The organism is Bradyrhizobium sp. Ken64 (genome assembly GCF_055807555.1).
Genome location: NZ_JBVVPA010000010.1, coordinates 168,893 through 224,338 on the forward strand (window position 1 = coordinate 168,893; position 55,446 = coordinate 224,338).

Consider the following 55,446-nt stretch of genomic DNA (forward strand, 5'->3'; position numbering starts at 1 on the left):
TGCCCTCATGGGCTCAGCGATGGCGACGGTCCCCGGCGCGGTCCGGGCGCAGACGCCGGACCATCCGTCCGACACCGCGGCGCAGTTTCCGACCCGAAACGATCTGAAGGCGCTGACCACCTCCGGCAGCTATCTCGCCGCCCGCCACGCCAGCGTCGAGCGCGATGCGGCCTCCGCCGCCGCGTTCTATCGCTCGGCCCTGCGCACCGATCCCAAGAACAACGAGCTGCTCGACCGCGCCTTCATCTCTTCGGTCGCCGACGGTGACATCGACGAAGCCGTCAAGCTCGCCGAGCGCATCCTGACCATCGACAAGACCAACCGCGTTGCACGCCTCGTCGTCGGCGTGCACGATCTCAAGTTCAAGAAGTATGCGGCCGCGCAGACCAACATCAACCAGTCGATCCGTGGTCCGATCACCGATCTCGTTGCCACGCTGCTGTCGGGCTGGGCCGCCTATGGTGCGGGGGATGCCAAGGGCGGCGTCGCCACCATCGACAAGCTGGCCGGTCCGGAATGGTATCCGCTGTTCAAGGATCTCCACGCCGGCATGATCCTCGAGCTTGCGGGCAAGGAGAAAGACGCCGGCACCCGGTTCGAGCGTGCCTACAAGCTCGACGATTCCATGCTGCGCGTCACCGAGGCCTATGCGCGCTGGTTGTCGCGCAACAAGGACTCGGCGGCCGCGACCACGGTCTACCAGGCTTTCGACAAGAAGCTCGCCCGCCATCCGCTGATCGTGGAAGGGTTGCGCGATACCAAGGCCGGCAAGAAGATGCCGCCGCTGGTCGATAGCGCGCAAGCGGGCGCCGCCGAAGCACTCTACGGCATCGGGGCCACACTGACCCGCCGCGGCGGCGAGGATCTGGCGCTGGTCTATCTCCAGCTCTCGCTCTACCTCCAGCCCACCCATCCCCTGGCGCTGCTCTCGCTCGCCGATCTCTATGAATCGGTGAAGCGGCCGCAGATGGCGATCAAGGTCTATGAGCGGGTGCCGTCGTCCTCGCCCCTCAAACGCAACGCCCAGATCCAGCTTGCCATCGATCTGGATTCCGCCGACCGCACCGACGAGGCGATCAAGATCCTCAAGGGCGTCACCACTGAGGATCCCAAGGATCTCGAAGCCATCATGGCGCTCGGCAACATCGAGCGCGGCCGCAAGAAGTTTGGCGAATGCGGCGCGACCTATTCGCAAGGCGTCGACGTTCTGCCGGCCGGCAACGACAAGGCCAACAGCGTCTGGTATTATTATCGCGGCATCTGCGAGGAGCGCTCCAAGCAGTGGGGCAAGGCCGAAGCCGACATGAAGAAGGCGCTCGAGCTGCAGCCCGACCAGCCGCACGTCCTGAACTATCTCGGCTATTCCTGGATCGACCAGGGCATCAATCTCGACGAAGGCATGAAGATGATCAAGCGGGCGGTCGAGCAGCGCCCGGATGACGGCTACATCGTCGACTCCCTTGGCTGGGCCTATTACCGCATCGGCAATTACGAGGACGCGGTGAAGAACCTCGAGCGCGCCATTGACCTCAAGCCCGAGGATCCCACCATCAACGATCACCTTGGCGACGCCTATTGGCGCGTCGGCCGCACGCTGGAAGCCAAGTTCCAGTGGGCGCACGCACGCGACCTCAAGCCCGAAGCGGATGAGCTTCCGAAGATCGAGGCCAAGATTGCCAACGGTATGACCGAAGACAATTCGAACTCCTCGGCTGCGCAGGCGGAGAAGGAGAAGAAGAAGGACGACGGCAAGGGCGGCTGAGTTGAGCGCATGATCCGGAAGAGTGTGTAGCGGTTTTCCGGCAAGATCATGCGTAGGAAGAACTAAGTTCTGGGGGCGTGTCGTCAATGCCGGCGTTGATTGAAGAAGGGCGCGCGAAGGTCAATCTGAGCCTTCGCGTGGTCGGCCGTCGTACCGACGGCTATCATGATCTCGAAAGCGTCGTCGCGTTTGCCGACTGCGCCGACCGGCTCACCCTGGAGCCCGGCGGCGAGCTGAAGCTCACCACGACGGGGCCGCTCGCGGCGGCCTGCGGCGATATGGCCGACAACCTCGTGTTCAAGGCGGCCAAGCTCCTGGCCGAAGCCGTCCCGAACCTGAAGCTGGGCGTCTTTGCGCTCGACAAGGTGCTCCCGGTCGCTGCCGGCATCGGCGGCGGCTCGGCCGACGCCGCGGCGGCGCTGCGGTTGCTGGCGCGTCTCAACGATCTGTCGCTCGATGACCCGCGGCTGCAGAAGGTTGCGCTTGCGACCGGTGCCGACGTGCCGGTGTGTCTGTTCTCGCGCGCCTGTGACATGACCGGTGTCGGCGAACAGCTGCTGCCGCTCGCGTTGCCGAGCATGCCCTGCGTGATGGTCAATCCGCGCGTGCCGGTCGCGACCAAGGATGTGTTCCAGGCGCTGGGCCTGCGCAATGGCGAACTTCTGGTTGGCGCCACCTCCGTCCTCGACGCCCCGGCCTGGCCGGGCGAGGCCGCCTCCATTGCCGATTGGGTCGACACGCTCGAGACCGTCGCCAACGATCTCGAAGCCCCGGCGATGCGCATCGAGCCTGTCATCGGCGACGTGCTGGAAGCCTTGCGTGGCTCCGCCGGCGTAAAGCTAGCCCGCATGTCCGGCTCGGGTGCGACGTGCTTTGCGATCTATGGCACGTCCATTGACGCGCATGCCGCAGCCGAAACGATCCGCCGCGATCACCCCGGCTGGTGGGTGCATGCGGGGACGTTGAGCTAGGTACGACCGCCGTATAGGGTGGGCAGAGCGAAGCGTGCCCACCAATTGTTCAGTCAACCGGATGCATGGGGGGCACGGCGCTGTCGCGCCTTTGCCCGCCATACGATAGCGCGGCCAGCCCGAGCTGCGTAGCCCGGATGAGCGAAGCGATATCCGGCACCTTGCTTGCCGCGTCCCGCAGTCGCTGCGCTCATGCGGGCTAGGAGTTCTCAGCCAGTCCGAGAAACCGCCGAATCTCGCTCAACACCTCCAGCGGCTTGTCATGTTGCAGCCAGTGTCCAGCCCCGGCGATGGTCTCGACGCGCGCCTGCGGAAAATAGCGCTCCAGGCCCGCGGCCCTCGCGCCAGCCAGAAAGCTTTCGCCGGCATTCAAGAGCAGCGTCGGACAGGTGATGCGCGACCACAGCGCGATGTGATCGTCCGGCCAGAGCCGGTGCGGCGCGGAGGCGCGCTGGTAGGGATCGAACTTCCAGCTATAGGTGCCGCCCTCGTTCTGCCGCGCGCCGTGGGTGGCGAGATGCAGCGCGAGGTCGCGAGACAGCCGCTTGTTGTGAAGCACCATCTGCGCCGCCGCGTCTTCGAGCGTCGAATAGCGGCGCGGTGCGCGGTCGTGCAGCTTGTCGAGCTGACCGACCCATTTGCCGATCCGCTCATGCACCGGCGGTTTTGGTGTATCCGGCAACATCGTCACGCCGTCGAGCACGACCAGCTTCGAGACCTGTTCGGGGAATGACCCTGTAAAGATCAGGCTGACCATGCCGCCCATGGAATGGCCGATGAGAGTCACTTGAGGCGCCGCGATGGCACGAACGAGCTGGGTCAGATCGTACACATACTCCGTCAGCGCGTAGCTGCCGCCTTTGGTCCAGTCGGAATCACCGTGACCGCGCAGGTCGGGTGCGAGCACGTGAAAATGCGGCTGCAGCGACCGGGCGATGACGTCCCAGCTCCGGCAATGATCGCGGCCGCCGTGAACCAGGATGGTGACCGGCGCGCCGTCGTTGCCCCAGTCGACATAGTGCAGCCGCAGGCCGTGAGACTCGTAAGTGCGGCTTTGCGGGGCAAGCATGGCGGCGCTATCCATTCACGGGCCGCCGCGCCAGTGCGAGCGACAGGCCGAGCCCTGCGATGAAGACACCGGAGCCCTGGGTGAGGCGTCGCATCAGGTGCGGCCTTCCGATCAACTGCGTGCGTGTCGCGGAGGCCATCAGCACCACCACGATGTCGGCGAGTGTGTTCAGCGTTACCGAGATCGCGCCCAACATGATGAACTGCAGCGTCGGGTTCGATCCCGCCGGGTCAAGGAACTGCGGAATGAAGGCGAGGAAGAATGCGGCGGTCTTCGGGTTCAGCGCCTCGACCAGCACGCCGTCGCGAAAGGCGCGCTTGTCGCCGACGGGCTCGTTGCCGAATGACAGCGCGTGGCCGGCGCTGCGAAAAGTCCTGATGCCGAGCCAGACCAGATAGAGTACGCCGACGAATTTCACGGCGGCAAACAGCTCGGCGCTGGCAAGGATGATCGCGGAGATGCCGAGGCTGCCCGCGACCACATGAACCAGCCCGCCGAGCGCGGTGCCTGCGGTCGATGCAAAACCGCTGCCGCGCCCTTCCGACAAGGTTCGTGCCGCGACGTAGAAAATGCCGGGGCCGGGAACGGCGGCGATGAGACAAGCGGCGGCCAGGAACAGCCAGAAATTCGTGTTGATCATCCTGCTTTGGTAGCGATGCTTGCCGCGATTGCAAGGCCCGTCGATTAAGGCCCCGTCGTTTAGCCCATCCGGCGGAAGATCACGCTGGCATTCACCCCGCCGAAGCCGAACCCGTTCGAGATCGCGTGCTGCATCGGCGTCGGGCGCGCCACACCGGCGACGATGTCGATGCCGTCAGCGGCGGGATCGGGGTTTTCGAGATTGAGTGTCGGCGGCGCGATCTGGTCGCGCAGGGCGAGCACGGTGAAGATCGCCTCGAGCCCTCCGGCGGCGCCGAGCAGATGTCCGGTGGCCGATTTGGTCGCGCTCACGGCGATGCCGCGGTGACGGCCGAACAGCGCGGCAATCGCGCCAAGCTCGCTCTCGTCGCCGGCCGGCGTCGACGTCGCATGCGCGTTCAGGTGCTGCAGATCCGCGGGCGCAAGCTTGGCCTGCCGGAGCGCGATCTCCATGGCGCGCCGGGCGCCGTCGCCGTCGGGCGGACCCGATGTCATGTGATAGGCATCCGCGGTCGTGCCGTATCCGACGATCTCCGCGATCGGGGTCGCGCCGCGCGCCAATGCATGCTCCAGCTCCTCGATCACCAGGATGCCGGCGCCTTCGCCCATGACAAAACCGTCGCGGTCGCGATCGAACGGGCGCGAGGCGCGCGCGTCATTGAACCCGCTCGACAGTGCGCGGGCCGCGGCAAAGCCGCCGAGGCTGACGATGTCGATGCAGGCTTCAGTACCGCCGCAGATCGCGACATCAGCCTCGCTTGCGCGGATCATGCGCGCGGCATCGCCGATCGCCTGAACGCCGGCGGCGCACGCCGTGACCGGTGTGCCCAGCGCTCCCTTGTAGCCGTATTTGATCGAGACGTGGCCGGCGGCGAGATTGGCGAGGAAGGAGGGGATCGTGAACGGCGACAGCCGGCGCGGTCCGCGCTGTTCGGTGATGCGCACCGCCTCCGCCATCGCCGGAAAACCGCCGACGCCGGAGGCGATGATCGTCGCAGTTCGTTCCTGCGCCGCCGCGTCCTGCGGCGTCCAGCCGGCCTGCGCAACCGCTTCTGCGGTGGCGAGCAGCGCGAACAGGATGAAGCGGTCCATCTTGCGCTGGTCTTTCGGCGCGGCGGCCTGCGCGGGATCGAAGCCACCGTCGGCGTCCTCGGCCTTGTCGGGCACGAGGCCGGCGATGCGTGCGGGCAGCGCCTGCGACCATTCCGGCAGCGGGCGCAGCCCGCTTTGGCCCGCCAGCAGCCGGCGCCAGGACAGTTCGACACCGCAGCCAAGCGGCGACACCGCGCCCATTCCCGTCACGACGATACGACGCATGTCAGTCTCCAGCCGGCGCGACGGCCGGGTTCATGGCTTTGAGCGAGGTCAGCCGTTTGCGCATGAGACGGCTGGCGCGGGGACCGGCGATGATGACCGCATTGGTGAGCGTGATCGGCTGCATGTCGGCGGCATCGACCACGACCGGATTGAACGGACGACGATCGTGCCGGTTCGCGAGCAGGATCGCTTCGCCCTTCGGTGCGAGATGCTTGTTGCCCCAGGCGAGCAGGGTCGCGACCACGGGGAAGAAGTCCCGGGCCTTGTCCGTCAGCACATATTCGTAGCGCGGTGGCCGTTCGTGATAGCGGCGGCGGACGAACATGCCGGTGTCGGTGAGATGGGCCAACCGCCGGGACAGGATGTTCGGCGCGATCCCGAGGCTTTGCGAAAATTCGTCGAACTTAGTTGCGCCCTGGAACGCATCCCTCAGGATCAAAATGCTCCACCATTCGCCGACCGTCTCCACGGCGCGGCCGACCGGACATTCCTGGATGGAGGGGGACTTGGGCTGCATGGTTCGAAAGTAGGGATGTAACTTTCAAAATGCAAGTGACAAGGGCGACTTCCCCGCACGACAGGACGAGGTGCGGGACTGTAAAACTGTCTCTGTGATTCGGGATGCGAGTTGGCGAGCGACGCCTGCGCTCCTTGCTCCGTCATTGCGAGCGCAGCGAAGCAATCTAGAGTCCCTCTGCGGAAAGATTCTGGATTACTTCGCTGCGCTCGCAATGACGCTGTTGATGCAGTGGTGGCGCGTACCTCAACGATGTCGTCCCGGCGAAGGCCGGGACCCATACCCACGACTGTTGTTGTGATGCACGATGGGGGCCACAGCCGCTAAGACAACGCTGACCGGGGTAATGGGTCCCGGCCTTCGCCGGGACGACACTGAGGGTGTGGCTACCAGCAAGCGCTAGGGATGCGAGAAGCTAATGCGACCGAGCCAGGCAGAACGCCACGACCTGCTCCAGCGCGCTCTTCATCGGCGAGGACGGGAACAGCGCCAGCGCGTCCACGGCCATGGCGCCGTAGTGCTGGGCGCGGCTGCGCGTGTCTTCGAGCGCACGATGCTTGTTCATCAGCCCGATGGCGTGGTCGAGGTCGGTGTCGCCGATCTCGCCGCGCTCGAGCGCGCGGATCCAGAAGGCACGCTCGGTGTCGTTGCCGCGGCGGAAGGCGAGCACGACGGGCAGCGTGATCTTGCCCTCGCGGAAATCGTCGCCGGTGTTCTTGCCGAGCTTGGCGCTCTTGCCGCCATAGTCGAGCACGTCGTCGACGAGCTGGAAGGCGATGCCGAGATTCATGCCGACCGAGCGGCAGGCGGTCTGCTCTGCCTTCGGGCGGTTCGCGATCACGGGGCCGACCTCGCAGGCGGCCGCGAACAGCTCGGCGGTCTTGCCGCGGATCACGGCGAGATATTCGTCCTCGGTGGTCGCGGTGTTCTTGGCGGCGGCAAGCTGCATGACCTCGCCCTCGGCGATGGTGGCAGCGGCCGCGGAGAGAATGTCGAGCGCACGGAGCGAGCCGACCTCGACCATCATCCGGAAGGCCTGGCCGAGCAGGAAGTCGCCGACCAGCACGCTTGCCTCATTGCCCCAGAGCATGCGTGCCGACAGCTTGCCGCGGCGCATCTCGCTTTCGTCGACGACGTCGTCATGGAGCAGGGTGGCGGTATGCATGAACTCGACGCTGGCGGCGAGCTTGATATGGCCGTCCCCGGTGTAGCCGGCGAGGTTGGCCATGGCCAGCGTCAGCATCGGCCGCAGGCGCTTGCCCCCGGAGGAGATCAAATGGTTGGCGACCTCCGGGATCATGGTCACGTCCGAACCGGTCCGCGACAGGATCGTGGCGTTGACGCGCTCCATGTCACCGGCGACAAGGGCAACCAGCTCTTCGATCGACGCGCCGGGAGTTTCGAAAGGTACGATGACGGCCACGCCGGTCTCCAATATTTGCCCCGGAAGGGCTATTCTGATGGAAAGACAATAGAAACTGGACGGGGATGCGGCAAGGGCCGTGGAACCATTGACATTTGCCGCTTAATCCCCGTCAGGCAGGAGGCCTGTGTTTTGCGAGAACTGGTTCGGACCAACGATATGGTGCTGGTGTCGGCGATCGGCGCGCTGCTCGACGGCGCCAACATCCATCATCTGGTGCTGGACCAGAACATGAGCATCATCGAGGGCTCGCTCGGTATTTTGCCGCGGCGGATCCTGGTCCACGAGGACGACGCCATCGAGGCCCGGCAGCTACTGACCGAGGCCGGCCTCAGCCACGAACTGCGCGGCGATGAGTGAAGCCCTGGCAGACCTCACCGAGGACGCCTTCCTCGGCGGACAATTGCGGCTGAAGCAGAAGCGGTCCGGCCATCGCGCCGGGCACGATGCCATTCTGCTCGCGGCGGCGACGGAGGCGAGGGCGGGCGACCGCGTCGTCGATCTCGGCGCAGGTATCGGCACGGCCGGGCTTGCGTTGGCGCGGCGCGTTGCCGGGATCAGGCTCGGCCTGGTCGAGATCGATCCTGAACTGGCGGAGCTTGCGCGCGCCAATGCGGCAGCGAATGCGATTGCCGCCGAGACGATCGTGCTCGACGTCACCGCGGACGCGCAGGCCTTCGCGGCCAGCGGGCTCGCGCCGGACAGCGTCGACGTGGTGCTGATGAACCCGCCCTTCAACGATCCCGCTCGCCATCGCGGTTCGCCCGATCAGGCGCGCCAGATCGCGCATGTGGCGACGGATGAGACGCTGAATGCCTGGGTGCATGCGGCGCGGCGCATCCTCCGATCGCATGGCGCGCTGACATTGATCTGGCGCGCAGATGGGATTGCGGACGTTCTGGCGGCGCTGTCTCGCGGCTTCGGCAGTCTCGCGATTCTGCCGGTTCACGGTGAAGCCGGGCGGCCCGCGATCCGCGTGCTGGTGCGCGCGATCAAGGGCGGGAGGGCTCCGACACGATTGTTGCCGGGCCTCATACTCAACGAGGAATCACGCGTGCCTAAAAAAGAGGTGATGGATATTCTGGAGGGAAGGGCGGTTCTACCCCTGGTGGAACCGTGCTGAGCTATTGCGGAAGCGATTCCGACTGCTGCTCTTGCGGTGTCGTCAGGCGGATCGCCATGAACAGCGCACCGATCAGCAGCATCAGCAGATAGATTTTCATGGTGTTCTCCGCCGGCCCATTGCAGCCTCTCAACGGGGTTTCTGCAAAACACGTTCCGGGCCCTTCCAATGACAGTCGCGTGATAAGAAATGGTTAATCAGAGGTAACGGCATGGCCGAACAATTGAACGATCGTGAGAGTTCCGGCCTGGCCGACAAGCTCATGCAATATCTGCCGGCGCGCTTCCGTCCCGGTACGGCCGTGGTGCCGGTGGTGCGGCTGTCCGGTGTGATCGGCGCAGTGACGCCGCTGCGCCCGGGCATGACGCTTGCGACCGTTTCGCGGGTGCTGGAGCGGGCGTTTTCGATGCGCAACGCCAAGGCGGTGGCGCTGGTCATCAATTCGCCCGGCGGCTCGCCGGTGCAGTCGCGCCAGATCTACCTGCGCATCAAGCAGCTTGCGGCGGAGAAGAAGCTGCCGGTGCTGGTGTTCGTCGAGGACGTCGCGGCCTCCGGCGGCTACATGATCGCCTGCGCCGGCGACGAGATCATTTGCGATCCGTCCTCGATCCTTGGTTCGATCGGCGTGGTCGGCGGCAGCTTTGGTTTCCAGGAGGCGATCAAGCGGCTCGGCATCGAGCGGCGCCTCTACACCGCCGGCGCACACAAGGCGATGCTCGACCCGTTTCTCCCTGAAAACCCCGACGACGTCGCCAAGCTGAAGGCGCTCCAGCGCGAGATCCACCAGATCTTCATCGCGCTGGTGAAGGAGAGCCGCGGCGCGCGCTTGAAGGGCTCCGACGACACCCTGTTCACGGGCGAATACTGGGCCGGCGAGAGTTCTGTCGCGCTGGGGCTTGCCGACAGCATCGGCGATCTCCGCTCAACTCTTCGTGCCCGCTTTGGCGACAAGGTTCTCACCCCCGTGATTGCCCAGCCGACCGGTCTGCTCTCCAGCCTTTTGGGCCGGAAATCGCCCGGCGCGGGGCAGCTTTCGGTCCTGGAATCAATGGCCGGCCTGCCGGACGACCTGATTTCGGCGGTCGAGACGCGCGCGATCTGGGCGAAATTCGGGTTCTAGACGGAGCCCCTCCGCGCCATTTGGTCCCAAGCAGACTTGAAGCCGTGCCAATTGCGGCGCGGCCCGGTCTGCGCAAGAATGCGCGTGGGGGCTGAGCAATAGACAAGGATCGACCGATGCCGCCGTTCGTCGCATTCGCGGGCGTCCTGGGCGGGCTTGCCGTGGTCCGCTGGGCCTACAAGACCGCTGTCAGGATCAACCAGGAGCTGGAGGAGATGCGCCTCTCGCGCGTCGCTGAGGCCGCCCATAGGGGGGCCGTCCAGACGCTGAAGCAGGATCCCGTGACCGGAGCCTATCGGCCGGGTTAGCCGGGCGTCTTTTCATACGCGGTCATTCCGGGGCGATGCGAAGCATCGAACTAGGGTGCGCAGTTGCGCACCTGAGAAGCTCGAGATTCCGGTTCGCCCTTCGGGCGCCCCGGAATGACGGCCATTCCACCCCCTTTGCCTTGATTCCCACCCCTGCCGTCGATACGGTCCCGCGCGATTCAACCCCCCGCGAGAGCCCGATCTGACGATGGACGCCTCCTTGCCCGCCCATATGCGCCCGGAACGCTCGTTCCAGGGCTTTATCCTCGCGCTCCAGCGGTTCTGGGCCGAGCAGGGCTGCGTGATCCTGCAGCCCTACGACATGGAGATGGGTGCGGGTACCTTCCATCCGGCGACCACGCTGCGCGCGCTCGGGCCAAAGCCCTGGAATGCGGCCTATGTGCAGCCCTCGCGGCGACCCAAGGATGGCCGCTACGGCGAGAATCCGAACCGGATGCAGCACTACTACCAGTTCCAGGTGATCATGAAGCCGTCGCCGCCGAACCTTCAGGAGCTGTACCTGAAGTCGCTTGCCGCGATCGGTATCGATTCCGCCGTGCACGACATTCGCTTCGTCGAGGACGATTGGGAGAGCCCGACGCTGGGCGCCTGGGGCCTCGGCTGGGAGTGCTGGTGCGACGGCATGGAAGTCAGCCAGTTCACCTATTTCCAGCAGGTCGCGGGTGTCGAATGCGCGCCGGTCGCGGGCGAGCTCACCTACGGGCTCGAGCGGCTCGCGATGTACGTGCAGGGCGTCGATCGCGTCTACGACCTCAACTTCAACGGCCGCGACGGTGACGCCAAGGTCAGCTATGGCGACGTCTTCCTGCAGGCCGAGCGGGAATATTCGAAGCACAATTTTGAGATCGCCGACACCGCGATGCTGTTCGAGCAATTCAAGATGGCTGAAAGCGCGTGCAGAAAGTACCTAGAAGCTGGCTGGAAGGACGGCAAGCGCGAGGCGCATCTGATGTCGCTGCCGGCCTATGACCAGTGCATCAAGGCGAGCCATGTCTTCAACCTGCTCGACGCGCGCGGCGTGATCTCGGTGACGGAGCGGCAGAGCTACATTCTTCGCGTGCGCGAACTGGCAAAGGCTTGCGGCGAGGCCTGGATCCATACTGAAGCGGGCGGAGCGGCCTGATGCCCGATCTTTTGCTTGAACTGTTCTCCGAAGAAATCCCCGCGCGCATGCAGGCCAAGGCGGCGGACGATTTGCGCCGCATGGTCACCGACAAGCTCGTCGCCGAAGGTCTCGTCTACGAAGGCGCCAAGGCGTTCGCGACGCCGCGCCGCCTTGCGCTGACCGTGCACGGCATCCCTGCGCGCCAGCCTGACCTGAAGACCGAACGCCGCGGACCGAAGATCGGCGCGGCCGATGCGGCCGTGCAGGGGTTTCTGAAGGCGACGGGTTTGACATCGCTGGACGAGGCCAAGATCCAGCGCGACCCGAAGGGCGACTTCTACATCGCGCTGATCGAGAAGCCCGGCCGCGACGCCATCGACGTGCTCGCGGAAATCCTCCCCGTGATCATCCGCACGTTCCCCTGGCCGAAATCGATGCGCTGGGGCGCGCGCTCCGGCAAGCCAGGCTCGCTGAGCTGGGTGCGTCCGCTGCACGCGATCACCGCGACGTTCGGACCCGAGACCGAAGAGCCCGATGTCGTCAAATTCTCGGTGGATGGCATCGAGACCGGCCAGACCACCTACGGCCATCGCTTCATGGCACCTAGCGCGATTTCCGTGCGTCGCTTCGAGGACTACGAAGCGAAACTGAAGGCCGCAAAAGTCATCCTCGATCCGCAGGCGCGCAAGGACATCATCTTTGCCGACGCCAAGGAGCTGACCTTCGCGCAAGGGTTCGAACTGGTCGAGGATCAGGTGCTGCTGGATGAGGTTTCGGGCCTGGTCGAATGGCCGGTCGTCATGATGGGATCGTTCGAAGCGGAATATCTCGCGATCCCCGACGAGGTGATCCGCGCCACGATCCGCAACAACCAGAAATGCTTCGTCGTCAAAGATCCCAAGACGGGCAAGCTGACCAACAAGTTCGTCCTCACCGCGAACATCGAGGCGCCCGACGGCGGCAAGACCATCGTCGCCGGCAACGAGCGCGTGATCCGTCCGCGCCTGTCCGACGCGAAGTTCTTCTATGAGACGGACCTGAAGACGAAGCTGGAAGACCGGCTGCCGAAATTCGAGCAGATCGTGTTTCACGAGAAGCTCGGCACCCAGGCTGAACGCATCAAGCGGATCGAACGCCTCGCTGCCGAGATCGCGCCTCTGGTCGGCGCCGATGTCGCCAAGGCGACGCGCGCCGCGCATCTGGCGAAGGCGGATTTGCTGACCGAAGTCGTCGGCGAGTTTCCCGAGGTGCAGGGCCTGATGGGCAAGTACTACGCGCTGGCCCAGGGCGAGGATGCCTCCGTGGCCGCCGCTTGCGAGGAGCACTACAAGCCGCAAGGGCCCGCGGATCGCGTGCCGACCGATCCGGTCAGCGTCGCGGTGGCGCTCGCCGACAAGCTCGACACGCTTATTGGCTTCTGGGCCATCGATGAGAAGCCGACCGGAAGCAAGGACCCATATGCACTGCGTCGTGCGGCGCTGGGCGTGATCAGGCTGATCACCGAGAACGGACTGCGTCTATCCCTCATGAAGGTGGCGGCGTCCGCGCTCGCCGGCTTGTCCTTGAAGCCTGCCGATGCGCAGAAGCTTCCGAGCGACCTGCTTGCCTTCTTCGCTGACCGTCTGAAAGTCCAGCTCCGCGAGCAGGGCGCTCGGCACGATCTCGTCGATGCCGTGTTCGCGCTCGGCGGCCAGGACGACCTTCTGATGATCGTCCGCCGCGTCGAGGCGCTCGGCAAATTCCTCGAGACCGACGACGGCAAGAATTTGCTCGCCGGCATCAAGCGCGCCAGCAACATCCTCGGCATCGAGGAGAAGAAGGACAAGCGCAGCTTCGACGGTGCGCCCGATGCTGCACTCTACGGCCTTGCCGAGGAAAAGGCGCTGGCCAAGGCGATTGGCGAAGTGCAGGCGGAAGCCAGCGCCGCCGTCGCCAAGGAAGACTTCGCGGCTGCGATGAGTGCGATGGCCAAGCTGCGCCCGCCGGTCGATGCGTTCTTCGAGAAAGTTCGCGTCAACGACGAGGATGCGAAGGTGCGCGAGAACCGGTTGAAGCTGCTCAACGAGATCCGCAGCGCCACGCGCGCGGTGGCGGATTTCTCGAAGATCCAGGATTGAGCGCGGTCTTGCGGCCGCCAACACTGTCATTCCGGGGCGCGCCACTTGGCGCGAGCCCGGAATCCATTTCTCCACATCACGCGCCGCATGATGGATTCCGGGCTCGCGCTTCGCGCGCCCCGGAATGACGAAAGCACAAAAAGCCCCGCCCGGCGGGGGGAGGACCGGGCGGGGCCTGATGTCCGACTCTATTGCTCGCGTCAGCCTGATTGATGTGACGCGCCGGACACCTAGTTGATTCCGGAAAACGCTAGTCCATCACCTCGACGATGCGCCGCGAGCGCGGCTCGACCAGCACGGTCTCGCCGTTCACGACGGTGTAGCGATAGGTGGTGGCGCCGAAACGTTGCGGCACGTCATAATAGGTGACGCCGCTTTCAGGTAAGGTGGCACCGACCACCACGCGATCCGGGATGCGGAAAGCCGGCACCCGTTGCTCGACGACATAGTCGCGGAAAGCCGGCCGCTGCTCGACCGCAATGGTCGGGCCGCTGTCGACGACGACGGGCGCGCGTCCCACGGTGACGCTGCTTTGCGCCTGCGCCGCAAGGGGCGAGCCGATCGCGGCCGCGAGCGCTGCAAGAGCAAGAATCCTGTTCCGCATGGGCAACTCCTTCGAGAAGGTTTTCGGGAAGCGCCAATGGCGCGACCGGTTGCCAATGCATGCGTCTTCGCGATGTTCCGGAAAATGCCCGCCGCATTCGCGGCATTTTCGGGCAGTTTTCGCGAAGCCGGGAACTCGCGTGCGCCCAGTGCGTCTCTACCCGCGGAACCCAGTCCGCTATGATCCCGCCGCGATTCGCCCCACCCCACGGAAAGAAAATTCATGCACATCACCGTCGCCCACATCTCGCCGATCCTGTCTCTGCTGGCGGGTGTGCTCATCCTGATCATGCCGCGCCTCCTTAACCTGATCGTCGCGATTTTTCTCATCGTAAATGGTGCGATCGGGCTCGGATTGTTGAAGTGGCTCCATCTCTAGGCCTTCATTCTACGGAACTCTTCGACTTGCGCGGACCTGCCCAAAGTGGTGTAAGGCCCGCAATTACCCATTCCTCTCGCAGGTTGTGTGCAAGCTATGGCCAAAGCCGCCTCGAAAACTCCAGCGAAAATGCCAGCGAAATCAAAGTCCTCCGCCAAGGCGAAAGCCGCGCCGGCGGCCCGCAAGGCACTTGCCAAGCGCGCCCCGAAGCCGGTGGCCAAGGGCGCTGCCAAGGCTGCTGCCAAGCCGGCTGTGAAGCCTGCCGCCAAGGCTGTCTCCAAGGCTGTTGCAAAGGTACCGACGAAGCCGGTTGCGCCGAAAGTCGCCGTGAAGCCGGCACCGAGCAAGGCGGCGCCTGTTGCGGCCAAGGCCGGCAAGTGGGTGTTCACGTTCGGCGACGGTAAGGCCGAGGGCAAAGCGGAGATGCGCGATTTGCTCGGCGGCAAGGGCGCCAACCTCGCCGAGATGGCCAATCTCGGCCTGCCGGTGCCTCCGGGCTTCACCATTCCGACCTCGGTCTGCACCTACTTCTACGCGCACGACAAGTCCTACCCGAAGGAATTGAAGTCGCAGGTTGAGAAGGCGCTCGACCATGTCGGCAAGTTGACCGGCAAGATCTTCGGCGATTCCAGGAACCCGCTGCTCGTGTCCGTGCGTTCCGGCGGCCGCGCCTCGATGCCGGGCATGATGGACACGGTGCTCAATCTCGGCCTCAACGACGAGACCGTGGAAGCGCTGTCGGAACTGTCGGGCGATCGCCGATTCGCCTATGACAGCTATCGCCGCTTCATCACCATGTATTCGGACGTGGTGCTCGGCTTCGAGCATCATCATTTCGAGGAGATCCTCGACACCTTCAAGGACAGCCAGGGCTACACGCTCGACACGGATCTCACCGCCGACGACTGGGTCGATCTGGTCGGCAAGTACAAGGACGCGGTCGCGCGCGAAACCGGCAAGGATTTTCCGCAGGATCCGCACGACCAGCTCTGGGGCGCGATTGGCGCGGTGTTTTCATCCTGGATGAACGCCCGCGCGGTGACCTACCGCAGGCTGCACGACATCCCGGAATCCTGGGGCACCGCGGTCAATGTGCAAGCCATGGTGTTCGGCAACATGGGCGAGACCTCGGCGACCGGCGTTGCCTTCACGCGCAATCCCTCGACCGGCGAGAGCAAGCTCTACGGCGAGTTCCTGATCAACGCGCAAGGCGAGGACGTGGTGGCGGGCATCCGCACCCCGCAGGACATCACCGAGGAAGCACGCAAGGACTCGGGCTCCGACAAGGCGTCGATGGAATCGGCGATGCCGGAGGCCTTCAAGGAGCTGACGCGGATCTACACGCTGCTCGAGAAGCACTATCGCGACATGCAGGACATGGAGTTCACGGTCGAGCAGGGCAAGCTCTGGATGCTGCAGACCCGCGGCGGCAAGCGCACGGCCAAGGCGGCGCTGCGCATCGCGGTCGAGCTCGCCAATGAAGGCCTGATCACCAAGAAGGAAGCGGTTACGCGGATCGACCCCGCCTCGCTCGACCAGCTGCTGCATCCGACCATCGATCCCAACGCCAAGCGCGACGTGATCGCAACCGGCCTGCCGGCCTCGCCGGGTGCGGCCTCCGGCGAGATCGTGTTCTCCTCGGACGAGGCGGCCAAGCTTCAGGCCGACGGACGCAAAGTGATTCTGGTCCGGATCGAGACCAGCCCCGAAGACATCCACGGCATGCACGCCGCCGAAGGCATCCTGACCACCCGCGGCGGCATGACCTCGCATGCTGCGGTGGTCGCGCGCGGCATGGGCAAGCCCTGCGTCTCCGGTTGCGGCACCATCCGGGTCGATTACGGCCGCGGCACCATGAGCATCGGCTCGCGCACCTTCAAGACCGGCGACGTCATCACCATCGACGGCTCGCTCGGCCAGGTGCTCGCCGGCCGCATGCCGATGATCGAGCCCGAGCTGTCCGGCGAGTTCGGCACGCTGATGAAATGGGCCGACCAGGTCCGCAAGATCGGCGTGCGCGTCAACGCGGACACGCCGGAGGACGCGCACACCGCGATCAAGTTCGGCGCGGAAGGCATCGGCCTCTGCCGTACCGAGCACATGTTCTTCGAGGAGACGCGCATCCGGACGGTTCGCGAGATGATCCTCTCCGAGGACGAGCAGTCGCGCCGCGCCGCGCTGGCAAAGCTGCTGCCGATGCAGCGCGCCGATTTCGTCGAGCTGTTCGAGATCATGAAGGGCCTGCCCGTCACGATCCGCTTGCTTGATCCGCCGCTGCACGAGTTCCTGCCGCACACCCATGCCGAGGTCGAGGAAGTGGCGCGCGCCATGAACACCGACCCGCGGCGCCTGGCCGACCGCGCGCGCGAGCTGTCGGAGTTCAATCCGATGCTCGGCTTCCGCGGCTGCCGTATCGCGATCGCCTACCCCGAGATCGCCGAGATGCAGGCGCGCGCGATCTTCGAAGCGGCGGTCGAGGCCGAGAAGCGTACCGGCAAGGCCGTCGGCCTCGAGGTGATGGTGCCGCTGATCGCCACCAAGATGGAGCTCGACCTCGTCAAGGCGCGCATCGACTCCACCGCGAAGGCGGTGATGCGCGACACCAACACCAAGCTGACCTATCAGGTCGGCACCATGATCGAGCTGCCGCGCGCCTGCCTGCTCGCGGCCGAGATCGCGGAGAGCGCCGAGTTCTTCTCGTTCGGCACCAACGACCTCACGCAGACGACGTACGGCATCAGCCGTGACGATGCCGCGAGCTTCCTCGGCACCTACGTGTCCAAGGGCATCCTGCCGATCGATCCCTTCGTCGCGCTCGACCAGGAAGGCGTCGGCGAGCTCGTCAAGATCGGCGTCGCACGCGGTCGTAAGACGCGCGCCTCGCTCAAGGTCGGCATCTGCGGCGAGCACGGCGGCGATCCCGCCTCCGTCGCCTTCTGCCACGCGATCGGCCTCGACTACGTCTCCTGCTCGCCCTACCGCGTCCCGATCGCCCGCCTCGCCGCCGCGCAAGCCGCGCTCGGCAAGGCGATCGCGAGCCAGGCATAAGCGGAGCGGCGAGTTGAAATGTTGAGAGCGAGAGAGGCGGGGCAAAACCTCGCCTCTCTCATTTGAGGCTCGACGGCTGCCACATCGTATTTGCGATCACCACACACTCGCTGTCATCGCCCGGCTCGACCGGGCGATCCAGTACGCCGAGACGTGAGTGCTTGAACGCAGAAGCCGCGGCGTACTGGATGCCCCGCCTTCGCGGGGCAGAACAGCGGGTGTTGATGTAGCGATGGAACCGAACCGCGCGTCCCGCAATGACACGTGCGCGCAAGAGTTCCTTCACCATTCGCGTTGACCAGATATTTACCGCGTCCCGTCAGCGGACATTTACCACGCATGCAATCACCCCCGTGAAAACACCTGCGATTGCTTGCGTGTGCCGCATGCGCCACGCCGATTAACGCCCCGGCAACCTAAATTAGATACTCACGAGAAAGATCGAATTGCACGGATGTACTGCGGCTCGATTTTCTAGCGTAAGCGTAGCGTGAGCGTATCGATGTTTTTGTTGCGTACCCATCCGAAGGGCGCGCGGTTCGCGTCCTTCGGCATCGGTCTCTGCATCTTCGCATTGATGCCGAGAGAGACCGGCTATCAGGACATTGCCTCGCTGCTGGCGCGCCAACCCGGCGTCGCGGAGCGTTGGCAGAAGCAGGTGTTCTCTGCTGCGTCCTCCATACAGCTCGCCACCTACAGTTTTTCCCGGCCGATCGGCACTTCGGTTCCGCAGAGCGCGATGGTTCGCCTCGCGAGCCTCGACGGTCGCGACGTCACCGGCGCGATCAGCCGCAATCCGGCGCTGCAGGCGCCGCCGCGCTACCAGGCCGCCGATTTTCCCAAGGTCGATCGCTCCATGAAAGGTGATCGGCTCGCAACGATCACACCGACGCAGGCCCCCGGAGCCGGCGCGCCGACGGCAGCGCCCGCGCAGGAAGATCCCGCGACGTCGAACAGCTCGGTGTTCGGCGCCAAGACCGTCGCGTTGCCACAGGCGATGTCGCCGGAGTCCGCGGCCGCGCTCGATCCCGAACTTGCGGAAGCGCTGCGCGCGCCGCCGCTGCCGCAATACACCAGTGCGCCACAACCCAGCGACGCTGCGCGCTCGCTCGCGCTCCAGCCGCTCGAAGCCCTGAAGCAGGCCACCATTCCGGCTGCACCGCCACGCGATCCATTCCGCGTCAAAACCTCGAACCTGTTCTTCGGCAGCTCCTCGCTCGGAGGCAACGTCGAGACCATCGAGAGCTGGCAGCCCGGTGCGGAGCCGCTGATCGTGATGCCCGACCCCGACATGAAGGTGACGGCCTCGCTGTCGCCGCCGACGGAGGATATCGCGAAGGATGTCGAAAGCGGCGAGAGCGTCGCGCCGAAGGGTGAGGTCAACGTCGACAACCAGCGCGCCAGGTCGCCGGCGGAGCGGCTCGCGCTCGACCACAAGTCGCGCGCGAAGTCCGAAAAATGCCTCGCCGAGGCCGTGTATTTCGAATCCCGCGGCGAGGCCGTGCGCGGCCAGATGGCGGTTGCGCAGGTGGTGATGAACCGCGTGTTCTCCGGCAAATATCCGGATACCGTGTGCGGCGCCGTCTATCAGAACAAGCACCGCCATCTCGCCTGCCAGTTCACCTTCGCCTGCGACAACAATGCCGACGTGATCCGCGAGCCCGAGATGTGGGACCGTGCGAAAAAGATCTCGAAGGCCATGCTCGACGGCCAGATCTGGCTACCCGAGGTCGGCAAGTCCACGCACTACCACGCCTATTGGGTGCGCCCGTCCTGGGTCGCCGAGATGAAGAAGATGTACAAGACCGGCGTCCACACCTTCTATCGCCCACGCGCCTGGGGCGACGGCAGCGAGGAACCGAGTTGGGGGACGCCAGCGCAGACCGCTGCGCTATCCGCCGAGCTCATCCAGGAAGCCAAGAGCTCCGCCGAGATGGGCGCAACCGAGCGGCGGTAGCCCTCACGCCTCGATATCCAGCGCGCAGTCGAAATTCGGCGCCGAATGCGTCAGCGCGCCGGACGAGGCGTAGTCGACGCCGGTCGCCGCGATCGCTGCGATCGAGTCCAGGGTGACGCCGCCGGATGCCTCCAGTTCGAGGCGTCCCTCGTTGAGCCTGACCGCTTCGCGCAACGTCGCAATGTCCATGTTGTCGAGCAGCACGGCGTCGGCAAGGCCGGTGTCGAGCACCTCGCGCAACTGTGGAAGCGTGTCGACCTCGATCTCGATCTTGACGAGATGGCCGGCATGGGCGCGGGCGCGCTCCAGCACCGGGCGGATGCCGCCGGCAACCGCGATGTGGTTGTCCTTGATCAGGATCGCGTCGTCGAGCCCGAAGCGGTGATTGAAGCCGCCGCCGCAACGTACGGCGTATTTCTCCAAGGCGCGCAGCCCAGGCGTGGTCTTTCGCGTGCAGCAGATCCGCATCCGGGTGCCCTCGGCGCGCGCAACGTAGTTCGCCGTGAGCGTCGCGACGCCCGACAGGCGGCCGACGAAATTCAGCGCGGTCCGCTCCGCCGTGAGGATGGCGCGTGCCGGCCCCGAGATCGTCAGCACCTGCTGTCCGCGGGCGACGCGCGCGGCGTCGCGAACATGTGCGCGTATTTCGATGTCGGGCGAGAGTTTTTGCAAGGTGGCGAGCGCCAGCGGCAAGCCGGCGATCACGCCGGATTGCCGTGCGACCAGGATCGCTTGCGCCTTCGTTGCCTCGGGGATCGTCGCGAGCGAGGTGATGTCGCCGGCGCGGCCGAGATCCTCATCGAGCGCGCGGTGCACGGCCTCGTCGATCGCGAGGGGAGAGAGGAAGGCGCCGGGATAGAGGAGGGAGGTCGGGGTGATCATGGAAGTCTCCGTCAGGCGATCAGGGGTTGCGCGGTGCGCGGTGTTGGGCGTTCGCTCAGGCTGTCCGCGATCTCGCGTGCCGCCGTGAGCGTAGTCATGGTGCGTTGCGCGAGTGCGGGAACGTCCGCGGCATGGTCGGTGCGGAAATGCGCCCCGCGGCTCTCGCACCGGCTCCAGGCCGACGCCGCCACGAGCAGGGCTGCCGTTGCCGTGTTGCGGACCGCGATGCTCGTGGCCTCGCGCTCGAGCGCGGCGAAGCTGCGAACCGCGTCCGCAAGCCCGTCACCGTTGCGGATCACGCCGACATGGGTGCTCATCAGCATCCGCAGCCGCTTCACGGCCGCATCATCCGGCGCGCCGTCCCGCGGCGTCGGCACGTCCGCAAGGCGGACGGGCGAGGGAATGGTGCGGCCGGCGATGTCGTCGGCGATGCGCGCGGCGTAGACCACGGCCTCCAGCAGCGAATTCGAAGCAAGCCGGTTCGCGCCGTGCGCGCCGGTGGACGACACTTCGCCGCCGGCCCAGAGCCCGTCGATCGAGCTGCGGCCGCGATCGTCCACCGCGATGCCGCCCATGTGATAGTGCGCCGCCGGTGCGATCGGGATGGCCTGCGTGGCGGGGTCGATGCCGGCGGCGATGCAGCTTGCATGAACGGTCGGGAATTTGTCGGCAAAACGTCCGCCCAGCGCCTGCCGCGCATCGAGGAAGGCGCCGCGTCCGGCCGAGATCTCCGCGAACACGCCGCGCGCCACGATGTCGCGCGGTGCGAGCTCGGCGAGCGGATGGCGCGCCGCCATGAAACGTTCGCCACGGCCGTTGATCAGCGTCGCGCCTTCGCCGCGTAGCGCTTCCGTGGCGAGCGGCGCGGGATCGCGGCCGACCATGATGGCGGTCGGGTGAAACTGCACGAACTCGGGATCCGCGATGACCGCGCCTGCGCGTGCGGCGATCGCGAGGCCGGATCCGCTCGCCTCGCGCGGATTGGTGGTGACGGCATAGAGATGGCCGATGCCACCCGTGGCCAGCACCACCGTCCGCGCGGCGAGCAGGATCGGCCGTGCGGCGAAATTGTCGGCTTCGCGCAACTGAAGGCCGGTGACGGCGCCGTCGTCGGTCAGCAGTGCTTCGGCGACGAAACCTTCGATCAGTCGAATTGACGGTGTGCGCCGCACGGCATCGCTCAGGGCCGCGATGATGGCGGCCCCTGCGCCATCGCCGCGCACATGCACGATGCGCCGCGCCGAGTGTGCGGCTTCGCGCCCGACTGCGAGCCTGCCTCCGAGATCGCGGTCGAACGGCACGCCATAGGCGAGCAGGTCGTGAATCCGCGGCGCGGCCTCGCGCGCGATCCCGAGTGCGACAGCTTCGTCGACGATGCCGCCGCCAACGGCAACCGTGTCCGCGGCGTGCGCTTCCGGCGTATCGCCTTCAGCCATTGCCGCGGCGATGCCGCCTTGCGCCCATGCGGACGACGCGCCCTGTCCGAGCGGCGCGGCCGAGATCAATGTCACGGGCCGCGGCGCGAGCTTGAGCGCGCAGAACAATCCGGCAAGGCCGCCACCGACGATGACGACGTCGTCGGAGCGGGGGAGGGTGTGGATGGTATTTGTTGTCATAGCTTTCTCCAGGCTCTCAACTGTCGTCCCGGCGAAGGCCGGGACCCATAACCCCGACTGCGGGTTGTTGCGGCAAGCTGGAGCTGCCAGCCTGCCAATACCCACGCCCTGTGGTTATGGGTCCCGGATCTTCGCTCCGCTTCGCTTCGCTTGTCCGGGACGACGATTGTGTTTGTGGTTGGGAGTTGCCTTCAATTCTTCAAATTGATCATCCGCTCGACCGAGCGCCTTGCGCGGTCCGCGAGCGTGGGATCGATCGTCACCTCTTCACGAAGCGTCAGCAGGCTCTCCAGAATGTTGGCGAGCGTGATGCGCTTCATGTGCGGGCAGATGTTGCAGGGGCGCAGCATCTCCACATCGGGCAGCTCGGCGCGGACATTGTCGGCCATCGAGCATTCCGTGATCATCACCAGCCGCCGCGGCCGCCGCTCGCGCACCCAGTTGATCATGTGCGCGGTCGAGCCCGTGAAGTCGGCCTCGGCCAGCACGTCCGGTGGGCATTCGGGATGGGCGATGATCTGTACGGAGGGATCGGCCTCGCGGTAGCTGCGCAGCTCGGCGCCGGTGAAGCGCTCGTGCACCTCGCAGGCGCCCTTCCAGGCAATGATCTTCACGTCGGTCTTCGAGGCCACGTAAGTGGCGAGATAGCGGTCGGGCAGGAAGATCACGCTTGGTGCGCCGAGGCTTTCGACCACCTGGGCCGCGTTCGACGAGGTGCAGCAGATATCGACCTCGGCCTTCACCTCCGCGGAGGTGTTGACATAGGCAACGACAGGCACGCCGGGAAATTTTTCGCGGAGCAGGCGGACGTCCGCGCCGGTGATGCTGGCGGCGAGCGAGCAGCCGGCACGCGTATCAGGAATCAGCACCGTCTTGTCCGGATTGAGCAGTTTCGACGTCTCCGCCATGAAGTGCACGCCGCACTGGACGATAATGCCGGCCTTCACCCTGGTGGCTTCGACCGCGAGCTGGAGCGAATCACCGCCGATGTCGGCGACGCAGTGGAAGATCTCCGGCGCCTGGTAATTGTGCGCGAGGATCACCGCGCCCCGGGCCTGCTTCAGTTCGTTGATCGCCTTGATCGTCGGGGCCATCAGCGGCCATTCGATCGGCGGGATGACGTGTTTCACGCGCTCGTAGAGCGGTGCGGTGGCTCGCTCGACCTCCGGAGTCCATTCCAGCGAAGGCATCGGCAGCGAAGGTCCGGTTCGCGCCTGCCCGGGCCGTGCCGGCGTGATGACGTGGCCCTGCGGCCGGTTGGCAAAGTCGTCGGGGCCGTAAATTCCAGTTAGCGGCATCCAAGCCTCCCGTGCATGTCATTTATACTCATTCTGAGCATATACAGAGCCTGAGAAATCCGGCCGACAGGCCGGAAATCATTTTAATATGCTCGATATGAGCAAATAGAAGATAACACGCCGTGTTGGGAGCCGCTAGGTCTCGCCGCACACATTTCCGTCAAGTCGGTCCCCTCGGCGCGTCGGCTGAGGCCGCGAGGAAATGCAATGCTCCCGCGCCAGCTCTTCACGGAATGCATTCGTTTTTGACTTGGGGGTTTCATGCAGATGCATTAAACGAGCTGGCTCGCGGCTGCCATTTGCTAATCCGCGACGATGCACGAGGAACAGCATGTCGACACAGATGGGCGAGCTCGGTTCGGTCTCCCGTTCCTCCTCCTGGCGCACGCCGGCGATCATCATTCTCTGCGGCTGCGCGATCGGGATGCTCGGCTTCGGCCCGCGCTCGGCGCTGGGCTTCTTCGTGCAGCCGATGAGCCATGAATATGCCTGGGGCCGCGATGTGTTCGGCCTCGCGATCGCGTTTCAGAATTTGCTGTGGGGATTGGGCCAACCCGTCGCCGGCGCGGTCGCCGATCGCTTCGGCCTGTTCCGGGTGATGTGCGTCGGCGCTCTGCTCTATGCCGGCGGCCTGCTCCTGATGCGCTATTCCTCGACGCCGCTGTCGCTGAACATCGGCGCCGGCGTCATGGTAGGCTTCGGTCTCGCCGGCTGCTCGTTCAATCTGGTGCTGTCGGCATTTACCAAGCTCTTGCCGGCCGAGAAGCGCGGCCTGGCTCTCGGCGCCGGTACTGCGGCGGGATCGTTCGGGCAATTCCTGTTCGCGCCGATCGGCGTGGCCCTGATCGACAATTTTGGTTGGCAGCAGGCGCTCACCGTGTTCGGCTTCCTGATGCTGCTGATCATCCCGTTGTCGCTGGCGCTCTCGACGCCGCCGGTCGCAAGCACGGCAAACGCGGCGCCTGCGGACCAGCAGACCTTCACCAAAGCGCTCGCGGAAGCCTTCGGCCATCGCTCTTATGTGCTGCTGGTGCTCGGCTTCTTTACCTGCGGCTTCCAGCTTGCCTTCATCACGGTGCATCTGCCGGCCTTCCTGGTCGATAGCGGCATCTCCACGCAAATCGGCGGCTGGGTGATCGCGGCGATCGGCCTGTTCAACATCATGGGATCGCTGAGCGTCGGATATCTCCAGAACAGCATGCCCAAGCGCTACATCCTTTCGATCATCTATTTCACCCGCGCGCTTGCGACGCTTGCCTTCATCTCGTTCCCGATCACGCCGTTCTCGGCGATTGCGTTTGGCGCGGTCTCCGGCCTGACCTGGCTGTCGACCGTGCCGCCGACCTCGGCGCTGGTCGCCATCATGTTCGGCACGCGCTGGTTCGCCACCCTCTATGGCTTCGCCTTCGTCAGCCATCAGGTCGGCGGCTTCCTCGGCGTCTGGCTCGGCGGCATCGTGTTCGAGCGGTTCGGTTCCTACACGCCGATCTGGTGGCTCTCGATCCTGTTCGGCGTGCTCTCGGCGCTGATCAATCTTCCGATCGTGGAGAAACCGGTCCAGCGGGCGGTTGCGCAGCCGGCCTGATCGGCTAAACATCCCCTGAAACAAGTCAGGGAGTTTTGCTGTGGCCAATTTCAAGGCGATCCGGATCGACAAGGCGGACAAGGGCACCACCGCGCAGCTCACGCAGTTCGACGAAGCCGAGCTGATGGAGGGCGACGTCACCGTCCGCGTGGAATGGTCGACGTTGAACTACAAGGACGGCCTTGCGCTCACCGGCAAGGCGCCGGTGGTGCGCCGCTTCCCGATGATTGCCGGCATCGATTTCGCCGGTACGGTCGAGCAGTCCTCGCATCCGCAATGGAAGGCGGGCGACAAGGTCGTCTGCACCGGCTGGGGCATGGGCGAAACCCATCTCGGCGCCTATGCCGAGAAGGCGCGGGTGAAAGGCGACTGGCTGGTCGCTCTTCCACAGGGCCTGTCGGCGCGCGACGCCATGGCGATCGGCACCGCCGGCTTCACTGCGATGCTGTCCGTGCTGGCGCTGGAGAAGCACGGACTGTCGCCAAACAGCGGTCCGGTCGTGGTGACGGGCGCGGCGGGCGGCGTCGGCTCGGTTGCGACCGCCGTGCTCTCGAAGCTCGGATATCACGTCATCGCGTCCACGGGCCGTGCGTCCGAAGCGGACTATCTGAAAGAGATCGGCGCGACTGAGGTGATCGACCGCAACGAATTGTCGGCGGCCGCCAAGCCCATTGCCAAGGAGCGCTGGGCGGGTGGTGTCGATAGCGTCGGCTCGACCACGCTCGCAAACCTGCTGTCGATGACGAAGTATGGCGGCGCGATCGCCGCCTGCGGCTTGGCCGGCGGCATGGACCTGCCGTCTTCCGTCGCACCTTTCATTTTGCGCGGGGTGTGCCTTCTCGGCATCGATTCCGTGATGTGCCCGATCGAGCTGCGGAAAGCCGCCTGGCAACGCCTGGCGTCCGATCTGGATCGGACGAAACTAGCTGAAATTACTCACGAAATTCCGCTTTCCGACGTGCCGGAATGGGGCGCGAAAATCCTGGCCGGCCAGGTACGCGGTCGCACCGTGGTAAAAATTGTCTAACAGCGTTCAGACTTTACCAACCATGCTGCTTCAATGTCGCCATGGTTAGTATGGTAAGCAGCGGGTAAAGAGATAAGGCATAGCCCGCTGCGGGGTTGGTTCGGAGTTGAGCATGCTTGCGCGTATTGTGTTGGGGGCGGTCACGGCGGTAGCGACGATTGCGCCGGCCATTGCTGGAAGCATGAACGCCGATGAGGCGCGCCGCTTCGTCGCCGGGAAGGTGTTTGCTTTCACCTGCTTTGACGGCACCCGCGGCGCGGGCCGCATCATGGACGACCTCGGCGCCGCCGGCGCCGTGCAGTTCTCGGGTGCAGGTCCGGTGAAACATCTCCGCCTGCCCGGCAACACGCTTCAGATCCGCGGCCAGAACGTCTGCGCCTCGATCAAGGGTATTCCGTTCGAGCCCTGTTTCAACCTTGAAAAGACCGACGATCGCAGTTTCCGCGGCTCGGTGTCCGGGATGGGTTTCGCCTATTGCGACTTCCATCACCAGGGCGGCAACCAGATGCTGATGGCGCGGGCCGTCGCGCGGCCGCGCTCGCTGCGCACCTCGGAACACACGGGTTCGGTCGGCGCGACCAACACCGAAGTCGCCGCGCGTGTCGAGACCCCGCGCGTCGAGAGCAGCCGGCTCGAGCCGGTAAAGCCGCAAGCCAAATCGGAGCCCGCAAGGGACGACGCCCCGCTGGAGCTGCGCCGCTCGACCCAGTGAGTTGGCTGCGCGTGACACTCCGCGCACTTTGTCGTTGAGAGTTGCCATCAAACACGAAGCCGCCGCGCCGTAGTCATACGGACGGCGGCTTTCATGCGTTGGTAGCTGTTCGCGTCTCAGTTTGCGTACGGCCGGGGGGCGCGGCCCGATCAAAGGGTTCAACGATGTCGCTGTACTTCTTCCGTATCAGCACCGGCCGCTATTCCGGTGCTGCCGACCAGCCATATGAGTTCGAGGATCGCGCTGCGGCTTGGGCCGAGATGACCGAAGTCTGTGCCAATTTGCTCGGCGGCATCTCGCGCAGCCTGAAGCAGAACGCGGAATGGCGCATGGAGCTGCTAGACGAGAACAAGGAGCCGGTGTTCCGGATCAGCCTGATCGGCGAGAGCCAGAAGGCCCTTGGTCGCACTGGCTAGAAATCGAGCACCCTACCGCCGCGTGTGGTTAACCTGTTAAGCGCGCGGACCGTGCCGTTTTTCAAGGGATTTCTAGCGAGTCCGGTATTTGTCCGGGGGCGGTCGTTAACCGGATAACCACACCTGAAGCTCAGTTTTTAGGCAAGGGCGATCAACGCCGAGGGCGGCCGACAATGACTTGGCCGCGTAATCCCCGGGAAACGCGCCCATGTCGAAACTCATCCAGAATCTGCAAATCGGTACCAAGCTCGCGCTCGCTTCGGCGTTCGGCGTTATTCTGGTCGGCGCGATGATCGCGAGCCAGGTCATCGGCAACAACACCGTGCGTCATTCCAACCAAGCAGCGATTGCGCAGCAGGAATTGGTCCGCGAGGCCACCGAAGCCAAGCTTGGGATACGCGGCATGCAGCTCGCTGTTCGAGACATGCGTCTCGCCAACAATCAGGGCGACTTGCAAAAGGCGAGCGAGCTTCTGCTGGAGCGGTCGAAAGCGCTGAACGGCGTCGTCGATTCCATGCTTAGGTTGACGCACTCCGCGGAAAATCGCGCGCGGATGGAGAAGCTCAAGTCTACGTCCGCCGATTACCTCAAGGGTGCGCAGCAGAACGCCTCCGTTCGCAGCGAGGCCATGGCCGTGGCGGCCACGGACCCCGCCCGCGCCGCCAAGATTTCCGAGGAAGGCGCGCGCCATGTCCGTGAGGTGACGCTGCCGCTCGCTACGCAACTGGATAATTTGACCAGCGAGATTGCCGATTTCGCCAAGCATAAAAGCGAGGAAGAAATCGCTGCAGCGCAACAGGAGATGGCCACGAGCGAGCGTCTCGGCATGGTGGTCGGCGCGTGCGCCGTGCTCGTCCTCATCGGTTCGTGGCTGATGTCCTTCCTGACCATCGCGCGGCCGATCCGCGCGCTCACGGTTGCCATGGACAAGCTCGCTGCTGGTGACTTCTCTGTCGTCCTGCCGGGTCTCGGCCGCAAGGACGAGGTTGGCGGCGTCGCCGCGGCTGTCGAGAAATTCAAGATCGTGTCGGAGCAGAAGGCGCGCGAGGAAGCGGAAGCCAAGATGCGGCAGGACCAGATGGCGGCCGAGCAGCGCAAGGCCGATATGCGCAGGCTTGCCGACAGTTTCGAAGGCGCCGTCGGCGAGATCGTCGATACCGTCTCCTCGGCCGCGACGGAGCTCGAGGCTTCGGCCTCGACGCTGACCTCGACGGCGGAGCGGGCACAGGAACTGACGATAGTGGTGGCTGCGGCCTCCGAGGAGGCGTCGACCAACGTGCAGTCGGTTGCCTCTGCGACCGAAGAGCTGTCGTCCTCGATCAAAGAGATCAGCCGCCAAGTGCAGGAATCGGCGCGGGTCGCGAGCGAGGCGGTTACCCAGGCCCGCACCACGACCGACCGGGTCGGCGAATTGTCCAAGGCGGCGGCTCGCATTGGCGACGTGGTCGAGCTGATCAACACCATCGCCGGCCAGACCAACCTGCTGGCGCTCAATGCCACCATCGAGGCAGCGCGCGCCGGGGAGGCCGGTCGCGGCTTTGCCGTGGTGGCTTCCGAAGTGAAGGCGCTCGCGGAGCAGACCGCGAAGGCGACCGGCGAGATCGGTCAGCAGATTTCCGGCATTCAGGCGGCAACGCAGGACTCGGTCAGCGCGATCAGCGCCATCAGCAACACCATTGAAAAGCTGTCCGAGATATCGTCCACGATCGCCGCGGCCGTCGAGGAGCAGGGCGCGGCGACGCAGGAGATTTCCCGCAACGTGCAGCAGGCGGCGGAAGGCACCCATCAGGTCTCGTCCAACATCACCGACGTGCAGCGCGGCGCGGGCGAAACCGGCTCGGCATCGTCGCAGGTGCTGGCAGCGGCACAGTCGCTGTCGAGCGACAGCAACCGCCTCAAACTCGAGGTCGGGAAATTCCTCGACACCGTGCGCGCCGCCTAAGAACCTCGTTCCAGACAGTTCGGGAAGACGCCTGCCTCCTCAGGCGGGGCGTTTTTGCATCTTGATCGTCGCCGCGAACGTCTCGCGCATGATTTCGACGAACGTCGGCTGCAAAAACCAACAGCGGCGACCTCAAGCTGAAATTTACAACTTGCTCGCGAAATTACCTCTTCCATTTCAACTATTTGGGCTGAAATCTCAGTATTTCTCCGAACCCTCCCGTTAACCAGAACGCGAAACTCGAGGACTAGATTCTCCGGCAAGGGCGATCAACGTCCATGCAGCCGGCAAGGACTTGGCTGCGTGTTTCCTTTGGGGGGAAACGTAGCATGTTGAGCCCTGCTCATCATCAGCAGGCCCGAACTCGGGCCGCCGGCGCGTGGAGTCGGCTCGGACATGTCCGGATCGGCACGATCTTGCCGATCATCATCTCTGCCCTGGTCTTGCTGGGGTTGGCCTCGGCCGGATTCATCGCCTATGAGGCCGTCCTCAAGCGGCGAGAGTCCGAGGCTTTCCTGAAGGTCAATGCAGTTGCCCAACTGCTGCTGCGCAGCGCAGGACATTGGGCGATTGAACGCGGGCTGACCAACGCCGTGCTGAAGTCTCCTGATGTCGTCAGCGCCGAGCGCCGCGCCGAAATCGCAAAGGCGCGCGCGACGGCCGACGAGGCCTTTCGCCAAGCCATCCTCGATATCAGCGCGATTCCCGAAATGACGGCGGGGCAAAGACAGATTGCGGACGCCGCGGCGAAATTCGAGGCGCTGCGTCTCTTGCGTGAGAAGGCCGATGCGGGAATGTCGCGCCCGCGCGTCCAACGCGAGCCTGACCTCGTAGATGGCTTCGTGCCAACAATTACGGAGGTGATCGACGTCGCGAGCAACCGCTTGCGGCTGACGCTCGAAACGCTCACCAGCCCGCCCGTGGCAAGGCTGGCGCAGCTCATCGGCTTGCGACATCTGACAGCTCAGATGGCCGAGAACGCCGGAAGGGAGCGGGCCCTGCTGGCCGGTGTCGTCGGTGCGCGCGCGAAGCTCGGGACGGAGGGCTATGAGCGCCTTTCGGCGCTGCGGGCCAAGGTCGAACTCGCATGGGACACGGTATTGCCGGTGCGGCTGCGCTCGGACCTCGCCCTGCAGATCGGCGAGGCGATGACGGAGGTCGAGAAATCCTATTTTGGCGCCTACGGTGAAACGCGGGCGCTTGTGCTCGCCGGTGGCGAAGCCGGGGACTACAAGATCACGGGACCCGAGTACTTCACGCGGGCCACTGCCGGCATCACTGCGGTGCTGAAGCTCGGTGAAGCCATTGGCGCGGCCGCTGACCGCGAAGCCACGATGCAGGCAGACGTCAGCACCCGTAATTTCGCTTTCACGGTCGTGTTGCTCTGCGCCTCGGTGATGCTCGCTGGCCTCAGTTTCTGGATCACCTTCGGCCGGATTCTCAACCCGCTTTCAGCCATTTCGGTTGCGATGGGTGGGCTCGCCAAGGGCGACTTCACGACGGTCGTGCCAGGCACCCGCCGAGGTGACGAGGTCGGCGAGATGGCGCGGACCGTTGAAGTCTTCAAGCAAAACGGCCTCGAAGTCGAACGCATGCGCGGCGATCACGCTGCGGCCGAGAAGCGGGCAGCCGAGCAGCGCAAGCTGGAGATGCGGAAGCTGGCCGACGGCTTCGAAGCCGCGATCGGGGAGATCGTCGATACCGTGTCCTCGGCAGCGACCGAGCTCGAAGCCTCGGCGTCGACGCTCACATCGACCGCGGAGCGTGGGCAGCAGCTCACGACCATGGTTGCTGCAGCCTCCGAGGAGGCGTCCACCAACGTGCAGGCGGTGGCGTCGGCGACCGAGGAGCTGTCGTCCTCTATCACCGAGATCAGCAGGCAGGTGCAGGAATCGGCCCGCGTGGCCAACGAAGCTGTCGGCCAGGCGCGTGTCACCACCGAGCGTGTCAGCGAATTGTCCAGGGCGGCGACGCGGATCGGCGACGTGGTCGAGCTGATCAACACCATCGCAGGTCAGACCAATCTCCTGGCGCTCAACGCGACCATCGAGGCCGCGCGCGCCGGCGAAGCCGGTCGCGGCTTTGCGGTCGTCGCCGCCGAGGTCAAGGCACTCGCCGAACAGACCGCGAAGGCCACCGGCGAGATCGGGCAGCAGATCGCCAGCATCCAGACCGCGACCGAGCATTCGGTCGGCGCAATCAAGGACATCAGCGGCACTATCGAGAAGCTCTCGGAGATTTCCTCCACCATCGCGGCTGCCGTGGAAGAGCAGGGTGCGGCGACACAGGAAATCTCCCGCAACGTGCAGCAGGCGGCGGAAGGCACCCACCAGGTCTCGGCCAACATCACCGATGTGCAGCGCGGGGCGGGCGAGACCGGCTCGGCGTCATCGCAGGTGCTGGCGGCGGCCCAGTCGCTGTCGGGTGACAGCAACCGCCTCAAGCTCGAGGTCGGCAATTTCCTCGACACCGTGCGCGCGGCGTGACGGGCGCATGTCCTGAGAGAGCTGCAACCGCCGCGCGTAGAAGCGGGGCGTTTGCGCGCGTGCATATTGCGACGCCGCGAGGAAGATCGCGCAGGGTTAACCTTCCGGAAAACCGATGCAGTCATGATCTCCGCAATATTCCGGGTGCCGAGTCGCCCTCCTTGTATTGCGTATCCATCGTATTGGAGCACCTTCCATGAGTGGCCCTTCCATTCGCCTCACCCATAAGGTCATGGCGATCGGACTGTTCGGATTGTTGGGTCTCGTGGCCTTTGGCGCGATCTATGAGATCGGCAGTCTCTCCCAGGATACCTCCCGCAACGTTGCCAACCGCGCTCGTGCGATTGCCGACCTCGACAAGCAGCTCTCGATCGAGATGCTGGAGGCGCGCCGCAACGAGAAGAACTTCCAGCAGCGCCGCAAGGAGAGCTACGCCAAGGCACATGCGGAGTTGATCGGGCCGATCAACCGCGATTTCGAGGAGGTCGAGCGGCTGATGGCGGCCGGCGGCATGAGCGCGCTGTCCGACCGGATGAAGCAGGCCCAGGACGACTTCAAGCGATACGCCTCGGACTTCGGCAAATTGGTGGCCGCGGAGACCCGGCTCGGCCTGAACGAGACGCTGGGCCTGTCCGGCTCGCTCCGCGCCGCGGTGCACGACATCGAGGCCAAGCTCAAGGAGATCGACGATCCCAGGTCCACGAGCTGGATGCTGATGATGCGCCGGCACGAGAAGGACTTCATGCTGCGGCGCGACCAAAAATACACCGTCGAGATGAAGAAGGCCGCAGCCGAATTCTCCAAGGCGATCGAGGTCGTCGCAGTCCCTACGGCCGTGATGAATGACATCACAGCCAAGCTGCAGAAATACCAGTCCGAGTTCGCGGCCTGGGTGGAGACCGCGCAGCAAACTGCTGCCCTCGACGCCAGCATGATGAAAACCTTCCGTGGGTTAGAACCAGGCATGATCGAGGTGCGCAACACAGTCGAAGACCTCTACAGGAAGGCCGAAACTGCAGAGGCTGCGACCCGCGATTCCGTGCGTCTGTGGATGGCCGTCGCCTTCGGCGTCACGGTCGTCGTGCTCGCCGCAATCGGCTTCCTTCTGGGGCGTTCGATCTCGAAGGCGCTTGCCGGCATGGTCGGGGCGATGACGCGGCTTGCGCGCGGCGAGCTCTCGATTTCCGTTCCCGGCATCGGGCGCAGGGACGAGATCGGCGAGATGGCCGGTGCCGTCGAGGTGTTCAGGACCAATATGGCAGAGGCCGAGCGGCTGCGCACCGAGCAGATCGAAGCCGATGCGCGCGGGCGCCAGCAGCGCAAGGCCGACATGCATCGGCTCGCCGATAATTTCGAAGGCGCGGTCGGCGAGATCATCGATACTGTTTCGTCGGCTGCAACCGAGCTCGAGGCGTCCTCGAACACGCTGACGCAGGCCGCCGAGCGCGGCAACGGGCTTGCCACCGTCGTGGCAGCCGCCTCCGAAGAGGCCTCCGCGAACGTGCAGTCGGTGTCTTCCGCGAGCGAGGAAATGACCTCCTCGATCTCCGAGATCAGCCGTCAGGTGCAGGAATCGGCGCGTGTTGCCGATGTCGCGGTCGAGCAGGCCCAGCGCACCAATGCGCGCGTCGCCGAGCTGACCAAGGCCGCCTCCCGCATTGGCGATGTGGTCGAGCTGATCAACACCATCGCCAGCCAGACCAATTTGCTGGCGCTCAACGCCACGATCGAGGCGGCACGGGCGGGCGAGGCCGGCAAGGGTTTTGCCGTGGTCGCGACCGAAGTGAAGGCGCTCGCCGAGCAGACTGCGAAAGCCACCGGCGAGATCAGCCAGCACATCGGTGCGATCCAGACCGCAACGCAAGACTCGGTTGGGGCGATCAAGGAGATCGGCGACACCATCGCGCGGATGTCGGAGATCTCGTCGACCATCGCCGCCGCGGTCGAGGAGCAGGGCGCTGCCACACAGGAGATCTCCCGCAACATCCAGCACGCCGCGAATGGCACCTCGGAAGTCTCGGCGAATATCGGCCACGTCCAGCGCGGCGCAGGCGAAACGGGGGCTGCCTCGGCGCAGGTGCATTCGGCAGCGCAATCGCTGTCGCAGGAGAGCAACCGGCTGAAGAGCGAGGTCGCGCGCTTCCTGGAATCGGTACGGGCGGCGTGACAGCCGCCGCGTCGGTCGCATGCTGCGGCGCAAGCGGGCAGGCTGCGCGTGGCAGCATGAGGTGGCTGTGAGCTGCAACAGATGGTTGCAGGAGAAATAGCGTCTGTCGGAAGTGTCCCGTAATTTTACGTAGGTCCCTGTTAACGCCTGCTTGCGACTATGTGTGCAATCTCTCGGGATAAGAACCAGCCAGCATTGTTGAACTGACCTCCGTCTCGTCATCTTCATGGCGATTTGCGGCGCAGGTGATTTGCGCTTTGCCAGGTAACATCGGGATTTGTCGTGATGTCGAAATTGTCCATCGTCTTCAAGCTTCTGGCCGTGCTGTCGGTCCTCGTCCTTTCGCTCGCCGGTGTCGGCGTGACGGCGATCGGCACCATGCAGAACATCAATTCCCATACGGTCGAGATTGCGGAGAGCTGGTTGCCCAGCGTGCGCGCGCTCGGCTCGCTTCGGGCCGACATCAACGAGCTGCGCGTCGCGCTCCGTCTGCATCTGATGCAGGACAGCGTTGAGGGCAAGGACGCCGCCGAAAAGCGCTTGGCTTCGCTGCGCGCGCGCATCGACCAGACCCGCAAGGTCTACGAGCCGCTGATCACCTCCGCCGAGGAGCGCTCGCTCTATGGGCAATGGAGCACGGCGTGGGCCGAGTATCTGAACGGCGTGCAGGACGTGATGGCGTTGTCGCGCAAGGGCGTTGGCCGTTTCCCGGCCGACGCCAACGAGCTGCTGCAGACCAAGGTCGCGAAGATGGCCCAGGCCGCCGACCCGCTGCTCCAGAAGGGCATCGAGATGAACAACCGCGGCGCCGAGTTGGAGACCAAGCAGGCCGCCGACAGCTACGCCATGATCTTCCGCGTGCTGGTCGGCATCATCGTGCTCTCGGTCGTGATCGCGATCGGCGCGGCCTATTATCTCGTGCGCGACGTTTCTCGTGGCATTGCCTCGATCATCCGCCCGATGCAGTCGCTCGGGGAGGGCGACCTTTCGGCCGAGGTGCCGCATCGCGGCGAGAAGACCGAGATCGGCTCGATGGCGGATGCGCTGCAGATCTTCAAAGAGGCGCTGATCGCCAAGAAGGTGGCCGACGAGGCCGCTGCGCGCGACGCCGAAGCCAAGATCGAACGCGGCCGCCGTGTCGACGCCATCACCCGCAAATTCGAAGCCATGATCGGCGAGGTCGTCGGGACCGTGTCCTCGGCCTCGACCGAGCTCGAGGCCTCCGCCTCGACGCTGACCAACACCGCGCAGCGCGGACAGGAACTCGCGACCGTCGTTGCAGCCGCCTCCGAGGAAGCCTCGACCAACGTCCAGGCGGTGGCATCCGCTTCGGAGGAGCTGTCGTCCTCCATCACCGAGATCAGCCGCCGCGTGCAGGATTCGGCGCGGATGGCGGCGGAGGCCGTCGAGCAGGCGAGCCGGACCAACGACCGCGTCAACGCGCTGTCGCAGGCGGCGTCCCGCATCGGCGACGTCGTCGAACTCATCAACACCATCGCGGGCCAGACCAATCTGCTGGCGCTGAACGCGACCATCGAGGCCGCGCGTGCGGGCGAAGCGGGCCGCGGATTCGCGGTCGTCGCCTCCGAGGTCAAGGCGCTGGCGGAGCAGACCGCGAAAGCGACCGGTGAGATCGGGGCGCAGGTGTCCGGCATCCAGGCGGCGACGCAGGAATCGGTCAGTGCCATCCAGGAGATCGGCGGCACCATCGAGCGGCTGTCCGAGGTGGCTGCGGCCATCGCCGCCGCCGTCGAGGAGCAGGGCGCGGCGACGCAGGAAATTTCGCGCAACGTGCAGCAGGCCTCGGTCGGCACGCAGGAGGTCTCGTCGAACATCACCAACGTGCAGCGCGGTGCGATCGAGACCGGTGAGGCTTCGACCGAGGTGCTGTCGGCGGCGAAATCGCTGGCGACCGACAGCACCCGGCTCAAGGTCGAGGTCGCGCAGTTCCTGGAATCGGTTCGCGCGGCGTGACCCTCAAATGCTCGTCTGCGGAGCCGGCGGCGGTGCGACCTGCCGCCGGAACAGGATGCGCTGGTAGAGCCAGCCGATCGCGACCAGCACGATGCCGAGGCACATGAATGACAGCGCGCGGTAGACGCCCGTCAGCGTCGACATGTCGATGACGAAGGCCTTCAGGATCGTCAAAGCGATCACGACGGCCGACGCCAGCCGCGCCCGCTCGGAATTGACGAGAATGCCGACGCCGAGCAGCACCACGCCGAAGCCGAGCCAGCCGATCGAATAGGTGTATTGCTCTGCGCCCGTGGTCGCCCCGGCGGAGAGGATCGGGCCGTGATAGAAGCGGCGGATCTCCAGCGTGACATAGGTCAGCGCGAACAAGAGCGCGCCGCCCGCAATCGTGTTGGCGTAGGCCTTGCCGCGCTCGCCAGCCACGGCATAGGACAGCAGCAGCATCAGCACCGCCGGCAGCGCGTAGCCGAGCAGCAGCAGGTTGAACACGGCGCCGCCGATGTCGGTGCGCCACAGCAGCGGGTTCTCCAGGATCAAGAGGCCGAACACGCTGATGAGCCCGCCGATTGCCGTGAGCACGACCGCGCCGACATTGTGCACGACGCTGCGGCTGCGCAGCCTCAGGCGCTCGAGCCCAATCGCCATGGCGAGCATGACGCAGACCTGCAGCGCGCATTCGAGCAGCGACGGTGCATCCGTCATGTTACCGCCGGTCGCAAAATGGCGGATCTCCATGAAGGCGAGCAGCGCGGTGAACAGGATCGCGGCGCTCTCGACCATGCGCAGCGGCGCGTCGTCGGCGCGGCGGCGCAGGAACAGGCTCGCCGCCCAGAACGATGCCGCCGGCAGGCCGTAGCCCCACAACAGCCAGTTGAAGATCGGCGTGGTGCCGACGGCGTCGCCGACGATGCGCGGATCATAGCCGATCCGAGCGGTGACGAGGCCTGCGAAGATCGCGGCCAGCCAGCGCAGGAACGGGATCGGCCGCTGCATCGAGATCCAGGCGGTGCCGAGCGACATCAGCGCCAGTGCGATCGTGAGCCAGCCCTTCTCCAGGGCAAATGTCAGCGCCAGCGCCAGCGCACCGAGCGTGCCGGTCGCGAACAAGGCCGTGGAGATCATGGCGCCCGGCCGGGTCTCGCGGCGCGCAAGGGCTTCGGTGGCAGCGCCAAAGGCGGCGGCGAGCAGCACCGCGAGGATGGCGAACGGAATCGAGCGGTCGAGATGCGCGATGCGTGCGTAGAGTGCGACCAGGATCGCGATCGGCGTCGCGACACCCGCGACCGACCACACCACCGGAATGATCGCCGAGTTCGAACGGCCCTGCGCGAGGAAGCCCGCGATGCCGAAGCCGGCGGCGAAGATCGCCGCCATCACCAGATGCAGCGTCACCGCGCTGTCGATCGCCGTCGGTGCGATGCCGGCGATGGGGCCGCCCGGCAGCACCAGCATGTCGGGATTGGCGCGCACCGCCCATTCGGCGAATACGACGAAGACGGTCGCGGCGGCTGCGCCGAGCGCGCCGGTGGCCGCCGGCGCGCGCCAGGCGACGAGCAACGTCGCGCCGACGAGCACCGCGAAGGCGATCAGCGCCAGGTCCGCATGCGCGCTCGACAGCACGATCAGCATCGCGCCGAACAGATAGGCACCGAGCGAGCCCGACGAGACCGGCTCGATCTCACCGTCCTCGATCGTCGGGCCGAACATGAAGCCGCAGACGACGAGAAGAGCGGCAAGAACGAAGCCTGCGATCACATGGAAAGCGTGCGGCGCAACCTGCAAGTCGCCGGTATCGAGACCCGGAAAGATCCAGAGTACGGCGAAGGCGATCGTGGTGACCGCAAGCCAGCGCCACAGCCGGATACGCGCGAGACCGAAGCTCGCGGCGGTGACGATGGCGAGATAGATATAGAGCGCCCAATAGTCCGGCTTGCCGCTGGCGACGAGGAGCGGCGTCACGAACGCGCCGACCACGCCGAGGCCGGCGAGCGCGGGCCCGTGCAGGAGAGCCGCAGCCAGCGTGCCGAGCGCGACGAGGCCGAGCAGCACGAAGGCGGTCGCGGGGACGAGGAAGCCATAGAGCGCGTAAGCCGCGTAGATGGTCGCAAATGCCACCGCCGTACCGGCCGCGGTGAGGATCGCGGGAATGTTGGCGATCGGCAGCGCGGCGATGTTGGAGATGCTCTCCTTGCGCCGCGACCATTCGCCGGCGCCAAGCAGCGCCAGCGCGAATACGCCGCCAAGGAAGACGCGCACGCCGGGGCCGACCAGGCCGGCCTCGATCGAATAGCGCACCATGAAGAAGCCGCCGAGCGCGAGCGCAAGGCCGCCGATCCACACCACCCAGCGCGTGCCGAGCCGTTCCTCGAAGCCGGGCGCGGGTGCGGGCAGAGGCGGCGTCGCGTCGGCCCCGGTGCTCGCTGCGAGCGGAGGCGGTGAAACATCCCCCGTGACCGGCGGGGGCGGCGCCTCGGCTTCCGCTTCGGCTTGGGGCACAAGCGGCGGCGGCGCTGCGGAAGTCGTCGCGGACGCTTCAGCCCACACATCTGCCGGGATCCGCGGCGGCTGCACGGGCCGCTGCGCGTGGAACGTCGCTTCGAGCGAACTCAGCCGTCGTCGCAGCTCAGCCGCCTGGCTGGAGGCCTTGATCGCGATGATGAAAGCGATGACCGCAATGATCAGCGCGAAGACGTCAAACGGGCCGTCAGACATAAAGCCTCCAGGCAATCGGCGGGCAGGGGCCGATCACACATATCTCGGGTTAGCGCCGGGAGCGTACGCGCAAGCCCGGCGCGGGCCGCTCCTGGAGCACGTCGCGACGGAAGCGGTAGAGCGCCGCCGGACGTCCGCCCGTCTGTGTCGACATCACCCCGGTCGGTTCGACCAGGGCTTCCATTTCGACCAGGCGGCGGAAATTTTGTTTGTGCAGGTGTCGGCCGGAGATCGCCTCCACCGTATACTGCAATTCGGTAAGTGTGAACTCGGCGGGCAAAAGTTCAAAGACCACAGGACGATACTTCAGTTTTGCACGCAGTCGCGCGATCGCTGTCGCAAGAATCCGGCGGTGGTCGAAGCGCATGGATGTGCCGAGCGCGGACGGTGCCTTGCGCGCTAATGCCGCAGGACGGCCGTCGCGCCGCGCTTCCTCGACCAGCCCGGCCTCGTACAGGAGCTCGTAGCGGTCGAGCACGCGCTCCTCGTCCCAGGCCGCGCCCTCGAGACCGAAATAGAACCGCACCCGATCCTTGCGCGGCAATGCGCGCGTCGTCTCCGGCGTCTCCTCTTCGGCCCAGGCGGTCAATGCCGGGATGATGTCGTCCGCGATGATCGCGGGCGGCCCCTCGCGCCGGTCCTCCCAAGGCAGGAAGCGATACCATGGCGCGAAGCTCGCACGCGTGGCTGCGAGGTCGCCGCCGATGGCGCGCGTCAGTGCGAGATAGCCGATCGACACCATGTGCGCGCCGGTGTCGCCGGCCTCGGCATGCCGGCCGCGATCGCCGAACGTGTAGAGCTGTTCGACATAGCCGAGCCGCAGGCCCGTCTGTTCCTCGACCCAGGCCCGCAGGCCAATCTCGAAGGTGCGATGGCTCGGCGCATCGAACGGGCCGAACGGCAGGCCGGCCAGCCCGTCACTGTCGCGCGCGGTGAGGATCAGCGGCTCATGATTCTCGATCGCGACGATCGCGGCAGTCAGGCCGATCTCGATCGGCGTCAGCAGCTTTTCGCTCATGCGATGGCGATCGCGTGAGTGATGGGATAGGAATGCCAATTGATTGGGCCGGTCTCGCCGCGGGGTCGCTGTAACCTCTCCCGCTTGCGGGAGAGGTCGGCGCGCAGCGCCGGGTGAGGGCTTTCTCCTCGAGGGGACTGTCCCGATGCGGAGATACCCTCTCCCCACCCCTCTCCCGCAAGCGGGAGAGGGAGCACACCCACGATTTCGTGCGCAACGATCATTCGAGCTCGATCACGAACGGGCGGCCCTCGACCATCATCGCGCCCGGGCCCATCTCGTCGAGTGCGCGCAGCATGCGGCCGTTGCGCCCCAGCGCACGGTCGGCAAGCCCGACGATGCGGCGGTTCGGCGAGGCGATCGGGGAAGCCGCCCGGATCTTCTTCGCGATCTCGGTCTCGTCGCGATTCGGATTGAGTGCGCACACGGCGGCGAAGGCGCTCGCGGTGGAGCGGCTGATGCCCGCATAGCAATGCACCACCAGCGGCGCGTCGCGATCCCAGCCGCGCACGAAGTTCAGCACCTGCTCGATATGCGTTTCCGATGGCGCGACGAAGCCGTCCATCTCCTCGGTGATGTCGTCCATCGACACCTTGAGATGGTTGGCCGGCAGCACCGACACCGGCCGGGCCACCTGCTCGACATTGGCCATCACGGTCAGCACGTGGCTGGCCTTGGTGAGGCGGACGGTTTCGGGAAGGGCGGCGAGGGAACAGACGTGGATCATGGCGGACCTTTTTCCGCAGATTATAGCGAGCGTTGGCGGTGTGGGCAAAGCGAAGCGCACCCACCACTTTCGTCTCATTTGCGAAAAATGGGTGGGCACGGCGCAAGGGCGCCTTTGCCCGCCCTGCAGGACTCTAACCCACGACAACGATCACGCAAACACTGCGCCAAACCGCTCCAGAAACTGCTTCTCAGCCCGGGCAGCCGTCCAGGGGGTGAGATAGTCGCGCCGGACGTTGTCGGAGAGGCCGGGATCCTTGCCGAACAGGCGCCTGGCCTCGCTCTCGCTGAAGCCGGCGAGCGTCGTCGCCTCCAGATAGGCCGCGCCGCGATCGGCGGCCTTGATCGCCAGCGTGATCTCCTCCGGCAGTACCGGCGGCAGGCCAAAGCGGATGTGGATGGCGCCGAGCAGGCGTTTCTCGACCGCCTTGTAATGACCGTCGAGCACGGCCTTGAATGGCGAGATCATGTCGCCGATCACATATTCGGGCGCGTCATGCAGCAGCGCGGCAAGCCGCATGCGCTGATCCACGCGCGGGCTCTCGTGCCGCATCACGGTTTCGACCAGCAGCGTATGCTGCGCGACCGAGAAGATGTGTGCGCCGATGGTCTGGCCGTTCCAGCGGGCGACACGCGCCAGCCCATGCGCGACGTCGGCGATCTCGATGTCGAGCGGGGAGGGATCGAGCAAATCGAGCCGCCGGCCCGACAGCATGCGCTGCCAGGCGCGGGAAGCCACATCGCGTGACGACTTCCTGGCCGTCATTTGGACTTGAGGCGCGGCTTGCGCTGCGTCTTGCCGCAGCTCGCGTGACAATGGCAGTCGACGAGATGATCGTTGACCATGCCGGTCGCCTCCATGAAGGCATAGACGATGGTCGGGCCGACGAACTTGAAGCCGCGCGAGGACAGCTCCTTGGAGATCTGCATGGAGAGCGGCGTCGAGGCCGGCACGCTCGCGGTGGTCTTGAACTGATTGACCTTGGGCCTTCCGTCCATGAAGTCCCACAGCAATTTCGAGAAGCCGGGGCCCTTCTCCATGATATCAAGATAGGATTTCGCGCTCGATATCGCGCCGTCGATCTTGGCCTTGTTGCGCACGATGCCGGCATCGTTCATCAGCGCGTGAACTTTCTTCTCGTTGTAGCGTGCGATCTTTTCCGGCTGGAATTCGTCGAAGGCTTTGCGAAAATTGTCGCGCTTGCGCAGGATCGTGATCCAGGACAGGCCGGCCTGGAAACCGTCGAGGATCAGCTTCTCGTAGAGCGCGCGGTCGTCATATTCCGGCACGCCCCATTCTGTGTCGTGATAGGCGACGTAGAGCGGATCTTCGCCGGGCCAGGGGCACCGCGTCTTTCCGTCGGCATGCAGGCGAGGGGCGCGGCTCATGCGATGGGCTGCTTGGCCGGAATGCGGACGATGTCAGGTTCCGCCAGCCTCACAGCGAGGCCACCGGCAGTCAACGTCTGTCCCGCATCGAGCGCATCGGCGACGCGGTCGATGCGCACGAGCGCGATACCCTTGCCCTGCGCCGACGAGCCCATCGTGCCGACCGGCTTGTCGCCGGCCATGATGCTGACGCCGGGCTCCGGCGAGGAGTCCTCGAGCAGCACCTTGACGCTACGGGTGCGCGCAGTGCCGCGATGCTGCATGCGCGAGACGACCTCCTGGCCGACATAGCAGCCCTTGTCGAAATCGACGCCGGAAAGGCGGTCCATGTTGGTCTCGTGCGGGAACGCATCGCTGTACGTGAAATCGAGCCCGCCGCGCGGCACGCCGAGCGCGATGCGGTGGGCCTCGTATGCGGCGGCGTCGACGAGCTCGGCGCCGATCAGATCGGACAGCTTCTGTTTGAGGTCTTCAGGGATCAGGATGCGATAGCCGAGGCCTTCATTGCGTGGATCGGCGAAGGCGAGATCGGGCTGGGCCGCGGGCTTGCCGTCCCAGGCCGCGAGCACGCCGAGATCCTCGGACAGGTTTTCCACCGTGACCTTGGCCCGCAGCTTGTAGAATTTCAGCTTGGTGGCGAGGCCGTCGGCAAGCGGCTTCGGGCAATCGATCAGGAACCCGCCGCCATGACCGGCAGGCGCTTCCGTGATCAGAAAATCCACGATGATCTTGCCCTGCGGCGTCAGCAGCGCGCCGAATCGGCCGAGGCCCGGCTTCAGCTTGTCGACATCGGTCGTGACGAGGCCATTGAGGAAGTTGCGCGCATCCTCGCCCGCGACCTTGATCACGCCCCGGTCCGGAAGAAACGCTGATTTCATACGAAAATCTCTTGCGACATGTTGCTCCGGAACGTAAGCCCGCAAGGCAAAAACGACAAGACCTCAAGCCCTGCGCTTGGGGACGAGAGGGGCCTTCAGCCATGACCCAGCGTTTCGACGTGATCCTCAAGGGCGGCACTGTCGTCAACCAGGACGGCGAGGGAGCCCGCGATATCGGCGTCGTCAACGGCCGCATTGCCGAGATCGGCGCGCTGTCGCAGGCTTCCGCCGCAGAGGTGATCGACTGCAAGGGCCTGCACATCCTGCCCGGCGTGATGGATACGCAGGTGCATTTCCGCGAGCCCGGGCTGGAGCAGAAGGAAGACCTCGAGACCGGCTCGCGCAGCGCCGTGATGGGCGGCGTCACCGCCGTGTTCGAGATGCCGAACACCTCGCCATTGACCGTGACCGAGGCCACCTTCACCGACAAGGTGAAGCGCGCTCATCACCGCATGCATTGCGACTTCGCCTTCTTCATCGGCGGCACCCGCGAGAATGTGCAGGACCTGCCGGTGCTGGAGCGTGCGCCGGGCTGCGCCGGCGTCAAGGTGTTCATCGGCTCCTCGACCGGCGCGCTCTTGGTGGAGGATGACGAAAGCCTGCGCCGTATCTTCCAGGTGATCCGCCGCCGCGCCGCATTCCACGCCGAGGACGAATATCGCCTCAACGACCGGAAATCGCTGCGTATCGAGGGCGACACGCGCTCGCACCCGGTGTGGCGCGACGAGACTGCGGCGCTGATGGCGACGCAGCGGCTGGTGAAGCTCGCGCACGAGACGGGCAAGCGCATCCATGTGCTGCATATCTCGACCAAGGAAGAGATCGAATTTTTGCGCGACCACAAGGACGTCGCCTCCTGCGAGGCGACGCCGCATCATCTCACGCTGGTTGCGCCTGAATGCTACGAGCGGCTCGGCACGCTGGCGCAGATGAACCCGCCGGTGCGCGGCGCCGATCACCGCGCCGGGATCTGGCGCGGCATCGAGCAGGGCATCATCGACGTGCTCGGCTCGGACCACGCCCCGCATACGCTCGAAGAGAAGCAGAAGACCTATCCGGCCTCGCCCTCCGGCATGACCGGCGTGCAGACGCTGGTGCCGCTCATGCTCGACCACGTCAATGCGGGTCGGTTGTCGCTGGCGCGTTTCGTCGATCTCACCAGCGCCGGCCCCGCGCGCCTCTACAACATGGCCTGCAAGGGCCGCATCGCCGCCGGCTACGACGCCGACTTCACGGTCGTCGATCTCAAGCGCAGCGAGACCATCACCAACAAATGGGTCGCGTCCAAGGCCGGCTGGACCCCCTATGACGGCGTCCGCGTCACCGGCTGGCCCGTCGGCACCTTCATCCGCGGCCGCCGCGTGATGTGGCAGGGCGAGCTCGTGACGGCCTCGCAAGGTGAGTCGGTGCGGTTTCTGGAGACGTTGAGGGCGTAGGGATTGCAGGTAACACAAGCGTCCCGCGCCCCCGCGCGTCGTCCTGGCGAAAGCCAGGACCCATTCCCCCGGCTGCATTTTGTTGCGAAGATGGGTGGCTACGCTTGTGCGCCACAACTTGATCCTGTGGCAATGGGTCCTGGCTTTCGTCAGGACGACGCTGAGGGAGGAGTGAATGACCCAACCGACACCCCTCGTCACAACCGAGCAACTCGCAGCCCAGCTCGGCGATCCCAACCTGCGCCTCTACGACTGCACGACCTACAACGAGCCGGTGCCACCAGGCAGCGATGTGCCCTATCGCGCGGTGCCCGGCGACAGGACGTTCGAGGCGGGCCACATCCCGGGCGCGGATTTTCTCGACCTGCAAGGCGAGTTCTCCGACGCCGCCGCGCAGCAGTTCTTCATGATGCCTGATCTGGCCCAGCTGGAGGCCGCCTTCGGCCGCCACGGCCTCGATGCATCCAGGTCCGTCGTGCTCTACAGCATCGGCACCATGATGTGGTCGACGCGGTTCTGGTGGATGCTGCGCTCGCTCGGCATCGATGCGCGCGTGCTCGATGGCGGCCTCGACAAATGGAAGGACGAGGGGCGCCCGATCGTAACAGGCGCGCCGAAGGGTTATCCCGCCACGACCTTCAAGGCCACGCCGCGCGCAGGTTTCTTCGTCGACAAGAATGCAGTGAAGGCGCGGCTCGGCGATCCCGCGACTGTTATCGTCAACGCGCTCGGTCCGCAGTTTCATCGCGGCCTCGAGCCGAGCCGCTACGGGCGGCCCGGCCGCGTTCCCGGCAGCGTCAACGTTCCCGCGGCAACGCTCACCAATGCCGACAAGACGCTGACGACGCTCGCCGATGCCGAAGCCAAATTCGCCGCGGCAGGCGTCACCCGCGACAAGAATGTGATCTGCTATTGCGGTGGCGGCATCTCGGCGACGATCGACCTGCTGCTGCTGACGCAGCTCGGTTACGACAAGCTGACGCTCTATGACGCCTCGATGGGCGAGTGGGCGAGGGAACCGGCGCTCCCGATCGAGACGGATTAGGACTCCGGGGGGAGGCCAGAAAGTTGGGAACCTTTCCCTTGGGGCGGCATCCAATGTCCGGACGAAGCCAAACGAGCAGGTGACCGCCATGCCACGGACCGCAGCCGGCCTATCCGCCGGCGCCAAAACATCGGAAATCCGGACCTTGGAAGCCGAGCTGGTCGAGCGGGCGCGGGGCCGTGACGAGGCCGCGTTACGCGAGATCATGCAGGCCAACAACCGCAGGCTCTATCGTCTGGCGCGCGGAATTCTGCGCAGCGACAGCGAAGCCGAGGATGTCGTTCAGGAAACCTATGTCCGCGCCTTCACCCATCTCGACGGCTTCCGCGGCGAGTCCGGGCTGTCGACCTGGCTGTCGCGCATCGCAATCAACGAGGCGCTTGGCCGGGCGCGAAGCGCCAGGCCGCATGTCGAGCTCGGCTCGGTGCCCGAAGCGATGCTCGAGGCGCAGATCATCAAATTTCCCGTTTCTTCCGCAGGCGATCCGGAAAGGACCATGGCCCAACGTGAAATCCAGCGCGTCGTCGAGCGCGCCATCGATGAGTTGCCGCATGTCTTCCGCATGGTCTTCGTCGCACGCGTCATGGAAGGCATGAACATCGAGGAGACCGCCGAGCTGCTCGGCGTCAAGCCCGAGACCGTGAAGACGCGGCTGCACCGTGCGCGGACCATGCTGCGCGAGAACGTCGAGAAGGAGATTGGTCCGGTGGTGATGGATGCGTTCCCGTTCGCCGGGTGGCGCTGCGAGCGGCTGACCGTGTCAGTGCTGAAGCGGCTCGGCATCGGCGGCTGAAGTTTTTTCGGGAACGTTCGCGCCAGAGTCCCATCCAACGCCTGTGAAGCAACGCGCCGGCAAAGCGTCCGGCACCACAGGAGTGTCAAACCATGTTCGTTCGTTGGAGCGCGGCGATCGCCGCTGCAATTTTGTTGTCGAGCCCCGCGCTGCTGCAAGACGCCAGAGCAGCCGACAAGCCGACCGATCCGCAGATCGCCCACATCGCCTACACCGCGGGCGTGATCGATATCAACGCAGCCAAGCAGGCGCAGAAGAAGGCCAGGAACAAGGACGTGAAGGCGTTTGCCGAGGACATGCTGCGCGACCACGAGGCCGTCAACAAGCAGGCGCTCGCGCTGGTCAAGAAGCTGAACGTCACGCCTGAAGACAACGACACCAGCAAGGCGCTGTCGAAGCAGGCGAGCGATAAGCTCGCCGAACTCGACAAGCTGAGCGGTGCGGCGTTCGACAAGGCCTATGTCGCGAACGAGGTCGCCTACCACAAGACGGTCAACGGCGCGCTGGAAACCCAGCTCATTCCGTCCGCCAGCAATGCCGAACTGAAGAGCCTGCTGCAGACCGGCCTGAAAATCTTTCAGGGCCATCAGCAGCACGCCGAGCACGTCGCGGCGGAGCTGAAATAGGGAGGCGATGATGCCGGGACGATTGTCCGCGATCGCGACAGCGGTCCTGCTCGTGGCGTTGGCCGTCCCGGCGCACGCTGCGACCATAGAGATCACGATGGAGAATCTCGAAGTGTCGCCGAAAGACGCTTCGGCGAAGGTCGGCGACACCATTGAATGGATCAACAAGGACGTCTTCGCCCACACTGCGACGGCCAGGAACGGCGATTTCGACGTCAACCTGCCGGCGAAAAAATCAGGGACGTTGGTTCTCAAGAAGGCAGGCACGATCGACTACTACTGCCACTATCATCCCAACATGAAAGCGACGCTCAAGATCGAGCCGTGACGGGCTGGGGAGCGCATTCCCACATGCAGCGGAAATTGGCCCCGCCCGCATGGCGGGGGCATTTTCGGCAAGGCTTACTGCCTGGAGAAAGACTTACTGTCTGGAAATGTCGACCGAGAATTCGCCGTTGCGGATTCGGCCGGGAAAGCCTTCGACGAACTTCGCCACCGCGTCCTCGCCATAGGTGCCGACGAGCTCGGCAAGGGCCGCGAACAGGCTCGCCTGCGCCAGGCAGTCGCCGTCGACGCCATCATGGCGTGCTTCGGCCCAGGCCTCGTTGAGATAGCTCAGTGCGGCCTGTTTCTGCTCGTGATCGGGCAGCGGCGCGCGTGCGGGGGCGTAGGACACTGGATGGCTCATGAAACTCGTCGGGGCTGGGGCGCGATCCACGGCGATGCGCTGTGCGAGAGGTGTAGCACGCGGGTTAACGCCCGCTAGGCCACATCTTTAGGAACGGTTAACGGCTGTGTACAAAGTCGATGACAGGGTTCCCGCCGCTGTCATTCCGGGGCGCGCGCAGCGCGAGCCCGGAATCCATCTGGTCGCAGAGACGGTGGAAGAATGGATTCCGGGCTCGCGACTTTGTCGCGCCCCGGAATGACGAATGGAGAGTTCAGTTCGCGTAACGCGCCGTGAGATCGCGCGAGATCTTCGCGCCTTCCTCGATGTAGCGGCGGATCGCCACCGTCGCGGCCGGCGTGCAGCTCCGGTAGGTCTGCTGGAAACCGTTATAGCCGCGGTTGAAACCGGCGATCATGCGGGTACGGCGTTCGCCGGCGGGGGTTTCGGCATCGATCAGCGCCTGCATCTCGCTGCGCCATTTGTTGCCCTCGTTGGACCCGCAGATGCCGCGCAGATAGTGCAGCCCGCCGAGGATCTCCGCCAGCCGCTGCAAATCGCCGTCAAACGGCGCTGCCCCGTCCTGAGCCCTCGTGGGCACCGAGGCGCAGGCGAGAATCAGGGCAAAAATGGCCAGAAATCGCGTCGACATCGGCCGGGTGTATGCCTCCTCGGGGCCGTGGACGCAAGGCGGGGCCGTCAGGGGCCGATCAGCCCGCGGGCAGACTGGATGACCTCTTCCAGCCCGCCGGTCAGCTTGAGGTCGCCAAGGCTCGCCAGGGCCTCCGGGGCGATCCAGCGGTAGTCGTCGAGCTCGTCGTTGAGAACCGGCTCCCGGGCCACCCAGCGGGCGGCAAAGGACATGATCAGATAGTGGCCGGCGCCCGCCGCGGCCGGCAGCACTTCGCGCCAGCCCGCGAGCCCAACGATGTCGATATCGAGCCCGGTCTCCTCGTCGATCTCGCGCGCCAGCGCCTGGTGCAGCGATTCGCCGAATTCGACCCGGCCGCCCGGCAGCGAATAGAACCCCTTTGCCGGCGAGCGTGCGCGACGGGTCAGAAGCACCTTGCCGTCTCGAAAAATCGCGGCACTGACCGCGATCTGGGGACGGGAGGGCTGAACGATCGCAGCCATGACTTCACCTGCTCGGGCCTAGTTCGCCATGATGGTGTCGATGTCGGCTTCCGCGCCGCCATTGATGATGCCGCCGCAGGCCGCGATCAGCGGCTTGACCCACTGGGCGGCCTGCTCGGCGAGGCGCACGCGGGTCGTGTCCTTCTCGACCTCGCGCATGGCCGAGCCGACCGCCGTCAGGATCGAGGTCATGGTGTCGGTGAGGTGGTCGAACTGGGCGCGCACGTTCGGGTCGGCCTTTTCATAGGCCTCGATCGCCAGATCCCGGGCCTTGAAATTCGAGGCGGTGAAATGCTCGGCATAGGACAGCGGCGACCAGGTCAGAAAATCTTCCGCGCATTCCGGCATGTCCGGCACCATTTCCAGCAGCATCACGGCTTCATTGAAATGGTTGAGATAGTCGGTGGCAAGCCCGGTCCGCGGGTTGATGTTGGCCACGCGCAGCCGCTCGGCCCAGGCCGCGGCCTCGGGCGCCGTCTGTCCATGCATTCGCGCCGGCTGGGAGACCGTTGAGCTCATCTGCCGCAGTGTTAACGTTCGGGGTTAAAAGGACCTGAACGGACCCTATATAGGCCCTTGAGGATGTGTGGACGCTTCGTCATAACTTCGGCCCCCGCGGCTTTGCGGCAACTGTTCGGCTACATCGAGCAGCCGAACTTCCCGCCCCGGTTCAACGTGGCCCCGACACAACCGATTCCGGTCGTGCTGGCCGAGAACGGCGCGCGCCATTTTCGCCTGATGCGCTGGGGTTTGCTGCCGGGCTGGGTCAAGGATCCCCGCGGGTTTACGCTCCTGATCAATGCGCGTTCCGAGACGGTGCTGGAGAAGCCCGCCTTCAAACGCGCGATTCGCCGGCGCCGCGGCCTGATTCCGGCCGACGGCTATTACGAATGGAAGACGGAGGATGGCCGCAAGCAGCCCTTCTTCATCCATCGTGCCGACGGCGCGCCGCTCGGCTTTGCCGCATTGTTCGAGACCTGGGTCGGGCCGAACGGCGAGGAGCTCGACACGGTCGCGATCGTCACGGCGGCCGCAGGCGAGGATCTCGCCACGCTGCATGATCGCGTGCCCGTCACCATCAGTCCGCGCGATTTCGAGCGCTGGCTCGACAGCCGCAGCGATGACGTCGATGCCGTGTTGCCGCTGATGACCGCGCCACCAATCGGCGAATTCACCTGGCACCCGGTCTCCACCCGCGTCAACCGCGTCGTCAACGACGACGACCAGTTGCTCCTGCCGATCTGCGCGGAAGAGATGGAGGCGGAGGCGCCGAGGAAGAAGGTGGTGCGGAAAGCGGCGGCCGGGTCGGCCGATGACGGGCAGGGGTCGTTGTTTTAGGCGGCTTCGCCCTTACACGATCTCCCTCGCCCGCAACGCTGCGATCTCCGCCGCGTCGAACCCCAGTTCGCCCAGCACCGCGTCCGTATCCGCCCCCAGCTCCGGCGCCATGCGGTCCAGCCTGCCGCCGCCATGCGCGAGCTTGAATCCGCTGCCGGCGAAACGAAGGCGGCCGTAGGGCGTATCGAGTTCCTGGATTGCGCCGCGCGCCTTGATCTGCGGATGGTCGATCACTTCCTCGACCTTCCAGATGCTGGCGCAGGGCGCGCCGGCATCTTCCAGAATGGTCTCCCATTCGCGCGCCGGCCTGGCCGCGAGTGCCTGTTCGATGATGGTGCGCAGCGCCGGCTCGTTCTCGTTGCGCGCAAACCAGTCGGCAAAGCGCGGATCGCTGAGCGTGTCCTCACGGCCGAGCGCCGACATCAGCGCGCGATATTGCTTCTCGTTGTTGACGGCGAGCAGGATGTGACCGTCGCCGCATCTAAACAAATTCGCCGTGGTCCTGCGGCTGACGGCTTGGTTGCCTGACAGCTGCTGGCGATGGCCGGCAACCGACCAGTCCGCGATCTGCCCCGACAGAAACGCCATCGTCGCCTCCAGCATGGAGACGTCGATGAGCTGGCCCTTGCCGGTGCGATCGCGCTGGTATAGCGCGCTCGACACGCCGAACGCAGCCGTGGCGCCCGACAGCACGTCACACACGGCAAAGCCGGCGCGGGTCGGTCCGGTTTCGGGATGACCCGTGATCGCCATGATGCCGGACAGCGCCTGCATCTTGCCGTCATAGCCGGGGCGCAGCCGATCCGGACCGGTCTGGCCGAAGCCTGATACCGCGCAGTAGATCAGCTTCGGATTGATCGCGGACAGCGCCTCATAGCCGATGCCGAGCTTGTCCATCACGCCGGGGCGGAAATTCTCCATGACCACGTCGACCTGCGCGGCGAGCTTCTTCACGATCGCGATCGCATCCGGCTTTTGCAGATCGAGCGTCAGGCTGCGCTTGTTGCCGTTGATGGCCTGGAACGCCGGCGCGAGGCCGCGCTCGGCCCATTCGCGCGAGAGCGGCGTGCGGCGCATGTCCTCGCCCTCGCGCCGCTCGACCTTGATGACGTCGGCGCCCAGCAGCGCGAGCTGGTAGCTTGCATAGGGGCCGGCCAGCACTTGCGTGAAGTCCAGGATCTTCACGCCCTCGAACGGTCGCGTCACGTCGCTCTCCCTTTTTTTTGTCGTCGGAGGACGTCAGGCGGCGCGGTTGCCGCGCGCGATCTCCTTCTGCTTGTCGAATTCGGCACGGCGGCGCGCCAGCTCTTCGGCTGAGAGCTGCGCGACGTTGTTGTAGTCGAGCTTCCAGGAGGCGTCCTCGCTCCAGCGCAGCGGCGACTGCATCGTGGTCTGCGGGCCGCTTGCGGTCTCCAGCAATCTGAGTGCCAGCTCGAGCGTCTGTGCCTGCGAGGCGACGTCGTGCGGCTTGCCGGCGGAATTGCCGAGCGGGAAATCCGAGAACAGGAAGCGCGGCACGGCGGCGTGCTCGATAATGTCCTTGGCGCAACCCATGATCACGGTCGGAATGCCGTTGGCCTCGAGATGCCGCGCCACCAGCGCCGTGGTTTGGTGGCAAACCGGGCAGTTCGGCACCAGCACGGCGACATCGACCTTGTCAGCAAGGCAGCGCGCCAGAATCTCCGGCGCGTCGGTGTCGAGGGTGACGCGATGGCTGCGGTTGGTCGGCGCGCCGAAGAAGCGCGGGGCCACCTCGCCGATGCGCTCCGCAGCGCTCGCCTTCAACAGCTGCGGCAGCGGAAACCAGGTGCCGTTGTCGGTGGCCGTGGTGTGCTTGCGGTCGTAGCCGATATGGGAGATGCGAAGGTCGTGCTGCTTCGAGGTATCGCCGTCATAGACCTGGTAGAATTTGGCGCCGCCATTATACGCCGCGCCCGGCCCCTGGTCGCCCTTGGTGGGATCGTAAGGCGCGGCGGTCGTGATGATGGTGACGCGCGATTGCGACAGCGGCTTCTTCAGCGGCTGGAACGGCGCCTCGGTGTAGTGGGCCCAGCGATACGCCGTGGTGTAGCCAATCGCGGCGTAATAGTCCCGCGTGCGCTGCATATAGGGCACGGGGGCGTCATAGTCGGGCGCAAAGCCGAATTCGTCGTCGCGCGAAGCGGACATGGGGCGCGTCTCCTGGTTCTTGTTGGCGACAGACTAGAGATAGTCGGGGGTGAGCTCAACGGGGGCCGGGGCGATGCAGGTCAGAATTGCAGCGCTGATAGAGCGAGTCCGCTTTTTCCCCTCTCCCCTTGCGGGAGAGGGTGGCTCGCCGCGAAGCGGCGAGACGGGTGAGGGGTCTCTATCCGCATGCAACTGAGCTCGTGGAGACGTACCCCTCATCCGGCGCTTCGCGCCACCTTCTCCCGCAAGGGGAGAAGGAAGGAAGACAGCCTACCGAAACACATGCAGCGCCGCGTATTGCAGCAGCATGATTGCCTTGGCGTCGATGATGCGGCCGTCCGCGATCATCGAAAGCGCCTCTTCGATGCCGAGCTCCAGCACCTCGATGTCCTCGCCTTCATGTTCGAGGCCGCCGCCGTCGCTGACCCGCATCTCCGGTTCGTATTCGGCGACGAAGAAATGCAGCTTCTCGGTGATGGCGCCGGGGCTCATGAACGCCTCGAACACCTTGTGGACGTGGTGCAGGCGATAGCCGGTTTCCTCCTCGGCCTCGGCGCGGATGCGCATTTCGGGCGAGGCGTCGTCCAGCACGCCGGCGGCCGCCTCGATCAGCAGATCGTCGTAGCCGCGAATGAACGCCGGCAGGCGGAATTGCTTCACCAGGATCACCGTACGGCGTGCCAGATTATACGGCAGCACGGCCGCGGCGTTGTCGCGCTCATAGGTCTCGCGGTGCTGCGTCTGCCATTCGCCATTGGCGCGCCGGTACTCGAACGTCGTGGTCTTCAAGGTTGTCCAGCCGTCCGAGAGCACGCGGACGTCCTTGATGCGGACGCGGTCGGAAATCGTCATGCTTCGATCTCAATTGCTTGGCGTTGTGGTGCGGCCGTCGAGCCACTTCTGGAACATCACCGAGGTCGATTCCTCGAAACCCAGAGACTGGTAGAACGCATTGGCCTGCTCATTCCCGCGCCGGACCAGGAGCTGGAGCTTCAGAATTCCAGCCCGGCGCAGCCAGTCTTCGGCGGCGGCCATGACGACGCGGCCGTAGCCACGCTTCTGGCTCTCCGGATCGACGGCGACGTAATAGACCCAGCCGCGATGGCCGTCATGGCCGACCATGACGGTGGCGACGATGGCGCCGGCCTCGCGGCCGAGCAGGATCGTGGAATTATCGCGCCGCCGCGCCAGCGCGATGTCGGCATGCGGATCGTTCCACGGCCGCGTCAACCCGCAGCGCTGCCACAGCGCGACCACAGGCTCGACATCCGCGTCGGTGATCGCGCCGATCGTGAGCGCACTCACAGCACTTTGCCCGGGTTCATGATTCCAAGCGGATCGAGCATCGCCTTGAGCTGCCGCATCAGCTCGATTGCGGTCTTGTCCTTCACGTCGGGCAGCTCGTCGCGCTTGAGCACGCCGATGCCGTGCTCGGCCGAGATCGAGCCGCCCATGCGCAGCACGATGGCGAACACGACCGCGTTCATCTCGTGCCAGCGCGCCAGATAATCCGCGGTGTTGGCGCCGATGGGCTGGCTGACATTGTAGTGCAGATTGCCGTCGCCGAGATGGCCGAACGGCACCGGTCGCGCGCCGGGGATCAGCTTCACCACGGCTTCATTGGCCTCGGCGATGAAGGCCGGCACGGTGGCCACCGGCACGGAGATGTCGTGCTTGATCGAGCCGCCCTCCGGCTTCTGCGCCGACGACATCTCGTCGCGCAGCTTCCAGAAGCCGGCGCGCTGGGTGAGATTGGCCGCGATCACCGCGTCGTCGACGATCTCGTCCTCCATGGCGCGGCCGAGGATCGTTTCCAGCGGCGTGCGGGCGTCGTCGCCTGGCGACGACAATTCCATCAGCACGTACCAGTCATGCTTCTGCGCGAGCGGATCGCGCACGTCGATGCCGTGGCGGATCGAGAAATCGACCGCCATCTCCGAGAGCAGCTCGAAGCTCGTCAGCGCATTGGCGGCCTCGCTTTGCGCGATCGCCAGCAGCTTCAGTGCGGCCTCCGGCGACTTCAGCCCGACGAAGGCGGTCTCGATCGACCGCGGCTTCGGAAACAGTTTTAGCGTCGCCGCCGTGATGATGCCGAGCGTGCCTTCCGCGCCGATGAAGAGATTGTGCAGATTGTAGCCGGTGTTGTCTTTCTTCAGCTTCGACAGCACGTTGAGCACGCGCCCGTCCGCCAGCACCACCTCGAGCCCCAGCGCCATCTCGCGCGCGACGCCATAGGCGAGCGCGGCGGTGCCGCCGGCATTGGTCGAGAGATTGCCGCCGATGGTGCAGCTGCCTTCCGCGCCGAGCGAGAGCGGAAACAGCCGGTCGACTTCGGCGGCCTTCTGCTGCGCGATCTGCAGCACCACGCCGGCCTCGCAGGTCATGGTGTTCGACGCAGTGTCGATCTCACGGATCTTGTCGAGCCGCCGCAGCGACACCACCACCTCGCCATTGTGCGGCGTCTGGCCCCCGACCAGCCCGGTGTTGCCGCCCTGCGGCACCAGCGCGATTTTGTGCTCGGAGGCGAGCTTGCAGATCGCGGCGACTTCGGCGGTCGAGCCGGGGCGCAGCACCAGTGGCGAGCGGCCGTGGAACAGATTGCGCTCCTCGGTGACATAGGCCTCGATGTCGGCCGCATCGGTGATGGCGTGCCTCTCGCCGACGATTCTGCGGAATTGTTCGATCAGCTCGGGCGCTAGCGGTGGGGTCGCGGAATGATTGACGTTCATTGTCTTGTCTCTTGCTTCGCTCTTATCGCGCGACCGCCGCCCGGCGCAGCCGGTCGTTGATCGCTTCGCCCAGATCCTGTTCGGGGATCGCCATCACGGCGATCGCCCGCGGCCCCCCGGCATCGAGGGCGCGAAGATAGCCGAACAGATTGGCGGCGGCTTCATCGAGATCGCCGGTGGCCGACAAATTCATGACGGCAGCGGCGGCCTCCACGCCGGGCAGGCGCGCGGGGCCGAACGCCAGCAGGGCTTCGCCCGGCGCGACGTCCTGCGCATTGAGCCGTACATGGGCACGCGGCGCGTAATGCGAGGCCAGCATGCCCGGCGCCAGCGGCTGGCTGTCGTCACTGTCGGCCTCCGCAGGCAGTCGCGCCAGCGCTGCGCCGAGCACGGCCTCGATCCGCTCGCGTGCCAGCCCGCCGGGCCGCAGCAGCATCGGCGCCGCAAAGCAGCCGACGATCGTCGATTCGACGCCGACCGTAACCGGCCCGCCGTCGACGATCAGGTCGATCCGCCCCGCAAGGTCGCCCTCGACATGGGCGGCCAGCGTCGGCGAGACGTGGCCGGAGAGGTTGGCGGACGGCGCCACCACCGCCCCGCCAAAGGCGCGCAGGATCGCCTGCGCCACCGGATGGGCCGGAATGCGGATCGCGACCGTGTCGAGGCCCGCGGTGGCAAGCTCGGCCACCGGGCAGTTTTCCGTCTTGGGCACCACCAGCGTCAGCGGCCCCGGCCAGAACGCCTCCGCAAGGCGCAAGGCGCAGGCGTCGAATCGCCCGATCCTGCGCGCGGCCGCGAGGTCGGCGACATGCGCGATCAGCGGATTGAAGGCCGGCCGCCCCTTGGCGGCGTAGAGATGGGCGATCGCGCTGGCATTTCCGGCATCCGCCCCGAGCCCGTACACCGTCTCGGTCGGGAACGCGACCAGCCCGCCGGCGGCCAATGTCCGGGCGGCAGCTTCCGCGCCGGCCGCGCCGGCCGGTAAAATCAGCGTTTCAAGACCCGTTTTCACAGGGATAAGATTCCTCAGCTCGGCCGCTTGCGGTGCGCCAAACCCGACGCTATAAGCCGGCCTCTTGTCGGAGTGTGGCTCAGCCCGGTAGAGCACTGCGTTCGGGACGCAGGGGTCGCAGGTTCGAATCCTGCCACTCCGACCATTCTTCCAAAAGTCGACGTTTTTCTAGAGGCTCGTTCCCAAAGGC

Annotated in this window: 51 protein-coding genes and 1 tRNA gene (1 of these 52 running past the window's edge); 26 read left to right on the top strand and 26 right to left on the bottom strand. The window is 65.5% G+C overall.

Annotated elements, in window-relative coordinates; translation table 11 throughout:
• A protein-coding gene (locus AC0L2F_RS18755; protein ID WP_473249384.1) for a tetratricopeptide repeat protein crosses the window boundary here: on the top strand, positions 1 to 1,762 show its 3' portion. 41 nt of this gene lie to the left of the window's left edge; 1,762 of the gene's 1,803 nt are visible here — the last part of the coding sequence; the start codon falls outside the window, past its left edge; it ends in the stop codon at positions 1,760 to 1,762.
• A gap of 86 nt (positions 1,763 to 1,848) precedes the next feature.
• Positions 1,849 to 2,733: a 4-(cytidine 5'-diphospho)-2-C-methyl-D-erythritol kinase gene (locus AC0L2F_RS18760; protein WP_473249386.1), complete on the top strand. Its 885-nt coding sequence runs from the start codon at positions 1,849 to 1,851 to the stop codon at positions 2,731 to 2,733.
• 199 nt (positions 2,734 to 2,932) lie between these two features.
• Here AC0L2F_RS18760 and AC0L2F_RS18765 read toward each other — a convergent pair whose 3' ends face one another.
• From AC0L2F_RS18765 to AC0L2F_RS18785, 5 genes are all read right to left on the bottom strand, one after another.
• Entirely contained in the window at positions 2,933 to 3,802 is an 870-nt protein-coding gene (locus tag AC0L2F_RS18765; protein ID WP_473249387.1) for an alpha/beta fold hydrolase, read from the bottom strand.
• 7 nt (positions 3,803 to 3,809) lie between these two features.
• A complete protein-coding gene (locus tag AC0L2F_RS18770) occupies positions 3,810 to 4,442 on the bottom strand; it encodes a LysE family translocator (protein WP_473249388.1) in 633 nt (210 codons plus the stop codon).
• Positions 4,443 to 4,501: 59 nt separating this feature from the next.
• The gene (gene fabF / locus AC0L2F_RS18775; RefSeq protein WP_007607158.1) at positions 4,502 to 5,758 is read right to left on the bottom strand and encodes a beta-ketoacyl-ACP synthase II; all 1,257 of its coding nucleotides are present in this window, start codon (positions 5,756 to 5,758) and stop codon (positions 4,502 to 4,504) included.
• Between the two features lies 1 nt (position 5,759).
• A complete protein-coding gene (locus AC0L2F_RS18780; protein WP_473249389.1) occupies positions 5,760 to 6,275 on the bottom strand; it encodes a winged helix-turn-helix transcriptional regulator in 516 nt (171 codons plus the stop codon).
• Between the two features lie 415 nt (positions 6,276 to 6,690).
• Positions 6,691 to 7,698, bottom strand: a complete 1,008-nt coding sequence (locus tag AC0L2F_RS18785; protein WP_007594965.1) for a polyprenyl synthetase family protein — start codon at positions 7,696 to 7,698, stop codon at positions 6,691 to 6,693.
• A 132-nt stretch (positions 7,699 to 7,830) separates the two neighbouring features.
• On the opposite strand from AC0L2F_RS18785, the gene AC0L2F_RS18790 reads away from it, so the two are divergent.
• The 6 genes from AC0L2F_RS18790 to glyS all read left to right on the top strand — a co-directional run bounded on the left by AC0L2F_RS18790 (position 7,831) and on the right by glyS (position 13,492).
• On the top strand, positions 7,831 to 8,058 hold the full coding sequence (locus AC0L2F_RS18790) for a putative signal transducing protein (protein ID WP_007607161.1): 228 nt from the start codon (positions 7,831 to 7,833) through the stop codon (positions 8,056 to 8,058).
• On the top strand, positions 8,051 to 8,821 hold the full coding sequence (locus AC0L2F_RS18795; RefSeq protein ID WP_063993461.1) for a tRNA1(Val) (adenine(37)-N6)-methyltransferase: 771 nt from the start codon (positions 8,051 to 8,053) through the stop codon (positions 8,819 to 8,821). Before AC0L2F_RS18790 ends, AC0L2F_RS18795 begins: the two co-directional genes overlap by 8 nt.
• A gap of 211 nt (positions 8,822 to 9,032) precedes the next feature.
• Positions 9,033 to 9,941: a S49 family peptidase gene (locus AC0L2F_RS18800; protein ID WP_007607165.1), complete on the top strand. Its 909-nt coding sequence runs from the start codon at positions 9,033 to 9,035 to the stop codon at positions 9,939 to 9,941.
• Positions 9,942 to 10,057: 116 nt separating this feature from the next.
• Positions 10,058 to 10,249: a hypothetical protein gene (locus AC0L2F_RS18805; protein ID WP_007607173.1), complete on the top strand. Its 192-nt coding sequence runs from the start codon at positions 10,058 to 10,060 to the stop codon at positions 10,247 to 10,249.
• Positions 10,250 to 10,457: 208 nt separating this feature from the next.
• Positions 10,458 to 11,393 carry a glycine--tRNA ligase subunit alpha gene (locus AC0L2F_RS18810; RefSeq protein ID WP_473249390.1) on the top strand — a complete coding sequence of 312 codons (936 nt, stop codon included), beginning with the start codon at positions 10,458 to 10,460 and terminating at the stop codon, positions 11,391 to 11,393.
• Entirely contained in the window at positions 11,393 to 13,492 is a 2,100-nt protein-coding gene (glyS, locus tag AC0L2F_RS18815) for a glycine--tRNA ligase subunit beta (protein WP_473249391.1), read from the top strand. The genes AC0L2F_RS18810 and glyS overlap by 1 nt, the downstream gene beginning before the upstream one ends.
• A gap of 250 nt (positions 13,493 to 13,742) precedes the next feature.
• Here the strand turns inward: glyS and AC0L2F_RS18820 are convergent, their stop codons facing one another.
• Positions 13,743 to 14,096 carry a DUF1236 domain-containing protein gene (locus AC0L2F_RS18820; protein WP_007594952.1) on the bottom strand — a complete coding sequence of 118 codons (354 nt, stop codon included), beginning with the start codon at positions 14,094 to 14,096 and terminating at the stop codon, positions 13,743 to 13,745.
• 222 nt (positions 14,097 to 14,318) lie between these two features.
• On the opposite strand from AC0L2F_RS18820, the gene AC0L2F_RS18825 reads away from it, so the two are divergent.
• The gene (locus tag AC0L2F_RS18825; protein WP_007607177.1) at positions 14,319 to 14,474 is read left to right on the top strand and encodes a DUF3096 domain-containing protein; all 156 of its coding nucleotides are present in this window, start codon (positions 14,319 to 14,321) and stop codon (positions 14,472 to 14,474) included.
• A 96-nt stretch (positions 14,475 to 14,570) separates the two neighbouring features.
• Positions 14,571 to 17,522: a pyruvate, phosphate dikinase gene (gene ppdK, locus AC0L2F_RS18830; RefSeq protein WP_473249392.1), complete on the top strand. Its 2,952-nt coding sequence runs from the start codon at positions 14,571 to 14,573 to the stop codon at positions 17,520 to 17,522.
• A gap of 58 nt (positions 17,523 to 17,580) precedes the next feature.
• Here the strand turns inward: ppdK and AC0L2F_RS18835 are convergent, their stop codons facing one another.
• Entirely contained in the window at positions 17,581 to 17,811 is a 231-nt protein-coding gene (locus AC0L2F_RS18835; RefSeq protein ID WP_084777344.1) for a hypothetical protein, read from the bottom strand.
• Positions 17,812 to 18,024: 213 nt separating this feature from the next.
• Here AC0L2F_RS18835 and AC0L2F_RS18840 point away from each other — a divergent pair, with 213 nt between their 5' ends.
• Entirely contained in the window at positions 18,025 to 19,479 is a 1,455-nt protein-coding gene (locus AC0L2F_RS18840) for a cell wall hydrolase (protein WP_473249393.1), read from the top strand.
• Between the two features lie 3 nt (positions 19,480 to 19,482).
• Here AC0L2F_RS18840 and nadC read toward each other — a convergent pair whose 3' ends face one another.
• The 3 genes from nadC to nadA form a co-directional block, all read right to left on the bottom strand.
• Positions 19,483 to 20,361, bottom strand: coding sequence for a carboxylating nicotinate-nucleotide diphosphorylase (nadC, locus tag AC0L2F_RS18845; protein WP_473249394.1), 879 nt, complete (start codon positions 20,359 to 20,361; stop codon positions 19,483 to 19,485).
• Between the two features lie 11 nt (positions 20,362 to 20,372).
• On the bottom strand, positions 20,373 to 21,977 hold the full coding sequence (locus AC0L2F_RS18850) for an L-aspartate oxidase (RefSeq protein ID WP_473249395.1): 1,605 nt from the start codon (positions 21,975 to 21,977) through the stop codon (positions 20,373 to 20,375).
• A 191-nt stretch (positions 21,978 to 22,168) separates the two neighbouring features.
• Positions 22,169 to 23,275, bottom strand: a complete 1,107-nt coding sequence (gene nadA, locus AC0L2F_RS18855) for a quinolinate synthase NadA (protein WP_473249396.1) — start codon at positions 23,273 to 23,275, stop codon at positions 22,169 to 22,171.
• A gap of 331 nt (positions 23,276 to 23,606) precedes the next feature.
• Between nadA and AC0L2F_RS18860 the strand changes: the two genes are divergently transcribed.
• From AC0L2F_RS18860 to AC0L2F_RS18895, 8 genes are all read left to right on the top strand, one after another.
• Positions 23,607 to 24,860, top strand: coding sequence for an MFS transporter (locus AC0L2F_RS18860; RefSeq protein ID WP_473249397.1), 1,254 nt, complete (start codon positions 23,607 to 23,609; stop codon positions 24,858 to 24,860).
• Positions 24,861 to 24,900: 40 nt separating this feature from the next.
• A complete protein-coding gene (gene acuI, locus AC0L2F_RS18865; protein WP_473249398.1) occupies positions 24,901 to 25,887 on the top strand; it encodes an acrylyl-CoA reductase (NADPH) in 987 nt (328 codons plus the stop codon).
• 112 nt (positions 25,888 to 25,999) lie between these two features.
• The gene (locus AC0L2F_RS18870; protein WP_063993456.1) at positions 26,000 to 26,599 is read left to right on the top strand and encodes a hypothetical protein; all 600 of its coding nucleotides are present in this window, start codon (positions 26,000 to 26,002) and stop codon (positions 26,597 to 26,599) included.
• A gap of 164 nt (positions 26,600 to 26,763) precedes the next feature.
• A complete protein-coding gene (locus tag AC0L2F_RS18875) occupies positions 26,764 to 27,015 on the top strand; it encodes a DUF6894 family protein (protein WP_007607190.1) in 252 nt (83 codons plus the stop codon).
• 208 nt (positions 27,016 to 27,223) lie between these two features.
• Complete coding sequence (locus AC0L2F_RS18880) at positions 27,224 to 28,957, top strand: methyl-accepting chemotaxis protein (protein ID WP_473249399.1); 1,734 nt, start codon at positions 27,224 to 27,226, stop codon at positions 28,955 to 28,957.
• Positions 28,958 to 29,286: 329 nt separating this feature from the next.
• The gene (locus AC0L2F_RS18885; protein WP_473249400.1) at positions 29,287 to 31,443 is read left to right on the top strand and encodes a methyl-accepting chemotaxis protein; all 2,157 of its coding nucleotides are present in this window, start codon (positions 29,287 to 29,289) and stop codon (positions 31,441 to 31,443) included.
• Positions 31,444 to 31,639: 196 nt separating this feature from the next.
• The gene (locus tag AC0L2F_RS18890; protein ID WP_063993454.1) at positions 31,640 to 33,610 is read left to right on the top strand and encodes a methyl-accepting chemotaxis protein; all 1,971 of its coding nucleotides are present in this window, start codon (positions 31,640 to 31,642) and stop codon (positions 33,608 to 33,610) included.
• Between the two features lie 285 nt (positions 33,611 to 33,895).
• Positions 33,896 to 35,584, top strand: coding sequence for a methyl-accepting chemotaxis protein (locus AC0L2F_RS18895; RefSeq protein ID WP_473249402.1), 1,689 nt, complete (start codon positions 33,896 to 33,898; stop codon positions 35,582 to 35,584).
• Positions 35,585 to 35,587: 3 nt separating this feature from the next.
• Here the strand turns inward: AC0L2F_RS18895 and AC0L2F_RS18900 are convergent, their stop codons facing one another.
• The 6 genes from AC0L2F_RS18900 to ygfZ all read right to left on the bottom strand — a co-directional run bounded on the left by AC0L2F_RS18900 (position 35,588) and on the right by ygfZ (position 42,307).
• Positions 35,588 to 38,296: a DUF2339 domain-containing protein gene (locus AC0L2F_RS18900; RefSeq protein WP_473249403.1), complete on the bottom strand. Its 2,709-nt coding sequence runs from the start codon at positions 38,294 to 38,296 to the stop codon at positions 35,588 to 35,590.
• A 49-nt stretch (positions 38,297 to 38,345) separates the two neighbouring features.
• Positions 38,346 to 39,314 (bottom strand): NUDIX hydrolase, encoded by a 969-nt coding sequence (locus AC0L2F_RS18905; RefSeq protein ID WP_473249404.1) that lies wholly within the window; start codon positions 39,312 to 39,314, stop codon positions 38,346 to 38,348.
• 220 nt (positions 39,315 to 39,534) lie between these two features.
• Positions 39,535 to 40,041, bottom strand: a complete 507-nt coding sequence (locus tag AC0L2F_RS18910) for a tyrosine phosphatase family protein (RefSeq protein WP_007607206.1) — start codon at positions 40,039 to 40,041, stop codon at positions 39,535 to 39,537.
• 150 nt (positions 40,042 to 40,191) lie between these two features.
• Positions 40,192 to 40,806, bottom strand: a complete 615-nt coding sequence (locus AC0L2F_RS18915) for a YfbR-like 5'-deoxynucleotidase (RefSeq protein WP_063993450.1) — start codon at positions 40,804 to 40,806, stop codon at positions 40,192 to 40,194.
• Positions 40,803 to 41,429 (bottom strand): DNA-3-methyladenine glycosylase I, encoded by a 627-nt coding sequence (locus tag AC0L2F_RS18920; protein WP_473249405.1) that lies wholly within the window; start codon positions 41,427 to 41,429, stop codon positions 40,803 to 40,805. The genes AC0L2F_RS18915 and AC0L2F_RS18920 overlap by 4 nt, the downstream gene beginning before the upstream one ends.
• Complete coding sequence (gene ygfZ, locus AC0L2F_RS18925; protein WP_473249406.1) at positions 41,426 to 42,307, bottom strand: CAF17-like 4Fe-4S cluster assembly/insertion protein YgfZ; 882 nt, start codon at positions 42,305 to 42,307, stop codon at positions 41,426 to 41,428. The genes AC0L2F_RS18920 and ygfZ overlap by 4 nt, the downstream gene beginning before the upstream one ends.
• Positions 42,308 to 42,408: 101 nt before the next feature.
• Here ygfZ and AC0L2F_RS18930 point away from each other — a divergent pair, with 101 nt between their 5' ends.
• From AC0L2F_RS18930 to AC0L2F_RS18950, 5 genes are all read left to right on the top strand, one after another.
• Positions 42,409 to 43,743, top strand: a complete 1,335-nt coding sequence (locus AC0L2F_RS18930) for a dihydroorotase (RefSeq protein ID WP_473249407.1) — start codon at positions 42,409 to 42,411, stop codon at positions 43,741 to 43,743.
• A gap of 175 nt (positions 43,744 to 43,918) precedes the next feature.
• The gene (locus AC0L2F_RS18935) at positions 43,919 to 44,788 is read left to right on the top strand and encodes a sulfurtransferase (RefSeq protein ID WP_473249408.1); all 870 of its coding nucleotides are present in this window, start codon (positions 43,919 to 43,921) and stop codon (positions 44,786 to 44,788) included.
• Positions 44,789 to 44,876: 88 nt separating this feature from the next.
• Complete coding sequence (locus AC0L2F_RS18940; RefSeq protein ID WP_007607217.1) at positions 44,877 to 45,581, top strand: RNA polymerase sigma factor; 705 nt, start codon at positions 44,877 to 44,879, stop codon at positions 45,579 to 45,581.
• Between the two features lie 92 nt (positions 45,582 to 45,673).
• Positions 45,674 to 46,207, top strand: a complete 534-nt coding sequence (locus AC0L2F_RS18945; protein ID WP_473249409.1) for a DUF4142 domain-containing protein — start codon at positions 45,674 to 45,676, stop codon at positions 46,205 to 46,207.
• Positions 46,208 to 46,217: 10 nt separating this feature from the next.
• Positions 46,218 to 46,535 carry a cupredoxin domain-containing protein gene (locus tag AC0L2F_RS18950; protein WP_473249410.1) on the top strand — a complete coding sequence of 106 codons (318 nt, stop codon included), beginning with the start codon at positions 46,218 to 46,220 and terminating at the stop codon, positions 46,533 to 46,535.
• Positions 46,536 to 46,628: 93 nt separating this feature from the next.
• Here AC0L2F_RS18950 and AC0L2F_RS18955 read toward each other — a convergent pair whose 3' ends face one another.
• From AC0L2F_RS18955 to AC0L2F_RS18970, 4 genes are all read right to left on the bottom strand, one after another.
• Complete coding sequence (locus tag AC0L2F_RS18955; RefSeq protein WP_007594892.1) at positions 46,629 to 46,895, bottom strand: hypothetical protein; 267 nt, start codon at positions 46,893 to 46,895, stop codon at positions 46,629 to 46,631.
• A 253-nt stretch (positions 46,896 to 47,148) separates the two neighbouring features.
• A complete protein-coding gene (locus tag AC0L2F_RS18960) occupies positions 47,149 to 47,526 on the bottom strand; it encodes a TIGR02301 family protein (protein ID WP_007607220.1) in 378 nt (125 codons plus the stop codon).
• A gap of 47 nt (positions 47,527 to 47,573) precedes the next feature.
• Positions 47,574 to 48,008, bottom strand: a complete 435-nt coding sequence (locus tag AC0L2F_RS18965; RefSeq protein WP_007607221.1) for an NUDIX hydrolase — start codon at positions 48,006 to 48,008, stop codon at positions 47,574 to 47,576.
• Between the two features lie 18 nt (positions 48,009 to 48,026).
• Entirely contained in the window at positions 48,027 to 48,527 is a 501-nt protein-coding gene (locus AC0L2F_RS18970) for a hypothetical protein (RefSeq protein ID WP_007607223.1), read from the bottom strand.
• A 63-nt stretch (positions 48,528 to 48,590) separates the two neighbouring features.
• Here AC0L2F_RS18970 and AC0L2F_RS18975 point away from each other — a divergent pair, with 63 nt between their 5' ends.
• A complete protein-coding gene (locus AC0L2F_RS18975) occupies positions 48,591 to 49,346 on the top strand; it encodes an SOS response-associated peptidase (RefSeq protein ID WP_473249411.1) in 756 nt (251 codons plus the stop codon).
• Positions 49,347 to 49,358: 12 nt separating this feature from the next.
• On the opposite strand, the gene AC0L2F_RS18980 is transcribed toward AC0L2F_RS18975, so the two are convergent.
• The 6 genes from AC0L2F_RS18980 to AC0L2F_RS19005 all read right to left on the bottom strand — a co-directional run bounded on the left by AC0L2F_RS18980 (position 49,359) and on the right by AC0L2F_RS19005 (position 55,256).
• Positions 49,359 to 50,552, bottom strand: a complete 1,194-nt coding sequence (locus AC0L2F_RS18980) for a CaiB/BaiF CoA transferase family protein (RefSeq protein ID WP_473249412.1) — start codon at positions 50,550 to 50,552, stop codon at positions 49,359 to 49,361.
• Positions 50,553 to 50,585: 33 nt separating this feature from the next.
• Complete coding sequence (locus AC0L2F_RS18985) at positions 50,586 to 51,515, bottom strand: glycine reductase (RefSeq protein ID WP_473249413.1); 930 nt, start codon at positions 51,513 to 51,515, stop codon at positions 50,586 to 50,588.
• Positions 51,516 to 51,785: 270 nt separating this feature from the next.
• Entirely contained in the window at positions 51,786 to 52,367 is a 582-nt protein-coding gene (locus AC0L2F_RS18990) for a GDP-mannose pyrophosphatase (RefSeq protein ID WP_473249414.1), read from the bottom strand.
• Between the two features lie 9 nt (positions 52,368 to 52,376).
• The gene (locus AC0L2F_RS18995; RefSeq protein WP_473249415.1) at positions 52,377 to 52,820 is read right to left on the bottom strand and encodes a GNAT family acetyltransferase; all 444 of its coding nucleotides are present in this window, start codon (positions 52,818 to 52,820) and stop codon (positions 52,377 to 52,379) included.
• Positions 52,817 to 54,244, bottom strand: a complete 1,428-nt coding sequence (locus AC0L2F_RS19000; protein WP_473249416.1) for an FAD-binding oxidoreductase — start codon at positions 54,242 to 54,244, stop codon at positions 52,817 to 52,819. Before AC0L2F_RS19000 ends, AC0L2F_RS18995 begins: the two co-directional genes overlap by 4 nt.
• Before the next feature lie 22 nt (positions 54,245 to 54,266).
• The gene (locus tag AC0L2F_RS19005) at positions 54,267 to 55,256 is read right to left on the bottom strand and encodes an L-threonylcarbamoyladenylate synthase (protein WP_473249417.1); all 990 of its coding nucleotides are present in this window, start codon (positions 55,254 to 55,256) and stop codon (positions 54,267 to 54,269) included.
• Positions 55,257 to 55,324: 68 nt separating this feature from the next.
• Between AC0L2F_RS19005 and AC0L2F_RS19010 the strand changes: the two genes are divergently transcribed.
• Positions 55,325 to 55,401, top strand: a tRNA-Pro gene (locus AC0L2F_RS19010).
• The last annotated feature ends 45 nt before the right edge of the window (positions 55,402 to 55,446 follow it).

What these genes read in the sequence shown, in the direction of transcription:
- AC0L2F_RS18935 (WP_473249408.1), top strand. Translation starts at nt 43,919, where the DNA reads ATGACCCAACCGACACCCCTCGTCACAACCGAGCAACTCGCAGCCCAG.
- AC0L2F_RS18965 (WP_007607221.1), bottom strand. Translation starts at nt 48,008, where the DNA reads ATGGCTGCGATCGTTCAGCCCTCCCGTCCCCAGATCGCGGTCAGTGCC.
- AC0L2F_RS18900 (WP_473249403.1), bottom strand. Translation starts at nt 38,296, where the DNA reads ATGTCTGACGGCCCGTTTGACGTCTTCGCGCTGATCATTGCGGTCATC.
- AC0L2F_RS18950 (WP_473249410.1), top strand. Translation starts at nt 46,218, where the DNA reads ATGCCGGGACGATTGTCCGCGATCGCGACAGCGGTCCTGCTCGTGGCG.
- AC0L2F_RS18910 (WP_007607206.1), bottom strand. Translation starts at nt 40,041, where the DNA reads ATGATCCACGTCTGTTCCCTCGCCGCCCTTCCCGAAACCGTCCGCCTC.
- nadA (WP_473249396.1), bottom strand. Translation starts at nt 23,275, where the DNA reads ATGCCGCTAACTGGAATTTACGGCCCCGACGACTTTGCCAACCGGCCG.
- AC0L2F_RS18795 (WP_063993461.1), top strand. Translation starts at nt 8,051, where the DNA reads ATGAGTGAAGCCCTGGCAGACCTCACCGAGGACGCCTTCCTCGGCGGA.
- AC0L2F_RS18760 (WP_473249386.1), top strand. Translation starts at nt 1,849, where the DNA reads ATGCCGGCGTTGATTGAAGAAGGGCGCGCGAAGGTCAATCTGAGCCTT.
- AC0L2F_RS18885 (WP_473249400.1), top strand. Translation starts at nt 29,287, where the DNA reads ATGTTGAGCCCTGCTCATCATCAGCAGGCCCGAACTCGGGCCGCCGGC.
- AC0L2F_RS18835 (WP_084777344.1), bottom strand. Translation starts at nt 17,811, where the DNA reads ATGGTGAAGGAACTCTTGCGCGCACGTGTCATTGCGGGACGCGCGGTT.
- ppdK (WP_473249392.1), top strand. Translation starts at nt 14,571, where the DNA reads ATGGCCAAAGCCGCCTCGAAAACTCCAGCGAAAATGCCAGCGAAATCA.
- AC0L2F_RS18895 (WP_473249402.1), top strand. Translation starts at nt 33,896, where the DNA reads ATGTCGAAATTGTCCATCGTCTTCAAGCTTCTGGCCGTGCTGTCGGTC.
- AC0L2F_RS19000 (WP_473249416.1), bottom strand. Translation starts at nt 54,244, where the DNA reads ATGAACGTCAATCATTCCGCGACCCCACCGCTAGCGCCCGAGCTGATC.
- AC0L2F_RS18985 (WP_473249413.1), bottom strand. Translation starts at nt 51,515, where the DNA reads ATGTCCGCTTCGCGCGACGACGAATTCGGCTTTGCGCCCGACTATGAC.
- nadC (WP_473249394.1), bottom strand. Translation starts at nt 20,361, where the DNA reads ATGATCACCCCGACCTCCCTCCTCTATCCCGGCGCCTTCCTCTCTCCC.
- AC0L2F_RS18875 (WP_007607190.1), top strand. Translation starts at nt 26,764, where the DNA reads ATGTCGCTGTACTTCTTCCGTATCAGCACCGGCCGCTATTCCGGTGCT.
- AC0L2F_RS18970 (WP_007607223.1), bottom strand. Translation starts at nt 48,527, where the DNA reads ATGAGCTCAACGGTCTCCCAGCCGGCGCGAATGCATGGACAGACGGCG.
- AC0L2F_RS18905 (WP_473249404.1), bottom strand. Translation starts at nt 39,314, where the DNA reads ATGAGCGAAAAGCTGCTGACGCCGATCGAGATCGGCCTGACTGCCGCG.
- glyS (WP_473249391.1), top strand. Translation starts at nt 11,393, where the DNA reads ATGCCCGATCTTTTGCTTGAACTGTTCTCCGAAGAAATCCCCGCGCGC.
- AC0L2F_RS18880 (WP_473249399.1), top strand. Translation starts at nt 27,224, where the DNA reads ATGTCGAAACTCATCCAGAATCTGCAAATCGGTACCAAGCTCGCGCTC.
- ygfZ (WP_473249406.1), bottom strand. Translation starts at nt 42,307, where the DNA reads ATGAAATCAGCGTTTCTTCCGGACCGGGGCGTGATCAAGGTCGCGGGC.
- AC0L2F_RS18870 (WP_063993456.1), top strand. Translation starts at nt 26,000, where the DNA reads ATGCTTGCGCGTATTGTGTTGGGGGCGGTCACGGCGGTAGCGACGATT.
- AC0L2F_RS18890 (WP_063993454.1), top strand. Translation starts at nt 31,640, where the DNA reads ATGAGTGGCCCTTCCATTCGCCTCACCCATAAGGTCATGGCGATCGGA.
- AC0L2F_RS18780 (WP_473249389.1), bottom strand. Translation starts at nt 6,275, where the DNA reads ATGCAGCCCAAGTCCCCCTCCATCCAGGAATGTCCGGTCGGCCGCGCC.
- AC0L2F_RS18820 (WP_007594952.1), bottom strand. Translation starts at nt 14,096, where the DNA reads ATGCGGAACAGGATTCTTGCTCTTGCAGCGCTCGCGGCCGCGATCGGC.
- AC0L2F_RS18825 (WP_007607177.1), top strand. Translation starts at nt 14,319, where the DNA reads ATGCACATCACCGTCGCCCACATCTCGCCGATCCTGTCTCTGCTGGCG.
- AC0L2F_RS18860 (WP_473249397.1), top strand. Translation starts at nt 23,607, where the DNA reads ATGTCGACACAGATGGGCGAGCTCGGTTCGGTCTCCCGTTCCTCCTCC.
- AC0L2F_RS18850 (WP_473249395.1), bottom strand. Translation starts at nt 21,977, where the DNA reads ATGACAACAAATACCATCCACACCCTCCCCCGCTCCGACGACGTCGTC.
- AC0L2F_RS18770 (WP_473249388.1), bottom strand. Translation starts at nt 4,442, where the DNA reads ATGATCAACACGAATTTCTGGCTGTTCCTGGCCGCCGCTTGTCTCATC.
- AC0L2F_RS18765 (WP_473249387.1), bottom strand. Translation starts at nt 3,802, where the DNA reads ATGCTTGCCCCGCAAAGCCGCACTTACGAGTCTCACGGCCTGCGGCTG.
- fabF (WP_007607158.1), bottom strand. Translation starts at nt 5,758, where the DNA reads ATGCGTCGTATCGTCGTGACGGGAATGGGCGCGGTGTCGCCGCTTGGC.
- AC0L2F_RS18940 (WP_007607217.1), top strand. Translation starts at nt 44,877, where the DNA reads ATGCCACGGACCGCAGCCGGCCTATCCGCCGGCGCCAAAACATCGGAA.
- AC0L2F_RS18920 (WP_473249405.1), bottom strand. Translation starts at nt 41,429, where the DNA reads ATGAGCCGCGCCCCTCGCCTGCATGCCGACGGAAAGACGCGGTGCCCC.
- AC0L2F_RS18805 (WP_007607173.1), top strand. Translation starts at nt 10,058, where the DNA reads ATGCCGCCGTTCGTCGCATTCGCGGGCGTCCTGGGCGGGCTTGCCGTG.
- AC0L2F_RS18840 (WP_473249393.1), top strand. Translation starts at nt 18,025, where the DNA reads ATGTTTTTGTTGCGTACCCATCCGAAGGGCGCGCGGTTCGCGTCCTTC.
- AC0L2F_RS18945 (WP_473249409.1), top strand. Translation starts at nt 45,674, where the DNA reads ATGTTCGTTCGTTGGAGCGCGGCGATCGCCGCTGCAATTTTGTTGTCG.
- AC0L2F_RS18975 (WP_473249411.1), top strand. Translation starts at nt 48,591, where the DNA reads ATGTGTGGACGCTTCGTCATAACTTCGGCCCCCGCGGCTTTGCGGCAA.
- AC0L2F_RS18800 (WP_007607165.1), top strand. Translation starts at nt 9,033, where the DNA reads ATGGCCGAACAATTGAACGATCGTGAGAGTTCCGGCCTGGCCGACAAG.
- AC0L2F_RS18960 (WP_007607220.1), bottom strand. Translation starts at nt 47,526, where the DNA reads ATGTCGACGCGATTTCTGGCCATTTTTGCCCTGATTCTCGCCTGCGCC.
- AC0L2F_RS18955 (WP_007594892.1), bottom strand. Translation starts at nt 46,895, where the DNA reads ATGAGCCATCCAGTGTCCTACGCCCCCGCACGCGCGCCGCTGCCCGAT.
- AC0L2F_RS18990 (WP_473249414.1), bottom strand. Translation starts at nt 52,367, where the DNA reads ATGACGATTTCCGACCGCGTCCGCATCAAGGACGTCCGCGTGCTCTCG.
- AC0L2F_RS18915 (WP_063993450.1), bottom strand. Translation starts at nt 40,806, where the DNA reads ATGACGGCCAGGAAGTCGTCACGCGATGTGGCTTCCCGCGCCTGGCAG.
- AC0L2F_RS18810 (WP_473249390.1), top strand. Translation starts at nt 10,458, where the DNA reads ATGGACGCCTCCTTGCCCGCCCATATGCGCCCGGAACGCTCGTTCCAG.
- AC0L2F_RS18930 (WP_473249407.1), top strand. Translation starts at nt 42,409, where the DNA reads ATGACCCAGCGTTTCGACGTGATCCTCAAGGGCGGCACTGTCGTCAAC.